Here is a 42,381-nt window from a genome sequence, read left to right on the forward strand (position 1 = left end):
GCCGAGCGTGCCGACCGCGGCCTGCCAGCCGTAGGCGCAGGTGATGCAGCCCCACGGCTTGTTGTCCAGGTACACCGTGGCGTCGCCGCGCATGTCCTCGATGTAGTCCAGGGCGTTCTTCACCAGGCCGGACACCCCGCCGTGGTAGCCGGGTGACCCGACGAGCACGGCGTCGGCCTGCCGCAGGGCCTCGACCAGGGCGGCGGCGCGGGGAGTGCGGACCTGGTCGTGCGGGCTGTACATCGGCAGATCGATGTCGGTGCCGCTGAACAGGGCCGTGCGCCCACCGCGCCGCTCGACCGCGGCCAGGCAGTGCCGCAGCGCGCGTTCGGTCGAGGAGTCCTCGCGCAGGGTGCCGCCGATTCCGACGACGAACGGGCGCCCGTGGTCGACCGGCGTGGCGGTGGTCTGGCTCGTCGTGCTGACTGTCATGGTCTTCGACCTCGCTTACTTGATCGCGATGGGGTTCAGGGGCGACCCGACCGCGCCGACGACGCGCAACGGCGGTGCGACGAGCTGGAATTCGTAGACCCCGTCGGCGGCGCAGTCGGCGGCCAGCGCGGCGAAGTCCCAGTACTCGCCGAGCATCAGGCCCATATCGCGCAGGCACAGCATGTGCAGCGGCAGGAAGGTGCCGTCGACGCCGGAGGCCGGGTCCTCGACCATCAGGTTGTCGGCGGCGACCGCGGCGACCTCGTGTTCGTGCAGCCACAGCGCGCAGGTCCAGTCCAGGCCGGAGTACGGCTCGGCGCCGTCGCGGGCCTCGAGGTAGCGGTCCCACCAGCCGGTGCGCACCAGCACGATGTCACCGGATTCGATCGTGACGCCTTGGCGGGCGGCGCACTCGTCGAGTTCGTCGGCGGTGATCGGCGCGCCCGGCGCGAGATAGGTGTCCGCGCCGCGATAGCGCACCAGATCCAGCAGCACGCCACGGCTGGTGATGCCCTTGCCGTCGACCTTGTCGATGCCGCAGTGGAACGCGCCCTGGCTGGTGACGGACTCGGCGGGGAAACCGTTGTAGAGCTGGTCGGCGTAGTAGACGTGCGACAGCGCGTCCCACTGGGTGGCGGCCTGCAGCGGCATGATGATCAGGTCGTCGTTGAAGCGGAACGGGTTGTCGGCGAAGAAGCTGCTCAGTTCGCCTGCGACGCTGTTGCGCAACCACTTCGGGCCGTATTCGGCCAGGGTCCTGGCGTCGCCGCCGTCGACGGTCATCACGTGGGTGGGGTTCTGCCGGAACTGGAAGGCGCCCTGCGGGCCGCTGGAACCGAAGTCGATACCGAGCGGGAAGACCTTGCCGTGCCGCACGAGTCCGGCCGCGGCGGCGATCTTGGCCGGGGTGATGAAGTTCAGGGTGCCCAGCTCGTCGTCGGCGCCCCAGCGGCCCCAGTTGCGGACCCGCTCGGCGAGGGAGTGGAAATCGGTGAGAGTTGCCACGGCGGTGGATTCCTTCCAGTTATTGCCGGGTGACCGGGGCGGGGCCGGCCAGTTCGTCCGCCAGTCGCGCGGCGAGCGTGCCGCCGTCGACCCACAGCACCTGGCCGGTGATGTAGGCGGCCGCCCGGCTGTTGAGGAACAGCAGCGCCGTGGCCTGCTCGATCGGATCCGCGGAGCGGCCGAGCGGCTGGGGGATGCCGTCGAGGTACTGCGGGCCGTAGGCGGTGCGCAGCTGATCCAGGATGGGGGTGTCGGTGACGCCGGGCCCGGTGCAGTTGATCCGGATACCCGCGGCGGCCAGCGCCACCGAGCGCCGCATCGTGTAGAGGATCAGTGCCTCTTTCGCCAAGCGGTAGCCGCCGCCGTCGGCGACGATCTCCGGATGCTCCGCACACCACGCCAGACCGTCGGCGAAGGAGGTGGTGTCGAGCAGTCCTGCGGTGTCCCAGCGGTTCTCGTGGTACCCGGAGGCCGCGAGCGAGGACACCGAGACGACCGCCGAACCGGGCGTCATACCCGCCACGATCGCCTCGGTGAACTGGCGCAGGCCAAGGAAGTTCACCGCGACGACCTTGCGCGGGTCGCCGATGCCGGAGGACACCCCCGCGACATTGAACAGCGCGTCGACCGGTCCCCCGATCCGCGTCAGCGCGGCGTCGACCGAGGCGGGATCACCCTGGTCCATCGCAACGAACTCGTCGAGCACCTCGTCGCGGCCGGGGCCGCGCAGGTCGACACCGACGACGCGCGCGCCCAGCCGCGACACCTCGGCCGCGACACACGCGCCGATCCCCGACGCGCAGCCGGTGACCACCACCCGCTGCCCGTCGAATCGGCACCGCTGTTCGAAGGTGTCCATCGCCTCAGGCCCGGCCGCGTTCTTCCAGCAGCCGCTGCTGCTCTGCCAGCCGGGCCGCGGCCTGCTTCTGGCCCTCTTCGATCTCGGCCATGGCCTCGGGAATCTCGCCCGCGGTGAACGTCCCGCCGCGACCGGTGGGCAGACCGCCGAAGGAGTAGTCCTCGTCGAAGGCAGGCGACGGCATCGGCACACGGCGTGCCTCGGCCTTCTCCAGGATCGGCGCCATCCGCTTCGCCTTCTCGGCGACGGCCTGCGCGTCGCGTTCGATGAATTCGGGCAGGACCTGCTTGCCCATGATCTCGAGGGATTCCATGGTGGCCTCGTGGCTGCGCGGGTTGAGCAGCAGGATGATCTCGTCGACGCCGCTGGCCTCGTAGCCGCGCAGGAATTCGCGCACGGTGTCGGGGGAACCGATCGCGCCGCGGCCCGGCCCGTAGGCGACGGTCGGGTCGTCCTGCACCGCGTCCAGGTAGGACTGCCACACCTGGGTCCGGCCGGGGGTGTGCATGCCGGTCATGTAGTAGTGCATGATCCCGTAGGAGAAGAACCCGCCGCCGACGCCGAGGCGCTGCACGGCCTGTTCGTCGGTGGGGGCGACCATCATCGACAGGTCGCCGCCGATGGCGAGGATGTTCGGGTTCATCTGCGGCACCATCGGCGCCGCGTGGTCCTCGAACTCCCGGTAGTAGCCGCGCACCCGGTCGCCCAGCGCCTCGGGCCCGGTGTAGGCGAAACTCAGTGCGCCGATACCCATCCGGGCCGCCATCTGCACCGACGAGGGCCGGGTGCAGGCCACCCACAGCGGCGGATGCGGGGTCTGGCGCGGCTTCGGAATGACATTGCGGGCGGGCATCTCGAGGTGGTTGCCCTTGAAACCGGTGAACGGCGCCTCGGTCATGCAGCGCACGGTGACCTGCAGCGCCTCTTCCCACTGGGCGCGCTTGTCGGCCGGGTCGATGGCGAACCCGCCGAGCTCACCGACCGAGGACGATTCGCCGGTGCCGAATTCGACGCGCCCGTTGGACAGGTGGTCGAGGGTGGCGACCCGTTCGGCGGCGCGGGCGGGATGGTTGATCGCCGGCGGCAGGTGCATGATGCCGAAGCCGAGGCGGATGTTCTCGGTGCGCTGGCTGGCCGCGGCCAGGAACATCTCCGGTGCGGTCGAGTGACAGTACTCCTCGAGGAAGTGGTGCTCGGTGAGCCAGACCGTCGAGAAGCCCGCCTGATCGGCGAGTTCGACCTCGTCCAAACCGTCCTGGAACATCTGGTATTCGTCGTCGTCGGTCCATGGCCGCGGCAGCGCGAATTCGTAGAAGAGGGAAATTTTCATCGGGTACCTCCAGTGGTGTCGGCGGGTGCCGGGTGCTGCGTCAGGTGCTCGGCGGCGATGTAACCGAAGGTCATGGCCGGGCCGATGGTCGCGCCTGCGCCCGCGTAGCTACGGCCCATGACCGCGGCCGAGGTGTTGCCGACCGCGTACAGGCCTGCGATCGCGGTGCCGTCGGCGCGCAGCACCCGGGCGTGCTCGTCGGTGCGCAGCCCGCCCGAGGTGCCCAGGTCGCCGAGGATGACGCGGAAGGCGTAGTAGGGCGGTGTGCCGATCGGGTGCAGGTTCGGGTTCGGCAGGGTGGGGTCGCCGTAGTAGTTGTCGTAGACGCTGTCGCCACGCCCGAAGTCGTCGTCGTGGCCCGCGTGGGCCAGCGTGTTGAAGCGAGTCGCCGTGTACTGCAACGCTTCTGCCGGGACGTCGAGCTGCGCGGCGAGGTCGGCCCAGCTGTCGGCGGCTTTGACCACGCCCGATTCCAGCCAGGCGGCGGGAATCGTGAAACCGGTGGGTACCGGCGCGAGGGGGATCTTCGGGATCGGCAGGTGGCCGCCGATGACGTAGCGCTTCCAGGAGCGGTGGTCGGTGATCAGCCAGCACGGGATGTGGGTGACGCCGGATTTCTGGCCGTCGATCATGGCGTGGCCGAAGTCCATATAGGGCGCAGCCTCGTTGATGAAGCGTTCGCCGGCACCGTTGACCATGAACTGGGCGGGCATCATCCGCTCGTTGAGCAGGAACTGCAGCCGGCCGCCGGGCCACTGGATTGCCGGGAACCACCAGGCCTCGTCCATCAGCTCGGTGTCGCCACCGGCCTCGCGGCCGAGGCGGATGCCGTCACCGAGGGAGAGCTGGTTGCCGAAACTCCAGTCCTGGTCCACGACAGGCTGTTCGGCGGTGCGCCAGGCCAGGTCGTGGTCGAAGCCGCCGGTCGCCAGGATCACCCCGCGCCGGGCGCGCACCCGCACCGGGGTGCCGTCGCGGTCGACGGTCGCGCCGACGACCCGGCCGTCCTCGGTGTGCAGGGCGGTGATCGGGGCGTTCAGCCACAGTGGGACACCGTGTTCCCGCAGCGCCAGGCGCAGCCGCGCCACCAGGGACTGGCCGATGGTGACGATCCGGTCGCCGAACACGTGCGCGCGCACCATCCGCCAGATCAGCTTCAGCAGTATCGCTTTGCCGCGCCAGTTCTGCCGGACCTGATAGAACAGCCGCAGATCCTTGGGCCCCAGCCAGATGCCCTTGGGCGCCAGCGCGAGTGGTGCGAGCAAGGTGCTCTCGTCCTCGCCGAGTTCGCGCAGGTCGATGGGCGGAACATTGATGGTGCTGCCCTGGGCGGAGCCGCCGGGCAGTTCCGGGTAGTAGTCGGCGTAGCCGGGCTTCCAGACGAATTCCAGCCAGCGGCTGCGGTTCTCGAGGAACTCCATCATCTCCGGCGCCTTGGTCACGTAGCCGCGCAGGCGTGCGGTGTCGACCAGGCCTTCGGTGATGGTCTCCAGGTAGGCGACGACATCGTCGGGGTCGAGGGCGAATCCGGCGCGCCGCTGAGCAGGAGCGTTGGGCACCCAGATGCCGCCGCCGGACAGTGCGGTCGAGCCGCCGTAACTGGGGCCCTTCTCGACGATCAGCACCGACAGCCCCTCGGCCTCGGCCTTGAGCGCGGCGGTGAGCCCGCCGCCGCCGGAGCCGGCGATCAGGACGTCGACGTCCTCGTCGAATGTGGTGCCGGACTGTGGGTCCGGTGCGGAGTCGGCGGTCACGATCGACCCTCCCTCGTCGTCGGATCCGGATCCGCGGGCACGGCGGTGCGCACCGCGAAGCCGGTGATGAGCGCGGGGGCGGCCCGGTAGTAGCGCACCGGGGTCCGGTACGGGCCCTGCTGGGCCAGCGCCGCGAACGCCGCGACCCAGGTGCGGATCTCGTGGGCGGAATGGCCCGCGGCGGCGGTGATGGCCGCGTTGTCCCAGCGCGCGAACTCGGTGAGCCTGCCTTCGTCGAGCAGGGTCAGGAATTCGGTGTCCCACTGCGGGTTCAGCGGTTGCAGGGTGCCCTCGCCCGCGGCGAACTCGCGGGCGGCCTCGACCACCGCGGCGCTGCGGGCGGCGCGCTGCCCGGCCGACATCGGCCCGCCGTGCACGATCCGGTCGCGGATCGCGCCGGTCGCCGTCGCCAGGCGCGGCACCGGCGGATCATGGGACAGGCCACCGGATCCGAGCACCAGGACCCGTGCGTCGAGCGTGGACAGGAAAGCGCCCACCGCCGCACCGAGCGCCCTCGCGCGGTCCACCGGTCCGAGCGGAACGGCGACCGCGTTGACGAAGATCGGGATCACCGGCCGGGCGGTAGCCGCGCCCAGCAACCGTGCCAGGGGCTGCACGGTGCCGTGGTCGACTTCCATCGCCGTCGACACCGCGACGTCCACGCCCGCGGCCAGGACCGACTCGGCGAGCTCGGTCGCCAACGTGGCAGGCACGTCGAGCGGCCCGGCGTGGGTGCCGTAGTCACCGACGCCGGAAGCGGCCGTGCCGACACAGAACTGGGGCATCGTCCGGTAGAAGAAGCCGTTGTAGTGGTCGGGTGAGAAGGTCACCACCAGCTCGGGATCGAGGTCGCGGACGAATCCGGCGGCGACGTCGAGCGCCGCCCCGATCTCGGTGCGCAGTTCCGGCTCCGGCCCGGGCAGCTCAAGCAGAGGGCTGTGCGAGACGCAGCACACGGCCAGCGGCATCAGGACCTCCTGGAGTCGGGGCGAACGTGTCGAGGAGCTCGGCGCCGAGTTCCGGCGCGAACTGCGCGATGGACGACCCGGCGACGACCCGGTCCGGGCGCAGGAAAAGCACCGAGTCGGCCTGGCCGTCGAACCAGCGCTTGAGCGCGCCGGTCCGGTCGCCGACGAGGGTGACATCGTCGTGATCCTGTTCGGCCCACGGCAATTGCGCGACGGGCCGGGCCGCGACGAATCGGGCGCCGAAGCTCTTCCAGCGGGCGAACACTTCGTCGCCGAGCACCGCGCGCGGGTCGTTGTTCCAGCACAGCACCGCGAACCACGGACCCAGCACGTCGTCGAGCAGCACCTCCGGCCGCGTCCGGGTGCGCACCACCGGCTGCACGAACAACGTCCCGACCGGCGACGGCTCCGATCGCGACCAGCGGTGCACCACCGCACCCCGGTCGTAGCGTGGCATCGGCTTGAACTTCATGCCCAGCACATAGCTGCGCACCGGCGGGATCGCCGCAGCGGCCCGCACCAGCGCGTCCCGGACCGCGGCGACCCGGCGGTCGGTCGGCGAGATGACCCGCCCCACCAGCGTGGACAGGTCGATCATCGCGCGGGCGTGGGTGCGGCGCTCGATGTCGTAGGAGTCGAGCAGGGTGGCATCGGCCCGGCCGGTCACCACGGCCGCCAGCTTCCAGCCCAGGTTCGCCGCGTCGCGGATACCGCTGTTGTAGCCCTGTCCCTGCCAGACCGGCATCAGATGCGCGGCGTCTCCGGCGAGCAGCATCCGCCCGGCTCGGAAGGCGCCCGCGATGCGCGAGTGATGGGTGTAGACGCGCCGGCGGATGATGTCGAGGCGCTCGGGGTAGGGCACCAGCGGCGCGGTCATCCGGGCCACGAACGCCGGATCCTCGGCCAGTTCGTCGGGTTCGTCGTCGTGGATCATGAACTCGAAGCGGCGGATTCCGTGCGCGATGGACACCGACACGTTCGGGCGCGCCGGGTCGGCTGCGACCTCGATATTGGGGTGGCCGAGCGGGTCGGCGGCGATGTCGACCACCAGCCACCGGGTCGGTGAGGTGGTGCCGTCGAAGCTCACGCCCATCGCCTTGCGGGTGACGCTGCGACCACCGTCGCACCCGACCACGTATCGGGCCCGGACCAGGGCGGGCCCGGTCGCCGTGGTGATCCCGACCTCGACGTGCGTGCCCTGGTCGGCACAGGACCCCACGGCCGCCGACCACCGCACCTCGACGCACGGGAACCGGTCGAGCCCGGCCAGCAACTCCGCGTCGACGAGCGGCTGGACGAAGCCGTTGCGCTTGGGCCAGCCGAACGAGGTGTCGGTCGGCGCGATCTCGGCGAGCAGTCGGCGCCGGGCATCGACGAAGCGCATGATCTGGTTCGGGGTGGTATGCGGCAGGATCTGCTCGATCAGCCCGATCGACTGGAAGGTGCGCAGCGATTCGTCGTCGAGACCGACACCGCGCGGGTAGTCGATCAGGGTGGCGCGCTCCTCGACCACCAGCGTGCGCACACCCGCGGCGCCCAGGATATTGGCCAGCGTCAGGCCGACCGGGCCCGCGCCGACGATGAGGACGTCGATGTCGGCCATCTCAGGCCCCGAGCAGGAAGCCGAGGTGCAGGGCATCGAAGGTCGCGGCGTCCTCGTACTGCGGCCAGTGCCCGCAGTTCTGCATCACCTCGAACCGGGCACCGGGGATCATCGAGGCCATCCGCCGCCCCTCGGCCACATCGGCGGTCGGGTCGTGGCTGGTCCACACCACCAGGGTGGGTGCGGTGATCTGCCCGTACTCCTTCTCCCCCAGCAGATTCCGCTCCCGGATCACCGGATCCTGCAACGCCATGATGTCGTGCATCGCGGCGGTGAACCCCGGCTGCCGGTAGATGCGCTGCCTGCTGGCGACGAGATCGGCGTAGTCCTTGGACTTGTCCGCCATCAGCCAGGTGATCCGCGCCTGCACGGTCGCCCAGGTGGGGTCAGCGGCCGCGGCCATCGATAGGGTGACGATGCGCCGCATCACCTCGGGGTCGGCCTGGGAGCCGCCCGCGGTGTTGAGCACCAGACGGTCGACCCGGTCGGGGTGATCGATGGCCGCGCGGGCGGCGACCCAGCCGCCCAGCGACTCACCACTCAGCGACGCCTGTCGCACCCCGATGGTGTCGAGGAAGGTCATGAGATGGTCGACGTAGTGCGGGATCTCAAGAGCGTGGCCCGGCTTGTCGGTGTAACCGTGGCCGAGCATGTCGATCGACCAGGTGGAGAAGTGGTCGGCGTGGGCGGCCAGGTTGCGGACATAGGCTTCCGCGTGTCCGCCGGACCCGTGCAGTAGCACCAGGGTGGGCAGGTCGTCGGCGCCCGCGTGCAGGTAGCGGGTGCGCACCCCACCGACATCGAGGTACCCCTGGGTGAACGGCACGCCCTGCAGGTCGCTCCATACGCTCTCGTGCTCGGACAACTCCGTCACTCCCTCTGCCCGTTGGTTGTTCACTGTGGTCAGGCCTCGACCGGCTTGCCGGTGGCCGCGGTGTGCCCGGCCCGGTGACCCCACACCATGGCGGGGCCGATGGTGCCGCCCGCGCCGCCGTAGGCCCGGCCGGTGACCCCGGCCATGGCATTGCCCGCGGCGAACAGCCCGGGGATGACCGAGCCGTCGACGTGCAGCACCCGGCCGTCGCGGTCGGTGCGCGGACCGCCCTTGGTACCCATCGCGCCGACTGTCACCGGGACCGCGTAGTAGGGCCCGGTATCGATCGGGCCGAGGGTCCGGCCCACCGGAGTCGTGGCATCCTGGTCGCCCCACCAGCCGTCGTAGGCGCTCGACCCGCGGCCGAACGCCGGATCGTGCCCGGCCGCGACGTCGCGGTTCCAGCCCAGTACGGTGTCGGCCAGCCCGGCGGCGTCGATCCCGATGCGCCCGGCCAGGCTCGGCAGGTCCGCGGATTCGTTGAACCAGGCGGGGACCGGATCATCCGGTGCGACACCGAGGAAGCCGTAGCGGCGCAGGTGCTCGGCGTCGAAGACGATCCAGCCGGGATCGTTGACGTAGCCGCCGCGTGGGTCCAGGTAGTGGAAGGCACCGGCCATCGAGTTGTACTCCGAGGCCTCGTTGACGAAGCGCCGACCGGCCCGGTTGACCATGATGCTGCGCGGCCTGGTGCGTTCGAGCCGGACGCTGCGGCTGCGCGGATGCCCGTCGATGGTGTCGCCGGGGATCTGCACCACCGGCACCCACCAGGCCTCGCTCATGGTGCCCAGATCGGCGCCGTGCGCCATCGCCATCCGCAGGCCGTCGCCGGTGTTGCCGGGCGGTGAGACCGGGCCGCGCATAGGTCCGCGCAGGTAGGCCTGGGTGAGCTGTGGGTCCCACTCGAAACCGCCGGTCGCCACGATCACGCCGTGGCGGGCGCGCACCGTGCGATCGCCTGCCGCCGTGGCGATCCCTACTCCGGTGATCGCGCCGTCGCCGGCGATCAGCTCGACCGCACGGGTACCGGTACTCGGTACCACGCCGGCGGCGAGGACACCCGCCAGCAGCCCCGCCACCAGCGCGGTGCCCGCCACGCACAGGTCGGCAGTGCTGTCCTCACCCACCGAGGCGTGCAGCCGGGCCCTGGTCTCGGCGTCGAAACCGACATTGCTCCAGTCGGCCGGGAAGCTGGTGATGCGGTCGCGCCAGGATCCGAGCTCGGCCAGATCGAAGGCCACCGGGCTCAGCGAGCGACCGCCGCCCGGCTTGCCGCCGGGCAGTTCGGGCTTGTAGTCGGGGAATCCGTCGGCGATCTCGAAGCGCACACGGCTGTGCGCTTCGACGAAAGCGATGGTGGCGGCCCCGGTTTCGACGAAGGTCCGCACCAGATCCTCGTCCATCGAGCCGAAGGACTGCGCGCGCAGATAGGCCATCGCGTCCGCGACGGTGAGCGGTTCGCCCTGGACCCGATCGTGCGCGGGAATCCAGGCGATGCCGCCCGAGACCGCGCTCGTGCCACCGACGGTCGACGCCTTCTCGAATACCGCGACCGACGCACCGGCCGTCGCGGCGCTCAGTGCCGCGGTGAGCCCGGCCGCGCCGCTGCCGAGGACGACGACGTCGACCTCCGTGTCCCACTGCTCGGTCGACGGATTCTGTTGCGAAGTCACTGTCCCGCTCTCCTTGTCGGCCGCCGTCACCCGGCCGGGTGTCGCGACACCGGACGAGATCGAAGTTATCGTATGGCGAGAATGTTATTCTCCGCCAGAGAGCGCCGCAATCTTTTCGCGGATCTCGTGTACGCCCGCCGTTCCCGATGCCGGTCACCCCGGATTCCAGGGCAGCCGCTGATGTCGGAGCTCGCGGCAATCGCCGGCTTTTGCTTGCGGCGAAACACGGTTCAAGAGTACGGTTCTCATATCCGGCAAGTCAGGTTCTTGCACGGACTTCCCTGTCGTGCCACTCCGATCGCGCGACAGCTGCGCTGGAACAGGAGAGCATCCGTGAGCATCGACGATGCCGCCGACCGGGACCGCAAGGCGAACCGATACCACTTCGACCGGCACACCCCGGAATACCGGCACCGCTTCACCGAGATCACCCACGACCTGCACGCGAAGTGCCCGGTCGCCTGGACCGACACCTACGACGGCCACTGGGTGGCGGCCGGGGCGAACGCGGTCTTCGAGCTCGCCCGCTGTCCGCACGTGTCCAACGACCACGACCTCAACGGCGAGCGCAACGGGTACAAGGGCATCTCGATTCCCACCGCCCAGCGCGCGCAACTCGTGCGTGGCGGGATTCTCGAGATGGACGATCCCGAGCACCGGCTCTACCGGCAGGTGCTCAACCCGTACCTGTCGCCGGCCGCGGTGCGCCGCTGGGAACCGGTGATCGACGAGATCGTGCGGGCCGCGCTCGACGAGAAGATCGAGTCGGGCCGCATCGATTTCGTCGACGACCTCGCCAATGTCGTGCCCGCGGTGCTCACGCTCGCCATGCTCGGTATCCCGCTGGCGAAGTGGTCGCTCTACAGCGAACCGGTGCACGCCGCGGTGTACACCCCGGAAGACTCCCCCGATGCCGCGCGCGTGGCCGAGCTGCATCGCGCGATGGGCATCGACCTGCTGACGAGTCTGGCCGAGGTCAAACAGCATCCGCGCCCCGGTCTGCTCGAGGCGCTCACCGAACTGCGCATCGACGGCGAACCCGCGCCCGATCTCGAACTGCTCGGCATGCTCGGCCTGATCATCGGCGGCGGTTTCGACACCACGACCGCGCTCACCGCGCACGCGCTCGAGTGGTTGTCGCAGAATCCCGGCGAACGCGCCCGGCTCAGCCGTGACCGCGAGACCCTGCTCGCGCCCGCGACCGAGGAATTCCTGCGCTACTTCACCCCGGCTCCCGGCGACGGGCGCACCATCTCGGCCGACGTCGAGATCGAGGGCACCGCATTCAAAGAGGGCGAACGGCTCTGGCTGTCCTGGGCGATGGCCAACCGCGATGCCGAGGTGTTCCCCGATCCGGACGACATCGTGCTGGACCGGCGCGGCAACCGGCACTTCAGCTTCGGGCTCGGCGTGCACCGCTGCATCGGGTCCAATGTCGCGCGCACCGTGTTCAAGTCGATGCTCACCGCCGTGCTCGACCGGATGCCCGACTTCGCCTGCGATCCGGCGGGCACCCTGCACTACGACACGATCGGGGTCATCCAGGGCATGCGCAACCTGCCCGCCACCTTCACCCCGGGCCCGCGCCTCGGCGCCGGTCTGGACGAGACCCTGGCCAAACTCCAGATCATCTGTGACGAGCAGCAGCTCGCGGCATCGGTGACGGTGCGGCCCGAGATGGCCCGGATCGACTGATGCGCACCCACGCCGACGGCACCACCACCCCGTACATCGACGCGAGCGTGCACATCTTCTTCGCCTCGAACCGGGACCTGCGCGATCATCTGCGCGAACCGTTCAAGAGCCGGGGCGTGCCCGATGTGGACCTGGACTGGTACGGGGCACCCGGCGGCGAATACCTCACCGGCGCAACGGGTCCCGGCCGCCGGGCGCCCGGTTCGGACCCGGCCGTGGTCGGCGGGCACCTGTTCACCGACCGCGGCGTGGACGTGGCGATCCTGCATCCGATGACCCGGGGCATCCTGCCCGACCGGCACCTCACCTCGGCGGTGCTGGCCGCGCACAACGACATGCTGGTCACCCGCTGGCTCGAGCACGAGGAGTTCGCGGGCCGGTTCCGCGGCACCCTGCGGGTCAACCCGGAGGACATCCCCGGCGCGCTGCGTGAAATCGCCCGCTACGGACAGCATCCGTCGATCGTGCAGGTCGGGGTGCCGTTGCAGTCGCGAGAGCTCTACGGCAAACCGCAGTTCTGGCCACTGTGGGAGGCGGCCGCCGCGGCCGGGTTGCCGGTCGCGGCGCACATCGAGACCGGCGAGAGCATCGCGTTCCCGCCGACGCCGTCGGGCCACACCCGAACCTACGAGCAGTACCTCGGGTTCATGTCGCTCAACTACCTCTATCACCTGCTGAACATGATCGCCGAGGGCGTCTTCGAGCGGTTCCCGGACCTCCGTTTCGTGTGGGCCGACGGCGGCGCGGATCTGCTGACGCCGTTCAGCTGGCGGATGGACACCTTCGGCCGACCGCATCTCGAGCAGACCCCGTGGGCGCCACGAATGCCGAGCGACTACCTCCCGGATCACGTGTATTTCGTCCAGGACCGGCACGACGGCCCGCCCGGCGACGCCGAATTCGCCGACGAATGGCTGGGTTTCACCGGTAAGGACGACATGGTGATGTTCGGCTCGAGCTATCCGCACTGGCAGGCCACCGATATCGACACCCTGTCGCCGGCCCTGACGGCCGAGCAACGCGACAAGCTCTGCTGGGCCAACGCAGCCCGGCTCTACGGCATCGAGGTCCCCACCGCCGCCGCAGTTCCCAGCTAATTCCAGGAAGGACGCGTATGCCGCCGATCCAGCACGAGCAGCGTGCCCCCGCACCCGAACAGGTCGCCGTGCGGGTCGTCGACTCCGACGTGCATCCGGTGCCGCGCCGGGGCGAACTCGTCGAGTACATCCCCGAACCGCACCGCAGCGCCTACTTCCTCAGTCACCGGGTGGGCGACACGATCATCTACGACGCCCCCGACTACGCACACTCCTACGCGATGCGGGTCGACGCGTTCCCCGCCGACGGCCAATTCCCCGGCAGCGACCCCGACCTGGCGTACCGGCAGCTGATCGTGGAAGCCGGGTCCGACATCGCCATCCTGGAGCCGACCGTCCGGGCGACCCGGCTGCCGCAGGCGACCCAGGCCATGGCCACCGGCATCAATCACTGGCAGGCCAACCACTGGCTCGACCCGGTCGCCAACTGGCATCAGCGCTGGCGCGGGTCGATCTGTGTCGCCGTCGACGATCCGGCCGGCGCGGTCGCCGAGATCGAGCAGTGGGCGGGTCACCCCTACATGGCGCAGATCCTGCTCAAGGCCGAACCGCGGCCGTCCTGGGGCGATCCGAAATACGACCCCATCTGGGCAGCGGCGACGCGCCACGATCTGGTGGTGAGCTGCCATCTGGGACGCGGCGCGTTCGAGACGATGCCCATGTCGCCGGTCGGATTCCCCAGCTACAACCACGATTTCATGGTCAGCTACTCGCTGCTGGCGGCCAACCAGATCATGAGCCTGATCTTCGACGGCACCTTCGATCGCTTCCCCGCGTTGCGCATCGTGTTCGTCGAGCACGCGTTCACCTGGATCCTGCCGCTGATGTGGCGGATGGACGCGATCTACGCCTCGCGCAAGCAGTGGATGACGATCCGGCGCAAGCCCTCGGAGTACGTCAAGGAGCACATCCGGTTCACCACCCAGCCGCTGGACTATCCCGAGGACAAGACCGAGCTGACCCGCGCGCTGGAATGGATGGACGCGGGCCGGATCCTGCTGTTCTCCTCGGACTACCCGCACTGGACCTTCGACGATCCGCGCTGGCTGGTCAAGCATCTGCCCGCGGCGGCCAGGGACCGGGTGATGTTCCGCAACGGCATCGAGACCTACCACCTGCCGGAATTCGTTCCGGCGCTGCCCGATTCGCCGCGGAGGCGCTGAGATGACCGAGGACAGCGCGACTCCCGGCGAGCCGCCGCGCCTGGCGCAGGGCCGCGAGCACGTGGTCGCCACCGTCGAGGAGATCCCGCCCGGGTCGTCGAAGGTGGTGCCGATCGGCCGGTTCGGCGTCGGGGTCTACAACGTCGGCGGCACCTTCTACGCCATCGCCAACTACTGCCCGCACGAAGGCGGTCCGCTGTGTTCCGGGCGGACGCGGGGACGGACCGTGGTGGACGAGAGCGTCCCGGGCGACGCGGTGATGGTGCGCGACAACGAGTTCCTCTACTGCCCGTGGCATCAGTGGGGATTCGAGCTGGCCACCGGGACCACCGCGGTCAAACCCGAGTGGAGTATCCGGACCTATCCGGTGCGTGTCGTCGACGGCTCCGTCGTCGTCCAGGCGTGAAAGGACCTGCCGTGCCCTCCGTGACGGTGAACGGCGGCCGCGTCGTCTACGAGATCCTCGGTACGACAGGCACACTCGTGGTGCTGACGCCGGGCGGCCGGTTCGGGATGGACATTCCGGGACTCCGGCCGCTGGCCGATGCCCTGGTCGAGCGCGGGCACACCGTGCTGCTGTGGGACCGGCCCAACTGCGGCGCGTCCGACGTCCAGTTCTACGGCGTGAGCGAATCCCACATGCGAGCCGAGACGCTCGCGGGACTGCTCACCGAGCTGGGGTTGGGTCCGTGTGCGCTAGCGGGCGGGTCCGGTGGCGCCCGGGATTCACTGCTGACCGCGATCCAGTATCCGGAGCTGGTCACCCGGCTGGTGCTGTGGAACATCGTCGGCGGGACCTACGGCCTGTTCAATCTCGGTGCGCACTACATCCTGCCGAGCCTGCAGGTGGTCGGTGGCGCCGGAATTCCCGGACTGCTGAAACTGCGGGAGTGGCGCGAACGCGTCGAACAGAATCCCGGCAACGAGCAGCGGCTGCTGGCCCTGGACCGCGACGAGTTCGTGAAACTGTCGCTGCGCTGGCTCAACGCCTACGTGCAGAAGCCGGGCCAGACCGTGCCGGGCGTCGACGACGACCTGTTCGACCGGATCCGGGTGCCCACCTTGATCATTCGCGGCGGCGCCCAGGATCTGGATCATCCACGGCGCACCTCGCTCGAGATCTCCTGCCTGATCGAGGGCGCGGAGCTGATCGACCCGCCCTGGCCGGAGGACGCCTGGGAACGGGCCATGGCGGATCGGGCTACCGGGCGGATCGACCGTTTCAATCTGTTCGACACGTGGGTGCTGGCCGCACCGGCGATCGCCGAGTTCCTGGCCCGCCCGTGAGCCGCCCCGCCAACACCGGCTCAGCGCAACAGCAGGCGCACTTCGGCATTCAGGGCGGCCTCGAGCGCGGTCAGCACCCGGCTCTCGGTGACTCGCGCCAGGTCGGCCTCGCGCAGGGTCACGGTGACGATGTCGAATCCGCCGGCGGCGTCGGGGAGACGGCCGACATCGCCGGTGAGTCCGAAACCGGCCAGCACGCCGTGCGCGTCGTCGTCGGTGCCGCGGCTGAGGAAGGTCACCGTGCCCGGCACCGGTTCGGTCCCGAACGCCCGCGCGCACGCGTCCACCAGGTCACGCACCGTGGTGGCGGGGTCGTCGGTGGCGACCTGGAATCGCAGTTCCACACCCGGGTTTTCACACAGACCCGTGGCATCGGCCCGCAGCGCGCGCAGCCCCGCGGCCCGCCGTGCCGGGGTCAGTATCCGGTCGGGGTCGACATCGATGCGTACAACCGCGGTCCTCATGTCGCCCAGCCTAACCGCGCGGGCCCGCACCCATCATCATCTTCGGGAGCACGAAAGGGGTTGTAATGCAAGATATTTCGGAGCCCCACCCCGGTGGTTTCGTGGTGCCCGCCGACGGGTGGGTCCCGCGGCCGCTGCGCGCCGAGGCGGGTGTCGAGGGGCTCGACGACTACCGCGCCGATGGCGGCTACCGGCCGCTCGGCTCGACCGATGAGCTGCTCGCCGAGATCCGGATCAGCGGACTGCTCGGGCGCGGCGGGGCGGCATTCCCCCTGGCGACCAAGCTGACGAGTGTGCGGGCCGCGGGCCGGCGGCGCGGTGGGGCCGTGGTGGTCGCCAACGGCGAGGAGGGCGAACCGGAGGCGGTCAAGGACAAATGGCTGCTGCGGCACCGGCCGCACCTCGTGCTCGACGGGTTGCGGCTGGCGGCGCACATCACCGGCGCCCGGCGCAGTGTGGTGTATCTGTCCGATCCCGTCGCCGCGCAGCGAATTCGCGAGGCCGTCACCGAACTCCGCGCCACGGGCAGCGCCGACGTCGAGATCGTCGAGGTGGCGCCCGGCTCCGTGGCCGGGGAGGAGACGGCCGCCGTCCGCGCGATCGACGGCGGACCCGCCCATCCCACCGACAAGCCACCGCGGCCGTTCCAGCGCGGTGTCGGTGGTTTACCCACGCTGTCAGCAATGTCGAGACCCTCGCTCATCTCCCGTTCGTGCAGCACGAGGGCGGTGCGGCCTTTCGCGGCGTCGGCACCGAGCAGTCACCCGGCACCTTCCTCACCACGGTGACCGGCGGCGCCGGTGCGCCCGGCCTCTACGAACTCCCCGATCCTGACCTGCACGAGGAGCAACCATGAGAGTCGAAGTGGATCCGCAGATCTGCGAGGCCAACGGTGTCTGCATGGGCATCGCGCCGGCGATCTTCACCCTGGACGAGGACGACATCCTGCACATCGTCGATCCCGAGCTGCGCGCCGGCACCGAAGCCCTGATCCGCGACGCGGTGGCGCAGTGCCCGCGCGCCGCCTTGTCGGTCGTCGAATAGCCGGAACGGCTCACGCTCGCGGGCGCAGCACCAGGACCGGGATCTCCCGTTCGGTCCAGGACTGATAGGTGTCGAAGTCGGCATAGAGGTCGACCAGCAACGGCCAGAGCCGGGCACGCTGCTCCGCGTCGGCGACCATCGCGTGCACCGGCACCCGGTCGCGCCGGATCTGGACATGGGTGTCGGGTTCGGCGCGCAGATTGTGGTACCACTGCGGATGTTTCGGCAGTCCGCCCTGTGAGGCGACGATCACGGTGTCCGCGCCGTCGACGAGGTAGAGCAGCGGCGTCGTGTACAGGTCACCGGATTTGCGGCCGCGATGTTCGAGCAACAGGGTGGGGACCGGTTTGCGCCACCCCGCACCGACCCGCCAGAGCCCGCCGATGCGGCCGCCGGTCCAGCGGTAGAGCCGCACGTGTGCCCGCCCCGCGAAGGAGAAGAGCTTCGGCAACAGCGGGGAGTCGAGCTGGGCGGGCCGGGGTGGGTGGGTCATGGGTTCCTCGTTTCGGGGTGCAGTGGGGCGGGCCGGCCCTCAGCCGAGCGCGACGCCGAGTTCGGTGGCGAAGGTACGGATCATGTGCTGCACGCCGATCTCGTTGCGGCCGATGATCATATGGTCGTGCTGGCCGCGGCGCACCCCTTCCCCGCATTGGGGCAGCATGGCGAAGTCCTCGTCCCGGACCGCGGCGTGCACCTGCTGGTAGATGGTGTCGTACACCGCGCGCTGGGCGTCGTCGGCGGCCGGGATCCTGGCCATCCAGCTGTGGCGCACGGTGCAGCGCGTCGGCGCTCCCGCGGGGAGCATGTCCAGGATCTCCACCCCGACCGGGCTGTTGGCCAGCACGAGGTTCGGGTAGATCCAGTAGATCACACCCATGTTCATCAGCGGGTTCCAGTCGCCCGCGGGCTCGGTGTCGAGATCGCGGATCCAGGTGAACGGGAATCCCATGCGGTGGTGGCGGCCGAAGGCGTCGTGGGTGGAGGTGTCGGCGACGGTGTTCTGCCCGATCACGCTCTCGCCGTGGACGAACGGGAAGTGGTAGCTCTCGGCGAAGGCCTCCAGCGCCCCCTTCCAGCTGACCTCGGAGACGAACTCGCGGTCGTCGTGGTATCCGTAGGAGGCGTAGTCGAGTTGCGCCAGTTCCGGCCCCATCGCACCGAGGTGGGTGTCGACATCGATCTCGCCGCCGGCGGTCAGCACCGTCCAGATGAAGCCGTGCCGTTCCTGGCTGGGCAGTTCCACCAGGCCGTAGTCGTCCCGGTCCATCCCGGTGAACCCGGCTTTGCCGGGCACGCCGACGAGTTCGCCGGTATTGCGGTAGGTCCAGGCGTGGTAGGGGCAGGTGAAGCGGGAGGCCTTGCCTGATCCGCAGGCCGGCTGTGCCCCGCGATGTCTGCAGTAGTTCAGCAGCACATGCGCGGTGCCCGCGCGGTCACGGGTGATCAGCAGGGAATCGCCGAGGACGGTGCGGACCACGTAGTCGTCGGGTTCGGGGATGCGGGCCGAGGGCATGACCGCGAGGGGCGTGCGGCGCAGGATCTGCGATTCCTCCACCTCGGTGATCTTCGGGTCCCGGTAGTAGAGCAGCGGGACGCGCAGGGTGGATTCGGCCATGTCGGTGGTGCCGTCGAGGACCAGCCGCAGGGCGCGGCGGGTCAGATCGTCGGTGAGACCGGCAGCATCCGGGTCGGTTCGGTGAGTCATGGACTGTCCTTTCGCGAGCTCCATTCAGACCATACATCTAGACTCCAATGTATGGTCTGAATCGACGAGAACCCCTGACCGGGCACACAGCAGATAGGGTCGGCGACATACCGGTTTCCGAGGGAGGTTCGATTGCGCAGGCATGGCTGGTCCGGCACGGTGCCGAGCACCGACGCCGAGGCAGTCGACCGCATCCTGACGGCCGCGCGGTCGGTCATCGAGCGATCCGGCGCCGCCTTCACCATGGCCGAGATAGCCCGGGAACTGGGCGTCACCCGGCAGACGGTCTACCGCTACTTCCCCAACGCCGACGCGCTGATCGCGGCGACCGCCCTGGCCGAGACCGGACGTTTCCTCGACGTCCTGGCCGCGAAACTCGACCGCATCACCGACCCCGCCGAGGCGGTGGTGGAAGGCATCGCCTACACCCTCGAGTCCCTGCCCGAGGACCGCTACCTCAGCCTGTTGCTGACCCCCGGCCGCGCCAGTTCCTTTCCCGCCGAGGTCACCTCCGACACGGCACTGGCCCTGGGTCGCAGCATCCTGGAACGCTTCGCGGTCGACTGGGAGCAGGCGGGATTCACCGACAGCCGCCTCGACGAACTCGTCGAGCACATGCTCCGCATCGTCGGGTCCTTCGTCCTCGACCCCGGTCGCCCGGCCCGGCGCGGCGCGGCGCTGCGCGGCTATCTGACCACCTGGGTCGCCCCCGCGGTGCGCGATCTCCAGCGGCGGTGAGCGCCCGTGCCGGAACTCACCGCCGGGGCAGGCCGAGGACGCGCTCGGCGATGATGGTGCGCTGGATCTCGGAGGTGCCGCCGGCGATCGTGCCCGCGAAGGAGCGGACGTAGCGTTCGAACCAGCCCGGCGCCGACTCCTCCAGACTCAGCGGGCTGTAGCGCGCGGTGACGTCGGGATGGATCAGGCCACGGGGTCCCGCCGCGGTCAGCGCTGCCGACGCGCCCGCCTGCACCGCTTCGGAGCCGAGCAGCTTCAGCACCGACAGACCCGCGACATCGTCCTCGCCGCGGGCAGCGCCGGCGAGGGCACGGGAACCCAGCAGGCGCAGGGCCTGGGAGTCGAGCGCCAGGGTCGCGTAGCGGTCGGCGTCGAGCGGGGTCGCCGGGTGGAAGTCGGCGAGCAGGCCGTCGAGCCGGCTGGCGAAACTCAGCCAGAGCAGGGTGCGTTCGTGCCCGAGTGAGCCGTTGGCGACCCGCCAGCCCTCGTTTACCGCGCCGACGATGTTCGCCGCGGGCACCCGGACCTCGGTGCAGAACACCTCGTTGAAGTCCAGGTCGTCCGGGTCGGCCACCGAGGCGAACGGCCTGCGCTCGACCCCGGGCAGGTCGGTGGGAATCAGGATCGCCGAGATGCCACGGTGTTTCGGCGCGTCCGGGTCGGTGCGCACGAAGGCCAGCAGCACATCGGCGTCGTGGGCGCCCGAGGTCCACACCTTCTGCCCGGAGACGACGAAGTGGTCGCCGTCGCGGACAGCCCGCGTGCTCAGCCCGGCCAGATCCGATCCCGCGCCGGGCTCGCTCATCGCCAATGCCGCGGTCAGGTCACCGCGCAGCACCGGAATCGCCCATCGGCGTTGCTGTTCGGCGGTGCCGAAGGTGATCAGCGAGGCGGCTACGATGCCGACGCCCTGCGGATTGAAGCTCTCGTGGATGCCGCGCCGGGCCAGTTCCTCGCGGTGCACGTACTGCTGCACGATCCCGGCATCGCGCCCACCGAATTCCGGCGGATATCCCGGTACCAGCCAGCCCGCGTCGAATTGCACCCGCTGCCATCGGCGCGCCCAGTCCGGCAGGTGCGCGGTGGAGCGCGGACGTGGTGCCGCACCGGCATCGGTGGGCAGGTGCTCGTCGAGGAACGCGATCAAGTCGGCGCGGAAGTCCTCGACGTCCTGGTCAAACCGCAGCTGCACGGTACCGCCTCGCAATCGTCGCCCGGTGCTCGTCGGTTCCGCCGAGCAGCATCTCCCCCGCCTTGGCCCGCTTCAGCGCGAACTGCAGGTCGTTCTCCCACGTGTAGCCCATCGCGCCGAACAGCTGCAGCCCGTGCCGGAAGACCAGTTCCTGGCACTCGCCCGCGGCCGCCTTGGCCATGACCGCCGCCAGCCCGGCGCGCTCGTCGGCCTCGGCCAGGGTCAGCGCGGCCCAGTAGGTGAGCGCGCGGGCGCGTTCGACGGCGACGTGCATGTCGGCGGCCTTGTGCGCTACCGCCTGGAAAGATCCCAGGGGAGCGTCGAATTGGCGGCGCTCCCGCACATGCGCCACCACCAGGTCGAGCACGCGCTGACACGCGCCGACCATGGTCGCGGCCAGCCCGGTCAGCGCGCTCGCGCGGGCCCGCGCGACATCACCGCCGGTGGCGCTGCCGGCCGGAACCCGCACGTGGTCGAAGGTGACGGTGGCCAGGTGCAGGACCGGATCGAAGATCGCCGAGCGGCGGCTGTGCACCTGTCCCGCCTCGACGACGAACACGCCCGCGCCGGTGACCACGGCGAGCAGATCGGCCCGATCGCCGTCGAGCACCTCGGCCGAACCGTGCAGCACCCACTCGGCGCCCTCGCGCCGGGGCGTGATGCCACCGAACACCGCGGCGCCCGCCGCGTCGGCGGGCGCGTGCGGTACCAGCGGCGCGAACTGGCTCGTGGTGGCCAGATACGGCGTCGGATCGCAGGCCCGGCCCAGTTCCTCGTGCACGATGGTCAGCTCGACGGCGTTGTCCTGGTCGGTCATCGCCGTCCAGCCGTGTTCGACATAGCGTTTCCAGAGCGGCCCCGGGTCCGCGCCGTGGTCGGCGACGGCCCGGATCAGCGTGGGCGGACAGTGTTTCGCGACGACCTCGCGCACGGTGTGCTGCCACAACCGCTGATCGTCGTCGAACTCGAGCAACATCCGACCGGCCTCCTCTGCGTCCACCGCTATGAGAATGTCATTCTTCTCATCAGGATAGTATGTACTCTTCACATCAGAAGATGATTTCCATACTCTCGAGGAACCGCCGTGGCCTACGTCATCACCCAGAACTGCTGCAAGGACGCCTCGTGCATCGCGGCCTGCCCGGTGGACTGCATCCGCCCGAGCGAGGGCGACGACGGCACCCAGATGCTGTTCATCGATCCCGAGACCTGCATCGATTGCGGCGCGTGCGCGGACGAGTGCCCGGTCGACGCGATCTACTCCGAATACGATCTGCCGCCGGACCAGGAGCGGTTCCGGGAGCTCAATGCCGCCTATTTCCAACGACATCCACTCGAGATCGGTGACATCACGGTCCCGGTTCAGCGTGCTGCCGTCGCACCCGGCACCCTGCGGGTGGCGATCGTCGGGGCCGGTCCCGCGGCCTGCTACGCCGCCACCGAGCTGCTCGGCATCGACGGGGTCGAGGTCGACATGTTCGACCGGCTGCCCACCCCCTACGGCCTGGTGCGCTTCGGGGTGGCGCCGGACCATCAGCGCACCAAATCGGTGGTCCGGGTGTTCGACAACGCCTTTCGGACCGAACGTTTCGGCTGCCATCTCGCGGTGGAGATCGGCGCCGCGCTGACTCACCAGGACCTGCTGACCCACCATCACGCCGTGATCTACGCCGTCGGCGCCCCGGACAGCCGCGAGCTCGGCATCCCCGGCGAGCAGCTGCCCGGCCATCACGCGGCCGCTGATTTCGTCGGCTGGTACAACGGGCATCCCGACCACGCCGCGCACCGGTTCGATCTGACGACCCGGCGGGCGGTCGTCGTCGGCAACGGCAATGTGGCACTCGATGTCGCCCGGATGCTGCTGGCCGGTCCGGCCGCCCTGGCCGCGACCGATATCGCCGACCACGCGCTGACGGCCTTGTCGGCGCAGCGGATCCAGGAAGTGGTGATCCTCGGCAGGCGCGGGCCACGCGAGGCGGCCTTCTCGGTCGGGGAATTCAGCGCGCTCGGCCATCTCGACGGAGTCGATGTCGTCATCGAGGCCGGGGATCTGTCAGCGCATCCCGACGACGACGTCGAGACCGCGGCAAAGCTGGAACTTGCCCGCGACTACGCCGACCGCCCGCCGACTCCGGGGAACAAGCGCATCGTCTTCCGGTTCCATGCCGCCCCGGTCGAATTGGTCGGCACCGAGCACGTCGAGGCGCTGCGGGTGAGCGGCGATCCGGAGCCGATCGAGACCGCCCTGGTCTTCCGTTCGATCGGCTATCGCGGCAAGCCGGTCGACGGACTGCCCTACGACGCGCGCACCGGCACCATCCCGCACCGGGCGGGCCGGGTGATCGACGCGGACGGTGCCGCGGCGCCCGGGGTGTATGTGACCGGCTGGATCAAGCGCGGGCCGCGCGGAGTCATCGGCACGAACCGCAGCTGCGCCGCCGAGACCGTCGCCGGCCTGCTGGCCGATCACGCGAACGGCGAGCTGGATCGACCCGTCGCGAATCGCCAGGCCTTGCTCGAGCTCATGACCGGCCGGGGGCTCACACCGGTGGACTGGCCGGGCTGGCGCGCGATCGATGCCGCCGAGCGGGACCGCGGCGCGGCGCAGTCCCGCCCGCGGGTCAAACTCGTCTCGGTCGAGGAACTCCTCGATACCGCGCGCCGCAGGCCACAGGTCCTGGCCTAGTTACTCGCGGGCCCGCCACACGGTGACGACGAGGGAGGCAAGGTCCAGGGCCGGGCTCAGCCCGACCTTGCCCGCCGCCGCGCGCTCCTGGAAGGCCTGGACAACCTTGTCCGGGTCGTCGTCGAGTTCGTAGACGGCCAGGTAGCTCTGCCCGGTGGAGCCGGCGCCCGGCAACTGCGCGGGGACCCGCCCGTAGCGCTCGCCGGCCACCACGCCCGGTACCGCGAGCACCTCATCGAGGTGCACGGTGTCGTACCACTCGTTGAACTCGGTGTCCTGACCTGCCACCGGATTCGAGAACACGAGCATCTTCGATCGGGCCATCGCCGTTCCCCTTCAGGGTCGAGAATCGAACTTTTTCACTGAAAGAACCAGCGTCTCACAAGGAGTTGATCATGACCAGTGGTACAGATCGCCGGGAATCCACCGAAACCATCGCGGCGACGAACTCGCCATCGACCGCCGCGGCGCGGTCACCGTCGTCCTGCTCGATCGCCCCCAAGGCCCGAAATGCCTTGACCGACAGAATGCTTCGCGGCATCGGTGCGGCGGTCCTGGCCGCTGAAGCGGGCACCGGCGGCCGGGTCCTGGCAGAACCGCTGAGCCCGTCAGGAGCAACCGCTGCCACTGCCCGGCGGGCGGCGCGGCGAGATCGCCCTGCCGGTACAGCTTTCCATCGGAACCGACGTAGTTGCCGGTCTGCGGGTCGTACTCGGCCAGGCCCACCCCGATCCGCGACGGCACGGCATTCGACGGCCGCTCGGCCGGTGGCGGCACCGGCCGGGTGTCAGGGGGCACCCCCTGCTCCTCGAGGCCCGGATCACGGGGATACGGACCGGTTTCCGGCTGGGTGCCGGCCAGTGGGACGTACTCCTCGTCGCTGTTGCACAGGGCGGCCGTCGCCGCCCGCTTCCCCGGGCGCGCGGCACACGGGATGTTGCGGGCGCCACGCACCCCGATGTCGGAGTTCTGGGGCAGCTTGCAGTACATGCCGTCCGGGGTGTCGATGGTGTCGGTGTCCTCCGGCGAGCGCCAGGCGGTCGGCGGCAGGAAGCCGACGGTGCAGGTCACCGGATCGGACAGGTTGCCGAACCGGAAGTCACCGAGGCCGAGGCCCGAGGCGTTGCGGGAGGGCTGGACCGCCTGGATCATCGAAACCGCCGGGGGCAGCAGGACGAGGATCTGTTCGAGGCCCGCGTTGTAGGTCACCGCCAGCTGCCCGATCGAGGTCAGGTTCGCCAGCAGTACCGGCAGGGTCAGCTCGACGGAGCCGAACAGCGCGCCCACCTCGTTCGCGAAGGCGGGCCCGGTCCGCAGCAGCGACCGGACCTGCGGGTCGTCGGCGACGAGTTGTCCGGTGACACCGGCCAGACTGCGGGTCCACAGCTGGATGGCATCGGTGGTGCGGGCCTGTGCGTCCAGCAGCGGCACGCTGTCTATGACCAGCGCCGCGGTCGAATCCGACACGGAATCAAGGCTTTTCGTAATCGTCCCGGCGGAGGCCAGCAACGAATCCAGGTCGGGCCCCGCACCGTTGACGCCCTGGAACAGCCGGTCGAGCAGGTCGTGCAGCCGATCGACGGGAATGGTCCCGACGAGGGCGCTGAGCCGGTCCAGCATCGGGCCGACCTGCTGGGGCACGGTCGCGTCGGCGGCCGCGATCACCGACCCGTCCCGCAGGTAGGGCCCGGCATCGGTGCGGGGCCGCAGGTCGACGTACTGCTCCCCCACCGCCGAGACGCTGCGCACCTGCGCTTCGAGATCGGCCGGAATCGGCCGCGCGGCAGCCACGGTCATGGTCGCCCTGACCCCGGTCGCGGTCAGCTCGACGGCGGTGACCTTGCCGACCTGCACCCCGCGATAGGTGACATTGCCGAACCGGTACAGGCCACCGGATTCGGGCAGCTCGAGGTACACGGTGTGCGTTCCCACGCCCAGCAGCGCGGGCAGCCGCACATACACCGTCAGCAGCACCGTCAACCCGATCACCGACAGCACCGCGAAGATCACCAGCTGGGCGCGGACGAATCTCGACAGCAGCATCAGCGTTCTCCCGGAACGGGTTCCACGCCGACCCCCAACGGGTTGGTGGTCGGCCGGGCATAGCCGGGGTCACCCACGGCCGCCTGGACGACGGCCGTCGGGTCACCCCACGGTGTGCCGAGCAGCAGTTCCCGGCGCAGGCGCGGCACGGTGAGGTCGACGGTGGCGTGCAGATTGAGATAGTCGCCGCGCACGGCGCGATCGATCACCGACTGCCCGTAGGGATACACCGTGGTGTAGGCCAGGGCGGCGTCGATGCGCGGGCCGACATCGGCGAGCGCGCGCAGGGTCGGTTCGAGATTGCGCAGGTTGGTCACCAGGTCCGACTTCACCTCGGTCACCACCGCATTCGCGGTGTCACCGAACACCCGCAGCCGGTCCAGCGCGGTGGTCAGGGCGGGTCGTTCGGCCAGCAGGACGTCGAGCGCGGCGGGTAGTTCCCGCAGTGCGTCGGTGAGCACGTCGCGCTGGCCGGCGAAGGTGGACGCCAGCCGTTCGAGTGCCCGCAGGGCGGCGACGATGTCGTCGCGCTGGCCCGCCAGCGTGCCCATGACGGTGTCCAGCCGGGTGAGCAGGGTGCCGATCTGCTGCTGCCGCCCGTCGAAGGCGTCGCCGAGGCCGGACACGATGTCACCGAGCTGACCGAGCCCGCCGCCGTTGAGCACCACCGACAGCGAGGCCAGGGTCTGCTCGGTCGACGGATACGTCGAAGCCCGGTCGAGTCCGACGGTGGTTCCCGGCGCCAGCGCCCCGGCGGGCGCGACACCGTCCGGCGTGTTCAGCGCGAGATGGCTGGACCCGAGCAGGCTGGTCTGGCCGATCGTGGCGACCACATTCCCGGGCACGGTGGTCTCGGGCCGGATGTCGACGTCGACCACCGCGTGCCAGCCGGCCAGCCGGATCCGGCGCACGCTGCCCACCACCACGTCGTCGACCAGCACCGGTGCATTGGCCACCAGCGTCCCGGCATCGGCGATCTCGATCGACAGCCTCGTCGACCCGGGGCCGCCGTCCGCGCCGGGCAGCGGCAGCGAATTCACGCCCTGCCAGCCACAACCGCTCAGCGACAGCAAGACGGTCGCGGCGGCCAGTGCACCGATCTGCTTGTGCCGGTGCGTGATGCGCGTCCAAGTGGTCATCGGGGTCCTCCCGGGAACAGGATCTCGGCCAGTGTCGGCAGCGGGGACGCCGGTGCCGCCGGCTCCCCGACGGCCTGCGGCACGAGGTCGGGCTCGGTGTAGATCAGGTTCTCCGGGCGCGCGGTCGGACCGAGGAGCGGATTGATCGGGAACGGCAGGTTGTTCAGCTCGGTCATGTTCAGCAGCGGCAGCACCGGGCCGAGGTACTGATGGCATTTCCGGGCCGATTCCGCCGAGGTCGTGTTCTCGATACCCGCGATCGCCGAGCACACCAGCTGCACCGGATTGGAGAAGTTGTTCAGCCCGAAGACACCCGATTCCGTGCCGGTGTCCGGGTTGTAGATGTTGTAGAAGTTGGCCATGCTCGTCGGGAAGATGTGCAGCAACTGCTCGAGGTCGTCGCGATGGTCGACGAGATTCTGGGTGACATTCACCAGTCCCTGGAGCTGCTGCCCGGCGCGGTCCCGGTTGGCCTGCACGAAGCGCTGCACCTCGGTGACCGCGTGCGCGAGTTCGGTGAGGGCGGAGTCCAGCACGGTCCGGCTGTCGTCGAGCACGCCGGTCAGGGAGGCCAGCCGGTTCTGGAATTCGACGACCTGGACATTGCTGTCCCGCAGCGCGGACACGAAACGCTGGAGATTCTGGATGATCCCGACGATGTCGCCGCTGCCGTCGGCGAGGATCCGCCCGATCCCGGACAGTTCGGTAAGCGCCTGGCGCAGTGTGTCGCCATTGCCCTCCATCGCGTTCGCGGCGCTGTCGACGAACTGCCCGAGCGAGCTGGACGACAGTTCGCGGCCGGGACCCAGATCGGTGGCGAGGCGGGTCAGCTGCGTCTTGATCTCGTCCCATTCGACCGGTACCGCGGTGCGTTCGAGCGGGATCGTCGCACCGTCGGCCAGCCGTGGTCCGGTGTCGCGGTAGGCGGGGGTGAGCTGGACGTAGCGGGAGTCGACCAGGCTCTGCGCGATGATCACCGCGCGGGCGTCGGCGGGCACCGGCACCGCGCGGTCGACCGCGAGCACGAGTTCGGCGGTGGTGCCGTGCGGTTCGATCGACACGATCGAACCCACCTTCACCCCGGACACCCGGACGTCGTCGCCGGGGTAGATCGCGGTCGCGGAGCTGAACACGGCCCGAACTGTGTACGGCCCGAACAGGTTCCGCCATCCCACGAACGCTCCCGCGAGCAGCGCCGCGGCCACGACCAGGGCGGCACAGGCGCGCAGCAGGGACCGGCGGGTCATCGGGGAGCCGCCGGCGTCGGTACCGGGATCTGACTCTGCGGTTGCACACCGAAGGCCTGATCGATGAAGGGCTGGAGCAGATGTCCGTCGAGCAGGTTCACGACGAAGGCGTTGTAGAACGGACCGCCCGAGACCGCTTCCCCCTGGGTCAGTGCGACTTTCGCCAAGCCGGGCAGCGCGGCGGCGATATTGTCGCGGTTCTGTTCGAGCATGGCCACGATCGAGTTGAGCCGGTCCAGAGTCGGCGCCAGTTCGGCCTCGTTGTCGGCGACCACGCCCGAGAGCTGCGTGGCCACCGCCGAGATGTTCGCCAGCAGGTCCACGATCGCCTGCCGGCGCTGCGCGAGCACCTGGAGCAGCGAATTCGCGTCCAGCAGGAGGGTGTTCAGCCTGCTGCTGCGCTCCCCGATGATGCCGGACACCTCGGCGGTGGCGGCGAGCAGACCGCGCAGCGACTGATCGCGGCTGTTGACCGACCGGGACACCTCGGTCAGCCCGGTCAGCGCCGGGCCGAGGTGCGGCGCGATCTGGTCGAGCGTCTGTGACAGCAGGGTCAGCGAGCGATCCAGTGCGCCGGTATCGATCTCGCGCACATTTGTGGTCAGCTCACCCACCGCGTCGGTCAGCGAATACAGCGACGAGGTCCGCGCCACCGGGATCACCCGGTACGGCCGCAGCGTGCCGGCACCCCGCGAGGTGAGTTCGAGGATCCGCTGTCCGAGCAGCGAACCGGTCTTGATCCGGGCCTCGGTCTCGGTGCCGAGCACGATGTCGTCCCGGACCGCGAAGTCGACCCTGGCGTCCCCGTTGTCCAGCCGCACCCCCACGACCTGGCCCACCGTGACCCCGGACAGGACGACCTCGTCGCCCACCGCCAGCCCGCCCGCCTCCTGGAAGACCGCGCCGTAGCGCACGGTGGTCGCGAGCAGGATGAACTGCTGGGATTGCAGACCGATGGCGATCACGCACACGGCCAGCGCGATGCCGATCAAGCCCGGCCGCGCCAGGTGCGCGCCCCGATACTGCGCCATGCTCACGGGCTGCACCGTCCTGTCGTCTGCTCGATCCACGGCAGCACCAGCACCGCACCGTTCGCGTCGGTCACCCGGACGGTGATCGCGCAGATGTAGTACTGGATGAAATTGCCGTAGGCGCCGGTGCGCACGAGCTTGCGGAAGTTCTCCGGCGCGCGTGCCAGGGCCGCGTCGAGGGTGGCCTTGTCGTCGTCGACCAGCGGTGCCAGCCGGGCCAGCTCGTCGACCGTGCCCGCCAGCGGGGTTCGCGCCTGCCACAGCAGATCCGCGACCGAGGCGGTGCTGCGGTCCAGCGCGTCTATCGCGGCGCCGATCGGGTCGCGTTCGCGCGCCAGTTCGGTGGTGAGACTCTGCAGGCGGTCGAGGGTGCCTGCGAACTGGCCGCCCTCGTCGGCCAAGGTGGTCATCACCGTGTTCAGGTGGTCGATGAGCTGCTCGACCACGGCGTTGTTGCGCGCCAAGGTCGTGGTGAACGCGGCGGTCTCGGCGGTCAGCGAGCTCAGCGTGCCCTCGCGGCCCTGCACGATCTCGAGCAGTGACCAGGTCAGCGCGTTCACCTCCTGGGCGCGCAGGCCCTGCACCACCGGCTTCAGCCCGCCCAGCAGCAGGTCGAGATCCAGTGCGCTCGCGGTCCGTTCGCGCGGGATCTGCGCGCCGGCGCCGAGCCGGTCGTGCACGCCGGCGGCGTCGGTCAGTTCCAGGTAGCGGTCACCGACGAGATTCAGGTAGCGCACCGCGGCGGTGGTGCCGGTGGTCAGGGCGAGCGTGGCGTCGGCGTCGAAACCGACCAGGACGGTGTGGTCGGCGCGCAGTTCGATGCTGCGCACGCTGCCCACCTGCACGCCCGCGACCCGCACTGAGTCGCCGGTGCGCAAGCGGGACACGTCGGCGAACAGTGCGCTGTACCGCTCGGTGTCGCCGCCGCGGTACTGCCCGAACACCACCGCGAGGAAGCCGGACAGCACCACCATCACGACCGCGAAGATCCCGAATTTCACCAGTGGCGCGTTGCGGCGGCTCATCGCACACCGCCGAACAGCAGCTGGGACAGGTTGTCCACGTTGAGGATCACCGACTGATTGCCCCGCGCGAACGGGTTGGCGCCGACATCGGCGACGACGAACGGCGGCTTCTCCTCATAGCCGACCGGCAGGACCGAGCACTGCGAGCCGCCGGTCGCGGCCACCTTGGGCAGGTTCTCCGGATACCGGTAGGGGTCGATGCCCCACAGGAAGTTCGCCGAGAGCCCGAGGCCGGGCACGTCGACGGGTTTCGAGTGGGCGAGCAGGCCGAAGCCGTCGAGCGAACAGTACAGCGACTCACGGTATTCGCTGGTGAGCGCGGTGGTGGGCACCAGCAGGTCCAGGGTCCGCGCCAGCGGGGCGGCATTGGCGGCGAGCACCCGGTCGCCGGTGTCGGCGAACCCGATCAGCGAGACGAGCAGAGCGTCGAGATGGCGCTGCTCGTCGACGAGCGTGCGGCCGATCGCGGTGGCATTGTGCGCGGTATCCACCAGCGCACCGGCGGAATTCGCGTAGGCGGTGAGCACGGGTGGTGCCAGGGCGAGGTCGGTGCGCAGGGCGGGCAGCGCCGGCTCGAGCGTCGCCAGGAACTGTTCGAGGTCGCTGAGCATCGCGCCGACCTCGGCGCCTCGACCGCGAGTGGCGGTGGCGATCGCGCCGAGAGTCGCGTTCAGCTTCGCGGGCTCGACCGCAGCGAGCACCGTGGTCAATTGTTCGAAGACGGTGTTGATCTCGACGGTCACCCGGTCGGCGGTGAGTACCTGACCGGCCCGCAGCGAGCCCCCCGCCGACCGCTCGGGCGGACTCAGCTGCACGTATTTCGCGCCGAACACCGTGGTCGAGGCGATGGCGACCCGCACGTCCGCCGGGATCAGGGCGAGCGTGCCGGTGTCGACCGCCAGTTCCAGCGCCGCGGTGCCGTCGGGGCGTTCGCGGATGGTCGTGACCCGCCCGACGGTCACGCCGCGCATCTTCACGTCCGCGTCCGGATTCAGCACCAGCCCCGCGCGCTGCGCGATCACCGTCACCACAGCGGTGTCGGTGAGTCCGCCGCGAAACAGCACGACACTGCCCGCCACCACGGCGCAGGCACAGCCGATGGCGATCAACCCGGTGACGACCCGGCCCAGCATGCGTAGCATTTCGGCCCTCCCTAACCCGACAGATCGAAGTTGCCGTTGGCGCCGTAGACCGCCAGCGAGATCAGCAGCGTCACCGAGACGACCGCGATCAGCGACGTGCGCACCGCGTTGCCCACCGCGAGGCCGACACCGGCCGGGCCACCGGCGGCGTGGAACCCGAAATAGGTGTGGATCAGCAGCACCGTCAAGGCCATCAGCAGCGCCTGCGCGAACGACCAGGCCAGGTCGACGGGGTTGAGGAAGGTGGTGAAGTAGTGGTCGTAGAGCCCGGATGACTGGCCGAGCAGGAACACCGTGGTGAACCGGCTCGCCACGAACGACGCCACCACCGCGAGCGCGTACAGCGGGGTGATGGCGATCATCCCGGCGACGATCCGCGTACCCACCAGATACGAAACCGGTTCGATCGCCATCGATTCCAGCGCGTCGATCTCCTCGTTGATCCGCATCGCGCCCAGCTGCGCGGTGGTCCCGGCGCCGAAGGTCGCCGCCAGCCCGATCCCGGCCACCACCGGCGCGGAGATCCGGACGTTGATGAAGGCGGCCAGGAATCCGGTGAGCGCCTCGATGCCGATATCGCCGAGGGAGCTGTAGCCCTGCACCGCCAGGGTGCCGCCGGTCGCCAGGGTCAGGAATCCGACGATCACGACCGTGCCGCCGAAGACCGCGAGAGCGCCTGCGCCCATGCTGATCTCGGCGATGAGACGGATGGTCTCGCGCCGGTGGTGCACCGCCGCGAAGGGCGCGTAGGCCAGCGCCTTGACGGAGAAGAGGGCCTGGTCGCCGACCCGGGCCAGGCTCAGGACCGGTCGGCGCAACCGCCGCAGGGTCAGTGGATAGCGTGCGGTCAGTGTCATACGTCCCCCTCGCTCATCGCCCGGTCAGCTGGATTCCGACCGCGGTGACCACGACATTGATGACGAACAGCGACATGAACGCGTAGACCACCGTCTCGTTCACGGCATTGCCCACCGCCTTGGCGCCGCCGGTCACGATCAGCCCGCGATAGCAGGCCACCAGGCCGGCGACGAAGCCGAACAGCAGGGCCTTGACCGAGGAGATCGCCAGCTCGCCGAGTCCGGTCAGCAGCGTGATACCCGCGGCGAACGCACCGGGATTCACGTCCTGGACGAATACCGAGAACGTGTAGCCGCCCATGATCCCGATCAGGCAGACGAGACTGTTGAGCAGCAGCGCGACCAGTCCGGAGGCGAGCATGCGCGGGGTCACCAGGCGCTGGACCGGGTCGATGCCGAGCACCTGCATCGCATCGATCTCCTCGCGGATCGTGCGGGAACCGAGGTCGGCGCACATCGCGGTCGCCCCGGAGCCGGCCACGATCAGCACCGTCACCATCGGCCCGACCTGGGTCACCGCGCCGAAGGCCGCACCGGCACCGCTGAGGTCGGCGGCGCCGAGTTCGCGCAGCAGGATATTGAGGGTGAAGCTCACCAGCACGGTGAACGGGATCGCCACCAGCACGGTCGGCAGCATCGACACCCGCACGATGAACCAGGCCTGTTCGAAGAACTCCCGCGCCTGGAACGGCCGCCGGAAGGCGAACCGGACCGCGTCGGCCGACATCGCGAACAACCCGCCGACCGCCGTCAGCGGCCCGGTTGCCTTGGCGGCCACCGTGCGTCCCCAGCGGGAGGTGCCGGAGCTCATCGGGCACCCGGTACGTCCGGCCCGGGCCGGTGCCGATCGCCGGCGGCGAACGGACCTGTGGCACATCGCACCGGATAGTCGAGGCGCTGGTCCTCCACCGGCCACAGGGAGATCGCCAGATGCTGGAGTGCGAGCACAGTCCGCGTCAGCACGAGCTGGACCCGCTGATCGCGCGCGATGCGCCGGGCGACCGCGCCGGTACGCATGTCAGTCGCTCGCGGGCAACGGCTCGGCACCCTTGAGTGTCAGCCGGACCGTGCCGATACTGAGCGCCCCGGCGCCCGGCTTGGTCACCAGGATCTCGGCGCCGGCGCCGTCGACGTAGCGCTTGCCGAGAACGTTCCCGTCGGCGAAGTCGACGTGCAGGGTCGCCCCGGCGGTGACCGTGGTCCCCAGCGGCACCATCGGCACACCACCCGCGCGCAGATCGTCGAGACTGTCCGCCGGACGGACCACGATGACTTCGGTGTCACAGACCTGACTGCGTAGCCGCGTACCGCTGGTGACCATTTTCGACCTCCCTACCCGCCCACACCGACCTGCGGTATCGGCATTTCCGTTGGTGAGAATAGCATATTCATATGACGCTCATCATGATTCTTCCAGCAGAACCGGCTGCACGGGCGCAGTTCGGCCCGCCGTGAACCGGCGCCGCCCACAGCACCTCGACCGCCGGATGCAGGGCGATTCGCCGCCGAGCGCACAGCACGGTGATAACGTAATTCTCGCAATCAGAGAAGGCGTAAATCGCGCGGATCCACTCCGATACCGCGGACTCGGCGTTGACGATCGACCGGAAGTGGAAGCAACACAATGGAACTCGACGAGCACAATGCCGACGCTCTGCACCTCGAGGCACTGGAGGCCGAACAGGCGGCGATCGCGGCCGAAGCGACCGCCGAGGCCGCCCGCGCCCGGGCGCGAGCGGCCCGGCTTCGCCGCCGGGCCGCGGCCACCGCTGATCGCACCCCGGCCGACCCACTTCCCGCCGACTGCCCGCCGACACCCACCGACAACGGAACCGAGTCCCCGGCACCGAATCTCGCCCGTTCACGGCACCGCACGGTGGTGGCCGCGGCAGCCCTGACACTGATCACCGCCGTCGGCGCGAGCGGGTATCTCACCTGGCACCACCATCGGACCGCCGGCACCACGGAACGGGCCGCGGAGTTCGCCGCGGCGGCCGAGCAGGGTGTCGTCGCGCTGACCTCGCTCGACTTCAGCCGGGCCCACCAGGATGTCCACCGGGTCCTCGAGCTGTCCACCGGCGCCTTCCGCAGCGACTTCGAAGGCCGGGCACAGGATTTCACCGCGGTGATCCAGCAATCCAAAGTCGCCACCGAAGGGCGCGTGACCGCCGCGGCAGTCGAGTCCATGACCGAGACCTCCGCGGTCGTGCTCGTCGCGGCCACCTCGCAGGTCACCAATTCCGCCGGTGCGCAACAGGAACCGCGCACCTGGCGCCTCAGCGTCACGGTGGCCCGCGACGGCGACCGGCTCAAGATGTCGAAGGTCGAGTTCGTCCCATGAGCACCGATTCCCCCACAGCACGGCAGCAGACCCGGCGCAATCGGCTCATCGCCGGGTTGCGCGGCGCCGCCGGTCACCTGCGCTCGGATGCGCGCGTCGCCGTGCTCATCGCGGTGGCGGCTACGGCGGTGATCGCGGCGGTCGCGCTGTGGTCGGTGCAGTACCGCCCGGACAGCGCGGTGGACACCACCGCCAAGCAGGCGGCAGTCGAGGCGGCCACGACCGGAACCGTCGCACTGCTCTCCTACAAGCCGGCCACGATCGACCAGGATTTCGCCGCCGCCCGAACCCATCTCACGGGCGACTTCCTGGCCTACTACAGCCAGTTCACCCAGCAGATCGTCGCACCGGCGGCCAAGGAGAAGTCGGTGACCACCGCCGCGGCCGTCGTGCGGGCCGCGACCGCGGAGATCGGCCCCGACCGGGCGGTGGTCCTGGTGTTCGTCAACCAGACCACGACCAGTGCCGACAAGCCCGACCCGGCGATCACGGCGAGCAGTGTCCGGGTCACGCTGACCCGGGTCGACAAGGCCTGGCGCATCTCCTCGTTCGATCCTGTCTGACGACCCGGCCCGCCGCACCGCAGCGGATGCCGATCTCCGCCGTCAGCGCGGTGCGGCGGGCGTCGAGTCCGCACGCGCGACGATCCGGCGGGCGTGACTCAGAATGGGCGCGTCGACCATCCGTCCGTCGACCGCGAAGACTCCCCGCGAATGCTGCGCGGTGGCGAGCACGCGCCGCGCCCACTCGACTTCGCGCGGGTCGGGGCGGTAGGCGTCGGCGATGACCGGGACCTGTGTGGGGTGCAGGGCCACCTTGATGTCGAATCCGGACGCGACGGCGTCCTCGGCTTCGGCGGCGAGCCCGTCGAGATCGGGAATGTCGAGGAAGACACCGTCGACGGCGAGCTTGCCCCCGGCCTTCGCCGCGATCAGCGTCGTCGCGCGCAACTGCCGGGCGACATCACGATAGGTGCCGTCCGCCCGCCTGGACGAGCTGCCGCCCAGGGCGGCGACCAAGTCTTCGGCACCCCACATCACCGCGACCACCCGCCGGGCCGCGGCGATCTCGCCCACCCGCCGGACACCGGCCGGGGTCTCGACCAGCGCGATGATGTCGTAGCCGGCCAGCAGCGCAGGCAGGTCACCGGTTTCGGCTTTCGGGAGCATGAGGACCCGATAGGGCGTCTGCGCGAGCACGCGCAGGTCGAGCTCGACCTGCCGCGAATCGAGCGGGTTGATCCGGACGACCGTCCGCGCGGGATCCAGCCGACAGTCCCGGATCGCCTCGCGCGCGGCGGCTTTCGCGTTCGCGCCGACGCCGTCTTCCAGGTCGAGGATGACCACGTCCGCACACGCCGCCGCCTTGGCGAACCGCTCGGGCCGATCCGCCGGGCAGAACAACCACACCGGCCCCGACGGTTCCCAGCTCATCGGTGGCCTCCGCGTGCAGAGCCGGCGCTCTCCGGTCGGCGGTGGACTTCGACACATCGTTCCATGCCACAGACGATAACGTCATTCTCGCTGTTATAGCAACCTTTTTCGCACGAGATGCCCGGCATTGATCCCACCTTCGGCGATACAGTGGAAATGACGCTCTCCGATTGTCGAGAGAGATGGAACCATCATGCGAACCCGAATCGACCCCCGCGACACCGCAGGCCGTTCCGGCCCACCCCGCAGCCGTCGCACCCGGCCGTCGCCCGCACCCGTCGAGCCGGCGACGCCGACCACGCGCGTGACGGTGCGCCAAGCGCTCGACTTCTTCGAGAAGTGCCCGGCGTGCGACTACCCCGCCGAGGCGACCGAGACCGTCGCCGTCTTCGGCGACGGGCGCATCGACACGACACTGCAGCCGACGTGCGGGCTTCCGTGCGGCTGGCGCGGAACGCCACGCCAGGGCCGCCGCCGGTGAGACGGTCGGCTCCGAGGACGGCGAGCCGGGCGCCGATCCCTCAGCGCCCGCTCACGGTCGGCGTGGCGACACCGACCCGCAGCGTCACCCGATCCTGATAGAACGCCACGTGCCCCCGCAACCGCGCGACCTGCGGGGCCGGGTCCTCATAACTCCACACCAGCGGTTCACCGCCGTCACCCGCGAAACGCCAGTAGGTCGCCACACCCTTGAACGGGCACGTGCTGCTGTATCCCTCGGCGCGAGCCAACGGCACACGGACATCGGCCAGTGGCACATAGAAGACGAGGCCGTGGTCCTGCTCGTCGACCAGCTGGGCCCTGGTCGATTCCGCGATCAGCAGCCCGTCCAGATGCACGGTGACGAGATTGCGCCGGGCGTGGATATCGACGCGGTAGTCGGGGCGGTCGAGGAATCCTCGGAGTCCGGTCATCGGCGATCTCCTGTCAGAGCCGGGCCGCCACGGGCACGGTGTCGTCGTCGGCGCGCAGGCCGCGGATCATCGCTTCCTGCGTGAAAGAGGCGAGCAGGCGGCCGTCCTCGGTGTGCACCAGACCGTGCACGCACGACATTCCGGCCCCGACCTGGATGCTCTCGTGGGAATACAGCAGCCATCCGTCCCATCCGGCCGGTTCGTGGAACCGCACCGCGACGGTCATCACCGCGGTCGACAGGCTGTGATGCGCCTGTGCGGTGCCGACGCCCGGATGAGCGCGCAAAGTCGTGGAGACCGACAGGTGCCCGGTGAAATGCGCCAGCAGCGCCTTGGCCAGGTCGTCGCGCTCGGGCACCGGGTCGTAGCGCACCCAGGCGTGCAGTTCCGGCGGCCCGATCTCGCCGGGATCGTTGACATCGGCGACCCCGACGATGCGCAGCTCCCGGCCGGCCATCGGCATGTCCGCGGGCAGTGCCGCCGCCGGTCCCGGTACCGCTGGACGCGGAACATGGTGGCGCACAACATCCGCCGCCGGTACATCGGCCAGGACCGAAACGGTGGCGCACCGACGGCCCGCCTGCTCGACCGCGACGACAGCACCGGCCATGGACCGGCCACGATGAGTCACCTCGACCTCGAACCGCACCGGTGCCGCGGGGTCCACCGCCCGGGTGAAGACCGCGTGCGCGGAGCGAATCACTTTGTCCGGCAGCGTCTTTGCGGTCGCGACCAGGGATTGAGCCAGCAACTGGGTGCCGTCCACCACGTGTCGCGAACCACCGTCGCTGACACCGGTGAAGCCGGTCGGGCCCGCGGGTTCGACATCGAATATCCGCAGCATCCGCGACACGGACGACTCCGGCGAGGTCTGCTGCTCTGGGGTGATCGCCATCTGGGCCTCTCGCCTACCTCGGCATCCCTCGCCACCACAACATCCGCGATTGCTGGGCGAGAATGCCATTCTTACAATACGGTAATGCATACTCCACACAGTCGCCAGACGGAAACGGAGGCACCGCGTGTCGATCCGTCATGACCCACCCCACCGCACCGCGGGCGACCGCGGTGAGCAGCCCGCCTGGAAGCAACGCGCCGTCGAGCGGTCACTGCGCACCGCGACCCAGCGAGCGGGCGAGCGCGTGCAGCGTTTCCTGGACGCCGCCCAGGCCATCATCACCGAGCGGGGCACGACCGACTTCACGGTCCAGGAGGTCGTCGACCGCTCGCGACAGTCCCTGCGCAGCTTCTACCTGCAGTTCGACGGCAAGCACGAACTGCTGCTCGCCCTCTACGAAGACGCCGTGGCCCGGACGACGACCCAGATCCGCGCGGCGACCGCAGGCCGCACCGATCCGCTCGACAAGCTGCGCACCGCGGTGGTCCTGCTGTTCCAGCTCTGCCGCCCCGACCCCGACGCGCACCGGCCGCTGTTCTCCGAATTCGCGCCGCAACTCAGCGGATCCGATCCGGCCGAGGTCCGATCCGCCCACGCCGCGCTGTTCACGATGTTCGCCGAACTGATGACCGAGGCGAGCGCCGCCGCCCGGCTGCGCGGCGACCTGCACCCACGGCGGATGGCCGCCATGACGATGCACATGGCCATGACCCCGGGCGCCTCCGTCGGCGAGGGACGGCCGCTCACCGCCGAGGAGATCTGGCACTTCTGCGCCCGTGGCATCGAAGCACCAGCAGAGTGACAATCGTATTCTCCAACTGGAGAATACGATTTACACTAGCGTCATGCCCGATATGTGGAACGACCTACTCTCCTGCTTCGACCTGAAACCCGCGGTCGGCATCGACAACATCGCCCTGGTCGGCGAGAACCAGACCCTGCCGTATCACCGCGTCTTCGGCGGTCAGGTCCTCGGACAGCTGATGGTGGCGGCCCGGCTCGCGTTTCCGGACAAGGCGGTGAAGTCACTGCACACCGTCTTCACCCGGGAAGGGCAGTCGGACACCCCGATCCGGTACCACGTGAACCCCCTGCACGAAGGCCGCTCCTTCGCCACCGCTGCGATCCTCGCGTGCCAGGGCGAGCAGGTGATCGCGACAGCCATTGCCTCGCTGCATGTTCCCGAGGAGGGCTCGCAGCGCCAGAGCCTGCCCGCGGTCGGCCCCCTGCTCGGTCCCGAGTATCGGGTGGAGTTCCCGCTGCTGCCGTGGGAGGCCCGCGCGACCGACGACCTCGACAGCACCGCCGTCGCGGCACCGGACTACACGCTGTGGATGCGCACCCCGCCGGTCGAGCCGGAGCTGGGCGCGGCGCTCACCGCCTACGCCACCGATCTGACGCTGATCGGCACCGCGCTGCGGCCCGAGGAGGGAATCAGCCAGTCCGGCAACGGCACCCGATTCCTGTCCGCGGTCACCACCCACACGCTGTGGTTCCACCGGCCCGTTCGCAGCGACGCCTGGCAGGTGCTGCGCCAGCACAGCCCGATCCTCGCCGACGGTCGGATCTTCGGCCGCGGTGACGTCATCACCGAAGACGGACAGCTGGTGGCCTCCTACGCCCAGGAGGCGATGTTCCGCCTGCGGTCGTGAGGTGGACGCACGGTCCGGGCCGCCGGTGCCTGACACCGAGGTGGCCCGGACCGGCAGCTCAGTGCCCGCTGTACTCCGCGACCAGGTCGCGCCGCAGGATCTTCCCGGTGGGCGTGGCGGGCAACGAGTCCCGGAAGACGACCCGGTCCGGGGTTCGCGAGCCGCGCAGGCCCGCGCGGGCGAAACCGCGCAGCTCCTCCGGATCCGGCGCGTGGTCACCACCGGGTACGACGACCGCCACGATGATCTGGCCCCACTGCACGTCATCGATACCGATGACCGCGACCTCGCGCACCTGCGGATGCTCCACCAGCACATCCTCGATCTCGGCCGGGGCGATGTTCTCGCCGCCGCGGATGATGGTGTCGTCGGAACGCCCGCCGATATACAGGAATCCGTCGCTGTCGAGGACAGCCACGTCCCTGGTCGGGAACCAGCCGTTCGCGTCGAGGACGGAGCCGATGCCGGTGTAGCGGCCCGACACCTGCGCCCCGCGGACGTAGAGCTCACCCGTCGCGCCCGCGGGCAGCACGGTGCCGTTCTCGTCACGGATCTGCAGTTCGATGCCGGGGACGGGGGTACCGACCGAACCCAGCCTGCGCGCCAGCGCGGGGTCGTCGGCGGCCAGAGCCGCGCGGTGGTCGTCGGGCCCGAGAACCGCGATGGTGGAACTGGTTTCGGTCAGGCCGTAGGCATTGACGAAGCCGGTGGCGGGCAGCAGCCGCAGCGCGGTCCGCAGCAGCGGCAAGGCGACCTTGGAACCGCCGTAGGCGAGAGTGCGCAGGGAGGGCAGCGTCGCGCCGGTGCGCTCGAGTTCGGCGACGATGCGAGCGAGCATGGTCGGCACGACGGTCGCCGTAGTCACCGACTCCCGGCGCACCGCGGCGACCCAGGCGGCGGCGTCGAACGTGGGCAGATACACCACTTTCCGGCCGGCGTACAGGTGCGACATCGCGGCGCCGACCCCGGCGATGTGATAGGGCGGCACGCACACCAGTGCCGCGTCCTGCGGTGCGGCGGAAGCGAAGTCGACCGTGCCGGTGATGTAGCTGACCAGGTTGTTGTGGGTGAGTTCGACCGCTTTGGGCGTCGAGGTCGTCCCGGAGGTGAACAGCACGACCGCCACCTGCTCGGGGTCCGCGTCCACGGTAGCGGGTTCGGCGGTGGTGGCCAGCGCCAGGAACTGTGGCGAACGCAGCACGGTGACACCAGAACCGGATACCTCGCGCACAACGATGTCGTAGTACTCGTCGTCGCACACGAGCAGCGGCGCGTCCAGCCGGGCGATGAGCGCGCCGAGCGCCTCGGCGCCGAGGCGGTAGTTCAGCGGCGTGAACGGTACCGCCGCACCGGCGGCGGCGAACAGCAGCAGCGGCAGCAGATGCCCGCCGGTCCCCACATAGGCGAGGCTGCGGGCCCCGGAACCGGTCAGCACCGCGGCGCCGCCTTGGCACAGCACGCTCAATTCGGCTGCCGTCCACTGTGTCTCGCCGCAGGCCACCGCACAGCGGTCCGGGTCGTTCGACGTGGCCATGTCCAGCAGCAGCGAAATGCTCATGTCGCACCCTCTCCACGCGCACCGCCCGGCGGCATGCCGAGACCGCCACGATGCTGCGATATCCCATTCTCCAGATCGGAGAATAACATATTCACCAATGCCGTCGGCGAGCGAGAAGGTGGTGGAGACCGTGATCCGTGTGGTGCCTTCCGGCGGAAAGCCGGTGGCTCACCCGATCTGGACGAGATCTGTTGCGCCCCACGTTCCGGTGACCAGAAGTTCACCGCAGCGGAACCGCTCACTCGTCTCCCCCGCGACCGCAGGAAGACCCACCGCCGTCAGCGCACAGTCCTTGAACGTCTGTGCCGCGACGCTGATCCGGTGGTGCACGGTGTCGAGCCTGCTGTCCAGGCTCGCGGGGACGGAATCTCCCCACACCACGACTTCGGCGCGGCCGTGATCCAGGCAGTCGAGCAGACCACGACGGACTCGCGCGTCGGCGGTGAACAGGTCGGCGGCGACGGCCAGTGCGTGCGGCCACGGATCATGCGCCGCCGCGGCGAGCGAGGTGTCCAGATCGAGCACGCTCGCGCCGAGGATCTCCACCGACCCGCCGTCGCGGGTATCCGCCAGCACCACGGTGACTTCCCAGCCCGCCATCGTGCGGTCACACAACCAGCCGCCCGCGTGGCGCACCACATCGGCGGCCGTGCCGGCCACGACCGCGAGGCGGTAGCGCAGATTGTGCCGCCGGATCTCGGCCCGCCGCCTCGGCGCCGATCCGCCCGCGGCGCCGCGAAAGTCCTGCGCAGTCATGCGATTCCACCTCTCTGCATCACACTCTCCGATTGTGAGAAGTATATTCTCACGTGAGTAGAATTGAACCACCAATGGCGTGCGGTTGCTCCCGCGCCGGAGAGGAGGCCGACATGGCTCTGCCCCCGCTACCCGAGGACCAGTGGGACGACGAGGTCGACGCCGCGCTGGCGCGCATGCTGCCCCCGGAGCGCCGCACTCCGGCCCAGGCGGGAAACGCCTTGTCGGTCCTGGTCCGCCATCCCCGGCTGACCCGCGCCTTCCTCGGGTTCAACACGCACCTGCTGTTCGGCTCCACTCTCGAACCCCGGTTGCGTGAGCTGGCCGTGCTGCGCGTGGCCCACCGTCGCGACTGCGCCTACGAATGGCACCATCACGCCGAGATGGGGCGGGCCGCGGGATTGACCGACGCCGAGATCGACGCGGCGCGCCGGGTCGGCACCGCGCCAGGGGAATTCGATCGCCTGGTCCTCGACGCCGTCGACGAACTGGACGAGAAGTCCGCGCTGTCCGACGAGACGTGGACCGCGCTCGGCGCCCGGCTGGACGACCGTCAACGGATGGATTTCGTCTTCACCGTGGGCTGCTATACGACATTGGCCATGGCGTTCAACACCTTTGGTGTCGCACTGGACGAGACCGCGGGCCGCCCGCGGCACTGAGACCGGAAGCGGGGGGGGGGGCCGGGCGGCCGCCGCCCCCCCCCCCCCCCCCGCGCGGGCGCGCCGCGGCGGCCGGGAAAACAAAAACAAGACAACCACCGAACAAAAAAAAAC

43 protein-coding genes and 1 pseudogene (1 of these 44 only partly in view) are annotated in these 42,381 nt (G+C 69.8%); 15 read left to right on the forward strand and 29 right to left on the reverse strand.

What is annotated here, in order from left to right:
• The 9 genes in view from ACFVAV_RS12565 to ACFVAV_RS12605 are tightly spaced (at most 38 nt apart) and all read right to left on the reverse strand, a layout consistent with a single transcriptional unit that may run on beyond the window.
• A protein-coding gene (locus ACFVAV_RS12565; protein ID WP_379034166.1) for an NADPH-dependent FMN reductase crosses the window boundary here: on the reverse strand, window positions 1–432 show its 5' portion. The gene continues 183 nt to the left of window position 1, outside the view; only the first 432 of its 615 coding nucleotides appear in the window; it begins with the start codon at window positions 430–432; the stop codon falls past the left edge of the window.
• A gap of 15 nt (window positions 433–447) precedes the next feature.
• Window positions 448–1,437: a cyclase family protein gene (locus tag ACFVAV_RS12570; RefSeq protein ID WP_379034168.1), complete on the reverse strand. Its 990-nt coding sequence runs from the start codon at window positions 1,435–1,437 to the stop codon at window positions 448–450.
• Between the two features lie 19 nt (window positions 1,438–1,456).
• On the reverse strand, window positions 1,457–2,296 hold the full coding sequence (locus ACFVAV_RS12575) for a coniferyl-alcohol dehydrogenase (RefSeq protein ID WP_379034170.1): 840 nt from the start codon (window positions 2,294–2,296) through the stop codon (window positions 1,457–1,459).
• A 4-nt stretch (window positions 2,297–2,300) separates the two neighbouring features.
• Window positions 2,301–3,626 carry an LLM class flavin-dependent oxidoreductase gene (locus ACFVAV_RS12580; RefSeq protein ID WP_379034172.1) on the reverse strand — a complete coding sequence of 442 codons (1,326 nt, stop codon included), beginning with the start codon at window positions 3,624–3,626 and terminating at the stop codon, window positions 2,301–2,303.
• Window positions 3,623–5,380 carry an FAD-binding protein gene (locus ACFVAV_RS12585; protein WP_379034174.1) on the reverse strand — a complete coding sequence of 586 codons (1,758 nt, stop codon included), beginning with the start codon at window positions 5,378–5,380 and terminating at the stop codon, window positions 3,623–3,625. Before ACFVAV_RS12585 ends, ACFVAV_RS12580 begins: the two co-directional genes overlap by 4 nt.
• Window positions 5,377–6,348 carry a 3-carboxyethylcatechol 2,3-dioxygenase gene (locus ACFVAV_RS12590; protein WP_379034176.1) on the reverse strand — a complete coding sequence of 324 codons (972 nt, stop codon included), beginning with the start codon at window positions 6,346–6,348 and terminating at the stop codon, window positions 5,377–5,379. The genes ACFVAV_RS12585 and ACFVAV_RS12590 overlap by 4 nt, the downstream gene beginning before the upstream one ends.
• Window positions 6,305–7,987: a bifunctional 3-(3-hydroxy-phenyl)propionate/3-hydroxycinnamic acid hydroxylase gene (locus tag ACFVAV_RS12595; RefSeq protein ID WP_379034178.1), complete on the reverse strand. Its 1,683-nt coding sequence runs from the start codon at window positions 7,985–7,987 to the stop codon at window positions 6,305–6,307. Before ACFVAV_RS12595 ends, ACFVAV_RS12590 begins: the two co-directional genes overlap by 44 nt.
• Window positions 7,953–8,816 carry an alpha/beta fold hydrolase gene (locus ACFVAV_RS12600; RefSeq protein ID WP_379034561.1) on the reverse strand — a complete coding sequence of 288 codons (864 nt, stop codon included), beginning with the start codon at window positions 8,814–8,816 and terminating at the stop codon, window positions 7,953–7,955. Before ACFVAV_RS12600 ends, ACFVAV_RS12595 begins: the two co-directional genes overlap by 35 nt.
• A gap of 38 nt (window positions 8,817–8,854) precedes the next feature.
• A complete protein-coding gene (locus ACFVAV_RS12605) occupies window positions 8,855–10,498 on the reverse strand; it encodes an FAD-dependent oxidoreductase (protein ID WP_379034180.1) in 1,644 nt (547 codons plus the stop codon).
• A 333-nt stretch (window positions 10,499–10,831) separates the two neighbouring features.
• Here ACFVAV_RS12605 and ACFVAV_RS12610 point away from each other — a divergent pair, with 333 nt between their 5' ends.
• From ACFVAV_RS12610 to ACFVAV_RS12630, 5 genes are read left to right on the forward strand one after another with little or no spacing between them, the layout of a single operon-like run.
• Window positions 10,832–12,193 (forward strand): cytochrome P450, encoded by a 1,362-nt coding sequence (locus ACFVAV_RS12610; RefSeq protein WP_379034182.1) that lies wholly within the window; start codon window positions 10,832–10,834, stop codon window positions 12,191–12,193.
• Entirely contained in the window at window positions 12,193–13,290 is a 1,098-nt protein-coding gene (locus tag ACFVAV_RS12615) for an amidohydrolase family protein (RefSeq protein WP_379034184.1), read from the forward strand. Before ACFVAV_RS12610 ends, ACFVAV_RS12615 begins: the two co-directional genes overlap by 1 nt.
• A 17-nt stretch (window positions 13,291–13,307) precedes the next feature.
• Window positions 13,308–14,453 (forward strand): amidohydrolase family protein, encoded by a 1,146-nt coding sequence (locus ACFVAV_RS12620; RefSeq protein WP_379034186.1) that lies wholly within the window; start codon window positions 13,308–13,310, stop codon window positions 14,451–14,453.
• Window position 14,454: 1 nt separating this feature from the next.
• On the forward strand, window positions 14,455–14,859 hold the full coding sequence (locus ACFVAV_RS12625) for a Rieske (2Fe-2S) protein (RefSeq protein WP_379034188.1): 405 nt from the start codon (window positions 14,455–14,457) through the stop codon (window positions 14,857–14,859).
• Between the two features lie 11 nt (window positions 14,860–14,870).
• Window positions 14,871–15,740, forward strand: a complete 870-nt coding sequence (locus ACFVAV_RS12630; protein WP_379034190.1) for an alpha/beta fold hydrolase — start codon at window positions 14,871–14,873, stop codon at window positions 15,738–15,740.
• Window positions 15,741–15,760: 20 nt separating this feature from the next.
• Here the strand turns inward: ACFVAV_RS12630 and ACFVAV_RS12635 are convergent, their stop codons facing one another.
• Window positions 15,761–16,204 (reverse strand): hypothetical protein, encoded by a 444-nt coding sequence (locus tag ACFVAV_RS12635; RefSeq protein WP_379034192.1) that lies wholly within the window; start codon window positions 16,202–16,204, stop codon window positions 15,761–15,763.
• Between the two features lie 65 nt (window positions 16,205–16,269).
• On the opposite strand from ACFVAV_RS12635, the pseudogene ACFVAV_RS12640 reads away from it, so the two are divergent.
• Together ACFVAV_RS12640 and ACFVAV_RS12645 are read left to right on the forward strand one after the other, a co-directional pair.
• Window positions 16,270–17,030: pseudogene (locus ACFVAV_RS12640) on the forward strand (hypothetical protein); the annotation flags it as partial.
• A 26-nt stretch (window positions 17,031–17,056) separates the two neighbouring features.
• The gene (locus tag ACFVAV_RS12645) at window positions 17,057–17,248 is read left to right on the forward strand and encodes a ferredoxin (RefSeq protein ID WP_379034194.1); all 192 of its coding nucleotides are present in this window, start codon (window positions 17,057–17,059) and stop codon (window positions 17,246–17,248) included.
• A gap of 10 nt (window positions 17,249–17,258) precedes the next feature.
• On the opposite strand, the gene ACFVAV_RS12650 is transcribed toward ACFVAV_RS12645, so the two are convergent.
• Window positions 17,259–17,741 (reverse strand): nitroreductase family deazaflavin-dependent oxidoreductase, encoded by a 483-nt coding sequence (locus tag ACFVAV_RS12650; RefSeq protein ID WP_379034196.1) that lies wholly within the window; start codon window positions 17,739–17,741, stop codon window positions 17,259–17,261.
• Window positions 17,742–17,780: 39 nt separating this feature from the next.
• Entirely contained in the window at window positions 17,781–18,953 is a 1,173-nt protein-coding gene (locus tag ACFVAV_RS12655; protein WP_379034198.1) for an aromatic ring-hydroxylating dioxygenase subunit alpha, read from the reverse strand.
• 132 nt (window positions 18,954–19,085) lie between these two features.
• Between ACFVAV_RS12655 and ACFVAV_RS12660 the strand changes: the two genes are divergently transcribed.
• Entirely contained in the window at window positions 19,086–19,691 is a 606-nt protein-coding gene (locus ACFVAV_RS12660) for a TetR/AcrR family transcriptional regulator (RefSeq protein WP_379034201.1), read from the forward strand.
• Between the two features lie 16 nt (window positions 19,692–19,707).
• Here the strand turns inward: ACFVAV_RS12660 and ACFVAV_RS12665 are convergent, their stop codons facing one another.
• Both ACFVAV_RS12665 and ACFVAV_RS12670 read right to left on the reverse strand, forming a co-directional pair.
• Window positions 19,708–20,883 (reverse strand): acyl-CoA dehydrogenase family protein, encoded by a 1,176-nt coding sequence (locus ACFVAV_RS12665; protein ID WP_379034203.1) that lies wholly within the window; start codon window positions 20,881–20,883, stop codon window positions 19,708–19,710.
• On the reverse strand, window positions 20,867–21,859 hold the full coding sequence (locus ACFVAV_RS12670) for an acyl-CoA dehydrogenase family protein (RefSeq protein ID WP_379034563.1): 993 nt from the start codon (window positions 21,857–21,859) through the stop codon (window positions 20,867–20,869). The genes ACFVAV_RS12665 and ACFVAV_RS12670 overlap by 17 nt, the downstream gene beginning before the upstream one ends.
• Before the next feature lie 108 nt (window positions 21,860–21,967).
• Here ACFVAV_RS12670 and ACFVAV_RS12675 point away from each other — a divergent pair, with 108 nt between their 5' ends.
• Window positions 21,968–23,569, forward strand: coding sequence for an FAD-dependent oxidoreductase (locus tag ACFVAV_RS12675; protein ID WP_379034205.1), 1,602 nt, complete (start codon window positions 21,968–21,970; stop codon window positions 23,567–23,569).
• Here the strand turns inward: ACFVAV_RS12675 and ACFVAV_RS12680 are convergent, their stop codons facing one another.
• The 10 genes from ACFVAV_RS12680 to ACFVAV_RS12725 all read right to left on the reverse strand — a co-directional run bounded on the left by ACFVAV_RS12680 (window position 23,570) and on the right by ACFVAV_RS12725 (window position 33,374).
• Window positions 23,570–23,893, reverse strand: coding sequence for a hypothetical protein (locus ACFVAV_RS12680; protein ID WP_379034208.1), 324 nt, complete (start codon window positions 23,891–23,893; stop codon window positions 23,570–23,572).
• 69 nt (window positions 23,894–23,962) lie between these two features.
• The gene (locus ACFVAV_RS12685) at window positions 23,963–25,612 is read right to left on the reverse strand and encodes an MCE family protein (protein ID WP_379034210.1); all 1,650 of its coding nucleotides are present in this window, start codon (window positions 25,610–25,612) and stop codon (window positions 23,963–23,965) included.
• Entirely contained in the window at window positions 25,612–26,751 is a 1,140-nt protein-coding gene (locus ACFVAV_RS12690; RefSeq protein ID WP_379034212.1) for an MCE family protein, read from the reverse strand. Before ACFVAV_RS12690 ends, ACFVAV_RS12685 begins: the two co-directional genes overlap by 1 nt.
• Window positions 26,748–27,998, reverse strand: coding sequence for an MCE family protein (locus ACFVAV_RS12695; RefSeq protein ID WP_379034214.1), 1,251 nt, complete (start codon window positions 27,996–27,998; stop codon window positions 26,748–26,750). The genes ACFVAV_RS12690 and ACFVAV_RS12695 overlap by 4 nt, the downstream gene beginning before the upstream one ends.
• Complete coding sequence (locus ACFVAV_RS12700) at window positions 27,995–29,029, reverse strand: MCE family protein (protein ID WP_379034565.1); 1,035 nt, start codon at window positions 29,027–29,029, stop codon at window positions 27,995–27,997. The genes ACFVAV_RS12695 and ACFVAV_RS12700 overlap by 4 nt, the downstream gene beginning before the upstream one ends.
• A 2-nt stretch (window positions 29,030–29,031) precedes the next feature.
• On the reverse strand, window positions 29,032–30,054 hold the full coding sequence (locus ACFVAV_RS12705; protein ID WP_379034216.1) for an MCE family protein: 1,023 nt from the start codon (window positions 30,052–30,054) through the stop codon (window positions 29,032–29,034).
• Window positions 30,051–31,196: an MCE family protein gene (locus ACFVAV_RS12710; protein ID WP_379034218.1), complete on the reverse strand. Its 1,146-nt coding sequence runs from the start codon at window positions 31,194–31,196 to the stop codon at window positions 30,051–30,053. The genes ACFVAV_RS12705 and ACFVAV_RS12710 overlap by 4 nt, the downstream gene beginning before the upstream one ends.
• Window positions 31,197–31,207: 11 nt before the next feature.
• Entirely contained in the window at window positions 31,208–32,053 is an 846-nt protein-coding gene (locus ACFVAV_RS12715; RefSeq protein WP_379034220.1) for an ABC transporter permease, read from the reverse strand.
• A 13-nt stretch (window positions 32,054–32,066) separates the two neighbouring features.
• The gene (locus ACFVAV_RS12720; RefSeq protein WP_379034222.1) at window positions 32,067–32,864 is read right to left on the reverse strand and encodes an MlaE family ABC transporter permease; all 798 of its coding nucleotides are present in this window, start codon (window positions 32,862–32,864) and stop codon (window positions 32,067–32,069) included.
• A 207-nt stretch (window positions 32,865–33,071) separates the two neighbouring features.
• A complete protein-coding gene (locus ACFVAV_RS12725) occupies window positions 33,072–33,374 on the reverse strand; it encodes a hypothetical protein (RefSeq protein WP_379034224.1) in 303 nt (100 codons plus the stop codon).
• Window positions 33,375–33,677: 303 nt separating this feature from the next.
• On the opposite strand from ACFVAV_RS12725, the gene ACFVAV_RS12730 reads away from it, so the two are divergent.
• Both ACFVAV_RS12730 and ACFVAV_RS12735 read left to right on the forward strand, forming a co-directional pair.
• Window positions 33,678–34,394, forward strand: coding sequence for a hypothetical protein (locus tag ACFVAV_RS12730; RefSeq protein ID WP_379034226.1), 717 nt, complete (start codon window positions 33,678–33,680; stop codon window positions 34,392–34,394).
• Window positions 34,391–34,957 carry a twin-arginine translocation pathway signal gene (locus tag ACFVAV_RS12735; RefSeq protein ID WP_379034228.1) on the forward strand — a complete coding sequence of 189 codons (567 nt, stop codon included), beginning with the start codon at window positions 34,391–34,393 and terminating at the stop codon, window positions 34,955–34,957. The genes ACFVAV_RS12730 and ACFVAV_RS12735 overlap by 4 nt, the downstream gene beginning before the upstream one ends.
• Before the next feature lie 42 nt (window positions 34,958–34,999).
• On the opposite strand, the gene ACFVAV_RS12740 is transcribed toward ACFVAV_RS12735, so the two are convergent.
• A complete protein-coding gene (locus ACFVAV_RS12740; protein ID WP_379034230.1) occupies window positions 35,000–35,827 on the reverse strand; it encodes an HpcH/HpaI aldolase/citrate lyase family protein in 828 nt (275 codons plus the stop codon).
• 193 nt (window positions 35,828–36,020) lie between these two features.
• On the opposite strand from ACFVAV_RS12740, the gene ACFVAV_RS12745 reads away from it, so the two are divergent.
• Complete coding sequence (locus ACFVAV_RS12745) at window positions 36,021–36,308, forward strand: hypothetical protein (RefSeq protein WP_379034232.1); 288 nt, start codon at window positions 36,021–36,023, stop codon at window positions 36,306–36,308.
• A 40-nt stretch (window positions 36,309–36,348) separates the two neighbouring features.
• Here ACFVAV_RS12745 and ACFVAV_RS12750 read toward each other — a convergent pair whose 3' ends face one another.
• Together ACFVAV_RS12750 and ACFVAV_RS12755 are read right to left on the reverse strand one after the other, a co-directional pair.
• Window positions 36,349–36,741 (reverse strand): DUF427 domain-containing protein, encoded by a 393-nt coding sequence (locus tag ACFVAV_RS12750; RefSeq protein WP_379034234.1) that lies wholly within the window; start codon window positions 36,739–36,741, stop codon window positions 36,349–36,351.
• Between the two features lie 13 nt (window positions 36,742–36,754).
• The gene (locus ACFVAV_RS12755) at window positions 36,755–37,636 is read right to left on the reverse strand and encodes an acyl-CoA thioesterase (protein ID WP_379034236.1); all 882 of its coding nucleotides are present in this window, start codon (window positions 37,634–37,636) and stop codon (window positions 36,755–36,757) included.
• Window positions 37,637–37,763: 127 nt separating this feature from the next.
• On the opposite strand from ACFVAV_RS12755, the gene ACFVAV_RS12760 reads away from it, so the two are divergent.
• Entirely contained in the window at window positions 37,764–38,441 is a 678-nt protein-coding gene (locus tag ACFVAV_RS12760; protein WP_379034238.1) for a TetR/AcrR family transcriptional regulator, read from the forward strand.
• Window positions 38,442–38,484: 43 nt separating this feature from the next.
• A complete protein-coding gene (locus ACFVAV_RS12765) occupies window positions 38,485–39,291 on the forward strand; it encodes an acyl-CoA thioesterase (RefSeq protein WP_379034240.1) in 807 nt (268 codons plus the stop codon).
• A 58-nt stretch (window positions 39,292–39,349) separates the two neighbouring features.
• Here the strand turns inward: ACFVAV_RS12765 and ACFVAV_RS12770 are convergent, their stop codons facing one another.
• Together ACFVAV_RS12770 and ACFVAV_RS12775 are read right to left on the reverse strand one after the other, a co-directional pair.
• Window positions 39,350–40,849 carry a class I adenylate-forming enzyme family protein gene (locus tag ACFVAV_RS12770; RefSeq protein WP_379034242.1) on the reverse strand — a complete coding sequence of 500 codons (1,500 nt, stop codon included), beginning with the start codon at window positions 40,847–40,849 and terminating at the stop codon, window positions 39,350–39,352.
• 168 nt (window positions 40,850–41,017) lie between these two features.
• On the reverse strand, window positions 41,018–41,530 hold the full coding sequence (locus tag ACFVAV_RS12775) for a hypothetical protein (RefSeq protein WP_379034567.1): 513 nt from the start codon (window positions 41,528–41,530) through the stop codon (window positions 41,018–41,020).
• A gap of 188 nt (window positions 41,531–41,718) precedes the next feature.
• Between ACFVAV_RS12775 and ACFVAV_RS12780 the strand changes: the two genes are divergently transcribed.
• Window positions 41,719–42,267: a carboxymuconolactone decarboxylase family protein gene (locus ACFVAV_RS12780; protein WP_379034244.1), complete on the forward strand. Its 549-nt coding sequence runs from the start codon at window positions 41,719–41,721 to the stop codon at window positions 42,265–42,267.
• The last annotated feature ends 114 nt before the right edge of the window (window positions 42,268–42,381 follow it).

This window comes from Nocardia sp. NPDC057663, assembly GCF_042799895.1.
In the GTDB taxonomy this organism is placed as follows: domain Bacteria; phylum Actinomycetota; class Actinomycetes; order Mycobacteriales; family Mycobacteriaceae; genus Nocardia.

What these genes read in the sequence shown, in the direction of transcription:
- ACFVAV_RS12575 (WP_379034170.1), bottom strand. Translation starts at nt 2,296, where the DNA reads ATGGACACCTTCGAACAGCGGTGCCGATTCGACGGGCAGCGGGTGGTG.
- ACFVAV_RS12580 (WP_379034172.1), bottom strand. Translation starts at nt 3,626, where the DNA reads ATGAAAATTTCCCTCTTCTACGAATTCGCGCTGCCGCGGCCATGGACC.
- ACFVAV_RS12590 (WP_379034176.1), bottom strand. Translation starts at nt 6,348, where the DNA reads ATGCCGCTGGCCGTGTGCTGCGTCTCGCACAGCCCTCTGCTTGAGCTG.
- ACFVAV_RS12595 (WP_379034178.1), bottom strand. Translation starts at nt 7,987, where the DNA reads ATGCCCTGCACCTCGGCTTCCTGCTCGGGGCCTGAGATGGCCGACATC.
- ACFVAV_RS12615 (WP_379034184.1), top strand. Translation starts at nt 12,193, where the DNA reads ATGCGCACCCACGCCGACGGCACCACCACCCCGTACATCGACGCGAGC.
- ACFVAV_RS12620 (WP_379034186.1), top strand. Translation starts at nt 13,308, where the DNA reads ATGCCGCCGATCCAGCACGAGCAGCGTGCCCCCGCACCCGAACAGGTC.
- ACFVAV_RS12625 (WP_379034188.1), top strand. Translation starts at nt 14,455, where the DNA reads ATGACCGAGGACAGCGCGACTCCCGGCGAGCCGCCGCGCCTGGCGCAG.
- ACFVAV_RS12635 (WP_379034192.1), bottom strand. Translation starts at nt 16,204, where the DNA reads ATGAGGACCGCGGTTGTACGCATCGATGTCGACCCCGACCGGATACTG.
- ACFVAV_RS12645 (WP_379034194.1), top strand. Translation starts at nt 17,057, where the DNA reads ATGAGAGTCGAAGTGGATCCGCAGATCTGCGAGGCCAACGGTGTCTGC.
- ACFVAV_RS12650 (WP_379034196.1), bottom strand. Translation starts at nt 17,741, where the DNA reads ATGACCCACCCACCCCGGCCCGCCCAGCTCGACTCCCCGCTGTTGCCG.
- ACFVAV_RS12655 (WP_379034198.1), bottom strand. Translation starts at nt 18,953, where the DNA reads ATGACTCACCGAACCGACCCGGATGCTGCCGGTCTCACCGACGATCTG.
- ACFVAV_RS12670 (WP_379034563.1), bottom strand. Translation starts at nt 21,859, where the DNA reads ATGTTGCTCGAGTTCGACGACGATCAGCGGTTGTGGCAGCACACCGTG.
- ACFVAV_RS12680 (WP_379034208.1), bottom strand. Translation starts at nt 23,893, where the DNA reads ATGGCCCGATCGAAGATGCTCGTGTTCTCGAATCCGGTGGCAGGTCAG.
- ACFVAV_RS12685 (WP_379034210.1), bottom strand. Translation starts at nt 25,612, where the DNA reads ATGCTGCTGTCGAGATTCGTCCGCGCCCAGCTGGTGATCTTCGCGGTG.
- ACFVAV_RS12690 (WP_379034212.1), bottom strand. Translation starts at nt 26,751, where the DNA reads ATGACCACTTGGACGCGCATCACGCACCGGCACAAGCAGATCGGTGCA.
- ACFVAV_RS12695 (WP_379034214.1), bottom strand. Translation starts at nt 27,998, where the DNA reads ATGACCCGCCGGTCCCTGCTGCGCGCCTGTGCCGCCCTGGTCGTGGCC.
- ACFVAV_RS12700 (WP_379034565.1), bottom strand. Translation starts at nt 29,029, where the DNA reads ATGGCGCAGTATCGGGGCGCGCACCTGGCGCGGCCGGGCTTGATCGGC.
- ACFVAV_RS12705 (WP_379034216.1), bottom strand. Translation starts at nt 30,054, where the DNA reads ATGAGCCGCCGCAACGCGCCACTGGTGAAATTCGGGATCTTCGCGGTC.
- ACFVAV_RS12710 (WP_379034218.1), bottom strand. Translation starts at nt 31,196, where the DNA reads ATGCTACGCATGCTGGGCCGGGTCGTCACCGGGTTGATCGCCATCGGC.
- ACFVAV_RS12715 (WP_379034220.1), bottom strand. Translation starts at nt 32,053, where the DNA reads ATGACACTGACCGCACGCTATCCACTGACCCTGCGGCGGTTGCGCCGA.
- ACFVAV_RS12720 (WP_379034222.1), bottom strand. Translation starts at nt 32,864, where the DNA reads ATGAGCTCCGGCACCTCCCGCTGGGGACGCACGGTGGCCGCCAAGGCA.
- ACFVAV_RS12725 (WP_379034224.1), bottom strand. Translation starts at nt 33,374, where the DNA reads ATGGTCACCAGCGGTACGCGGCTACGCAGTCAGGTCTGTGACACCGAA.
- ACFVAV_RS12730 (WP_379034226.1), top strand. Translation starts at nt 33,678, where the DNA reads ATGGAACTCGACGAGCACAATGCCGACGCTCTGCACCTCGAGGCACTG.
- ACFVAV_RS12735 (WP_379034228.1), top strand. Translation starts at nt 34,391, where the DNA reads ATGAGCACCGATTCCCCCACAGCACGGCAGCAGACCCGGCGCAATCGG.
- ACFVAV_RS12740 (WP_379034230.1), bottom strand. Translation starts at nt 35,827, where the DNA reads ATGAGCTGGGAACCGTCGGGGCCGGTGTGGTTGTTCTGCCCGGCGGAT.
- ACFVAV_RS12745 (WP_379034232.1), top strand. Translation starts at nt 36,021, where the DNA reads ATGCGAACCCGAATCGACCCCCGCGACACCGCAGGCCGTTCCGGCCCA.
- ACFVAV_RS12750 (WP_379034234.1), bottom strand. Translation starts at nt 36,741, where the DNA reads ATGACCGGACTCCGAGGATTCCTCGACCGCCCCGACTACCGCGTCGAT.
- ACFVAV_RS12755 (WP_379034236.1), bottom strand. Translation starts at nt 37,636, where the DNA reads ATGGCGATCACCCCAGAGCAGCAGACCTCGCCGGAGTCGTCCGTGTCG.
- ACFVAV_RS12765 (WP_379034240.1), top strand. Translation starts at nt 38,485, where the DNA reads ATGCCCGATATGTGGAACGACCTACTCTCCTGCTTCGACCTGAAACCC.
- ACFVAV_RS12770 (WP_379034242.1), bottom strand. Translation starts at nt 40,849, where the DNA reads ATGAGCATTTCGCTGCTGCTGGACATGGCCACGTCGAACGACCCGGAC.
- ACFVAV_RS12780 (WP_379034244.1), top strand. Translation starts at nt 41,719, where the DNA reads ATGGCTCTGCCCCCGCTACCCGAGGACCAGTGGGACGACGAGGTCGAC.